The 55,041-nt window shown below is 73.7% G+C and carries 54 protein-coding genes, 1 other RNA gene and 1 pseudogene (2 of these 56 cut by a window edge); 31 read left to right on the plus strand and 25 right to left on the minus strand.

Annotated features, from left to right (window positions below):
• Positions 1-1,319: the 3' portion of an NAD+ synthase gene (locus ESG85_RS26080; protein WP_128983339.1), read on the plus strand. The gene continues 451 nt to the left of window position 1, outside the view; 1,319 of the gene's 1,770 nt are visible here — the last part of the coding sequence; its start codon lies off the left edge, out of view; it ends in the stop codon at positions 1,317-1,319.
• Positions 1,320-1,365: 46 nt separating this feature from the next.
• On the opposite strand, the gene ESG85_RS26085 is transcribed toward ESG85_RS26080, so the two are convergent.
• The 3 genes from ESG85_RS26085 to ESG85_RS26095 all read right to left on the minus strand — a co-directional run bounded on the left by ESG85_RS26085 (position 1,366) and on the right by ESG85_RS26095 (position 4,936).
• Positions 1,366-2,388, minus strand: a complete 1,023-nt coding sequence (locus ESG85_RS26085; protein WP_128983341.1) for an endonuclease/exonuclease/phosphatase family protein — start codon at positions 2,386-2,388, stop codon at positions 1,366-1,368.
• A gap of 200 nt (positions 2,389-2,588) precedes the next feature.
• Complete coding sequence (locus ESG85_RS26090; RefSeq protein ID WP_246095289.1) at positions 2,589-3,212, minus strand: TetR/AcrR family transcriptional regulator; 624 nt, start codon at positions 3,210-3,212, stop codon at positions 2,589-2,591.
• Positions 3,213-3,361: 149 nt separating this feature from the next.
• Entirely contained in the window at positions 3,362-4,936 is a 1,575-nt protein-coding gene (locus ESG85_RS26095; protein ID WP_246095286.1) for an MFS transporter, read from the minus strand.
• 350 nt (positions 4,937-5,286) lie between these two features.
• Between ESG85_RS26095 and panB the strand changes: the two genes are divergently transcribed.
• The 3 genes from panB to ESG85_RS26110 all read left to right on the plus strand — a co-directional run bounded on the left by panB (position 5,287) and on the right by ESG85_RS26110 (position 8,199).
• Positions 5,287-6,150 (plus strand): 3-methyl-2-oxobutanoate hydroxymethyltransferase, encoded by an 864-nt coding sequence (gene panB / locus ESG85_RS26100; RefSeq protein WP_128983345.1) that lies wholly within the window; start codon positions 5,287-5,289, stop codon positions 6,148-6,150.
• Positions 6,151-6,340: 190 nt separating this feature from the next.
• The gene (locus ESG85_RS26105) at positions 6,341-7,342 is read left to right on the plus strand and encodes an ATP-binding cassette domain-containing protein (RefSeq protein ID WP_128983347.1); all 1,002 of its coding nucleotides are present in this window, start codon (positions 6,341-6,343) and stop codon (positions 7,340-7,342) included.
• Entirely contained in the window at positions 7,339-8,199 is an 861-nt protein-coding gene (locus tag ESG85_RS26110; RefSeq protein ID WP_128983349.1) for an ABC transporter permease, read from the plus strand. The genes ESG85_RS26105 and ESG85_RS26110 overlap by 4 nt, the downstream gene beginning before the upstream one ends.
• Before the next feature lie 33 nt (positions 8,200-8,232).
• On the opposite strand, the gene ESG85_RS26115 is transcribed toward ESG85_RS26110, so the two are convergent.
• The gene (locus ESG85_RS26115; RefSeq protein WP_128983351.1) at positions 8,233-11,817 is read right to left on the minus strand and encodes an AfsR/SARP family transcriptional regulator; all 3,585 of its coding nucleotides are present in this window, start codon (positions 11,815-11,817) and stop codon (positions 8,233-8,235) included.
• A gap of 277 nt (positions 11,818-12,094) precedes the next feature.
• Between ESG85_RS26115 and ESG85_RS26120 the strand changes: the two genes are divergently transcribed.
• Positions 12,095-12,895: a site-2 protease family protein gene (locus tag ESG85_RS26120; protein ID WP_128983353.1), complete on the plus strand. Its 801-nt coding sequence runs from the start codon at positions 12,095-12,097 to the stop codon at positions 12,893-12,895.
• 89 nt (positions 12,896-12,984) lie between these two features.
• On the opposite strand, the gene ESG85_RS26125 is transcribed toward ESG85_RS26120, so the two are convergent.
• Both ESG85_RS26125 and npdG read right to left on the minus strand, forming a co-directional pair.
• Positions 12,985-13,209 (minus strand): hypothetical protein, encoded by a 225-nt coding sequence (locus tag ESG85_RS26125; RefSeq protein ID WP_128983355.1) that lies wholly within the window; start codon positions 13,207-13,209, stop codon positions 12,985-12,987.
• A gap of 24 nt (positions 13,210-13,233) precedes the next feature.
• Positions 13,234-13,935 carry an NADPH-dependent F420 reductase gene (gene npdG, locus ESG85_RS26130; RefSeq protein ID WP_128983357.1) on the minus strand — a complete coding sequence of 234 codons (702 nt, stop codon included), beginning with the start codon at positions 13,933-13,935 and terminating at the stop codon, positions 13,234-13,236.
• A 100-nt stretch (positions 13,936-14,035) separates the two neighbouring features.
• Here npdG and ESG85_RS26135 point away from each other — a divergent pair, with 100 nt between their 5' ends.
• Together ESG85_RS26135 and ESG85_RS26140 are read left to right on the plus strand one after the other, a co-directional pair.
• Positions 14,036-14,641 carry a hypothetical protein gene (locus ESG85_RS26135; RefSeq protein WP_128983359.1) on the plus strand — a complete coding sequence of 202 codons (606 nt, stop codon included), beginning with the start codon at positions 14,036-14,038 and terminating at the stop codon, positions 14,639-14,641.
• 129 nt (positions 14,642-14,770) lie between these two features.
• Positions 14,771-16,063 (plus strand): MFS transporter, encoded by a 1,293-nt coding sequence (locus tag ESG85_RS26140; RefSeq protein ID WP_128983361.1) that lies wholly within the window; start codon positions 14,771-14,773, stop codon positions 16,061-16,063.
• Positions 16,064-16,125: 62 nt separating this feature from the next.
• On the opposite strand, the gene ESG85_RS35125 is transcribed toward ESG85_RS26140, so the two are convergent.
• Complete coding sequence (locus tag ESG85_RS35125) at positions 16,126-16,626, minus strand: hypothetical protein (protein ID WP_164986319.1); 501 nt, start codon at positions 16,624-16,626, stop codon at positions 16,126-16,128.
• A gap of 14 nt (positions 16,627-16,640) precedes the next feature.
• Positions 16,641-17,123 (minus strand): copper-binding protein, encoded by a 483-nt coding sequence (locus ESG85_RS26150; protein ID WP_128983363.1) that lies wholly within the window; start codon positions 17,121-17,123, stop codon positions 16,641-16,643.
• A gap of 154 nt (positions 17,124-17,277) precedes the next feature.
• Here ESG85_RS26150 and ESG85_RS26155 point away from each other — a divergent pair.
• Positions 17,278-17,850, plus strand: a pseudogene (locus ESG85_RS26155) (RNA polymerase sigma factor); the annotation flags it as partial.
• Positions 17,851-18,125: 275 nt separating this feature from the next.
• A complete protein-coding gene (locus tag ESG85_RS26160; RefSeq protein WP_128983365.1) occupies positions 18,126-18,830 on the plus strand; it encodes a zf-HC2 domain-containing protein in 705 nt (234 codons plus the stop codon).
• Positions 18,831-18,933: 103 nt separating this feature from the next.
• Here ESG85_RS26160 and ESG85_RS26165 read toward each other — a convergent pair whose 3' ends face one another.
• Positions 18,934-19,194, minus strand: a complete 261-nt coding sequence (locus tag ESG85_RS26165) for a hypothetical protein (RefSeq protein WP_128983367.1) — start codon at positions 19,192-19,194, stop codon at positions 18,934-18,936.
• A gap of 58 nt (positions 19,195-19,252) precedes the next feature.
• Between ESG85_RS26165 and map the strand changes: the two genes are divergently transcribed.
• Both map and ESG85_RS26175 read left to right on the plus strand, forming a co-directional pair.
• On the plus strand, positions 19,253-20,110 hold the full coding sequence (map, locus tag ESG85_RS26170; RefSeq protein WP_128983369.1) for a type I methionyl aminopeptidase: 858 nt from the start codon (positions 19,253-19,255) through the stop codon (positions 20,108-20,110).
• Positions 20,111-20,234: 124 nt separating this feature from the next.
• Positions 20,235-20,888 (plus strand): biliverdin-producing heme oxygenase, encoded by a 654-nt coding sequence (locus ESG85_RS26175; RefSeq protein WP_128983371.1) that lies wholly within the window; start codon positions 20,235-20,237, stop codon positions 20,886-20,888.
• Between the two features lie 111 nt (positions 20,889-20,999).
• Here ESG85_RS26175 and ESG85_RS26180 read toward each other — a convergent pair whose 3' ends face one another.
• The 4 genes from ESG85_RS26180 to ESG85_RS26195 all read right to left on the minus strand — a co-directional run bounded on the left by ESG85_RS26180 (position 21,000) and on the right by ESG85_RS26195 (position 25,276).
• Positions 21,000-21,686, minus strand: coding sequence for a PhzF family phenazine biosynthesis protein (locus ESG85_RS26180; protein ID WP_128983373.1), 687 nt, complete (start codon positions 21,684-21,686; stop codon positions 21,000-21,002).
• Entirely contained in the window at positions 21,649-22,014 is a 366-nt protein-coding gene (locus ESG85_RS26185; RefSeq protein ID WP_128983376.1) for a hypothetical protein, read from the minus strand. The genes ESG85_RS26180 and ESG85_RS26185 overlap by 38 nt, the downstream gene beginning before the upstream one ends.
• 81 nt (positions 22,015-22,095) lie before the next feature.
• The gene (locus ESG85_RS26190; protein WP_128983378.1) at positions 22,096-23,643 is read right to left on the minus strand and encodes an HtaA domain-containing protein; all 1,548 of its coding nucleotides are present in this window, start codon (positions 23,641-23,643) and stop codon (positions 22,096-22,098) included.
• Between the two features lie 127 nt (positions 23,644-23,770).
• Positions 23,771-25,276 (minus strand): HtaA domain-containing protein, encoded by a 1,506-nt coding sequence (locus ESG85_RS26195; protein WP_128983380.1) that lies wholly within the window; start codon positions 25,274-25,276, stop codon positions 23,771-23,773.
• Between the two features lie 186 nt (positions 25,277-25,462).
• Between ESG85_RS26195 and ESG85_RS26200 the strand changes: the two genes are divergently transcribed.
• The 7 genes from ESG85_RS26200 (at position 25,463) to ESG85_RS26230 (ending at position 33,090) form a co-directional block, all read left to right on the plus strand.
• Positions 25,463-26,503: a heme/hemin ABC transporter substrate-binding protein gene (locus ESG85_RS26200; RefSeq protein ID WP_246095287.1), complete on the plus strand. Its 1,041-nt coding sequence runs from the start codon at positions 25,463-25,465 to the stop codon at positions 26,501-26,503.
• Entirely contained in the window at positions 26,500-27,642 is a 1,143-nt protein-coding gene (locus ESG85_RS26205) for a FecCD family ABC transporter permease (RefSeq protein WP_128983384.1), read from the plus strand. Before ESG85_RS26200 ends, ESG85_RS26205 begins: the two co-directional genes overlap by 4 nt.
• A complete protein-coding gene (locus ESG85_RS26210; RefSeq protein ID WP_128983386.1) occupies positions 27,639-28,604 on the plus strand; it encodes a heme ABC transporter ATP-binding protein in 966 nt (321 codons plus the stop codon). The genes ESG85_RS26205 and ESG85_RS26210 overlap by 4 nt, the downstream gene beginning before the upstream one ends.
• A gap of 164 nt (positions 28,605-28,768) precedes the next feature.
• A complete protein-coding gene (gene efeO, locus ESG85_RS26215) occupies positions 28,769-29,929 on the plus strand; it encodes an iron uptake system protein EfeO (RefSeq protein WP_128983388.1) in 1,161 nt (386 codons plus the stop codon).
• Positions 29,930-29,942: 13 nt separating this feature from the next.
• Entirely contained in the window at positions 29,943-31,217 is a 1,275-nt protein-coding gene (efeB, locus tag ESG85_RS26220; RefSeq protein WP_128983390.1) for an iron uptake transporter deferrochelatase/peroxidase subunit, read from the plus strand.
• An 18-nt stretch (positions 31,218-31,235) separates the two neighbouring features.
• Entirely contained in the window at positions 31,236-32,120 is an 885-nt protein-coding gene (efeU, locus tag ESG85_RS26225) for an iron uptake transporter permease EfeU (protein ID WP_128983393.1), read from the plus strand.
• Positions 32,080-33,090: an SCO2278 family lipoprotein gene (locus tag ESG85_RS26230; RefSeq protein ID WP_128983395.1), complete on the plus strand. Its 1,011-nt coding sequence runs from the start codon at positions 32,080-32,082 to the stop codon at positions 33,088-33,090. Before efeU ends, ESG85_RS26230 begins: the two co-directional genes overlap by 41 nt.
• A 111-nt stretch (positions 33,091-33,201) precedes the next feature.
• Here ESG85_RS26230 and ESG85_RS26235 read toward each other — a convergent pair whose 3' ends face one another.
• Together ESG85_RS26235 and ESG85_RS26240 are read right to left on the minus strand one after the other, a co-directional pair.
• On the minus strand, positions 33,202-33,984 hold the full coding sequence (locus tag ESG85_RS26235) for a bifunctional DNA primase/polymerase (RefSeq protein ID WP_128983396.1): 783 nt from the start codon (positions 33,982-33,984) through the stop codon (positions 33,202-33,204).
• 96 nt (positions 33,985-34,080) lie between these two features.
• Complete coding sequence (locus ESG85_RS26240; protein WP_128983398.1) at positions 34,081-34,770, minus strand: TetR/AcrR family transcriptional regulator; 690 nt, start codon at positions 34,768-34,770, stop codon at positions 34,081-34,083.
• Positions 34,771-35,177: 407 nt separating this feature from the next.
• Between ESG85_RS26240 and ddaH the strand changes: the two genes are divergently transcribed.
• On the plus strand, positions 35,178-36,068 hold the full coding sequence (gene ddaH / locus ESG85_RS26245) for a dimethylargininase (protein WP_342781384.1): 891 nt from the start codon (positions 35,178-35,180) through the stop codon (positions 36,066-36,068).
• Positions 36,069-36,098: 30 nt separating this feature from the next.
• Here ddaH and ESG85_RS26250 read toward each other — a convergent pair whose 3' ends face one another.
• Together ESG85_RS26250 and ESG85_RS26255 are read right to left on the minus strand one after the other, a co-directional pair.
• Positions 36,099-37,094 (minus strand): small ribosomal subunit Rsm22 family protein, encoded by a 996-nt coding sequence (locus ESG85_RS26250; RefSeq protein WP_128983402.1) that lies wholly within the window; start codon positions 37,092-37,094, stop codon positions 36,099-36,101.
• Positions 37,095-37,128: 34 nt separating this feature from the next.
• A complete protein-coding gene (locus ESG85_RS26255) occupies positions 37,129-38,496 on the minus strand; it encodes a multidrug effflux MFS transporter (protein ID WP_128983404.1) in 1,368 nt (455 codons plus the stop codon).
• Between the two features lie 217 nt (positions 38,497-38,713).
• Between ESG85_RS26255 and ESG85_RS26260 the strand changes: the two genes are divergently transcribed.
• The gene (locus ESG85_RS26260; RefSeq protein ID WP_128983406.1) at positions 38,714-39,457 is read left to right on the plus strand and encodes an SDR family oxidoreductase; all 744 of its coding nucleotides are present in this window, start codon (positions 38,714-38,716) and stop codon (positions 39,455-39,457) included.
• Between the two features lie 184 nt (positions 39,458-39,641).
• On the opposite strand, the gene ESG85_RS26265 is transcribed toward ESG85_RS26260, so the two are convergent.
• Positions 39,642-39,974, minus strand: a complete 333-nt coding sequence (locus tag ESG85_RS26265) for a nuclear transport factor 2 family protein (RefSeq protein WP_128983409.1) — start codon at positions 39,972-39,974, stop codon at positions 39,642-39,644.
• Positions 39,975-40,025: 51 nt separating this feature from the next.
• Positions 40,026-41,045: a hypothetical protein gene (locus ESG85_RS26270; RefSeq protein WP_128983411.1), complete on the minus strand. Its 1,020-nt coding sequence runs from the start codon at positions 41,043-41,045 to the stop codon at positions 40,026-40,028.
• Positions 41,046-41,089: 44 nt separating this feature from the next.
• Here ESG85_RS26270 and ESG85_RS26275 point away from each other — a divergent pair, with 44 nt between their 5' ends.
• Together ESG85_RS26275 and ESG85_RS36255 are read left to right on the plus strand one after the other, a co-directional pair.
• Positions 41,090-41,431 (plus strand): MazG-like family protein, encoded by a 342-nt coding sequence (locus tag ESG85_RS26275; RefSeq protein ID WP_128983413.1) that lies wholly within the window; start codon positions 41,090-41,092, stop codon positions 41,429-41,431.
• A gap of 205 nt (positions 41,432-41,636) precedes the next feature.
• Entirely contained in the window at positions 41,637-42,611 is a 975-nt protein-coding gene (locus ESG85_RS36255) for an excalibur calcium-binding domain-containing protein (protein ID WP_246095288.1), read from the plus strand.
• A 334-nt stretch (positions 42,612-42,945) separates the two neighbouring features.
• Here ESG85_RS36255 and ESG85_RS26285 read toward each other — a convergent pair whose 3' ends face one another.
• Positions 42,946-43,299: a hypothetical protein gene (locus tag ESG85_RS26285; protein WP_128983462.1), complete on the minus strand. Its 354-nt coding sequence runs from the start codon at positions 43,297-43,299 to the stop codon at positions 42,946-42,948.
• Between the two features lie 16 nt (positions 43,300-43,315).
• On the minus strand, positions 43,316-44,572 hold the full coding sequence (locus ESG85_RS26290; protein WP_128983415.1) for a helix-turn-helix domain-containing protein: 1,257 nt from the start codon (positions 44,570-44,572) through the stop codon (positions 43,316-43,318).
• Positions 44,573-44,919: 347 nt separating this feature from the next.
• On the opposite strand from ESG85_RS26290, the gene ESG85_RS26295 reads away from it, so the two are divergent.
• From ESG85_RS26295 to ESG85_RS35530, 5 genes are all read left to right on the plus strand, one after another.
• Positions 44,920-45,126, plus strand: a complete 207-nt coding sequence (locus ESG85_RS26295; protein ID WP_128983417.1) for a hypothetical protein — start codon at positions 44,920-44,922, stop codon at positions 45,124-45,126.
• Between the two features lie 79 nt (positions 45,127-45,205).
• The gene (gene tgmA / locus ESG85_RS26300) at positions 45,206-45,466 is read left to right on the plus strand and encodes a putative ATP-grasp-modified RiPP (protein ID WP_128983419.1); all 261 of its coding nucleotides are present in this window, start codon (positions 45,206-45,208) and stop codon (positions 45,464-45,466) included.
• 5 nt (positions 45,467-45,471) lie between these two features.
• The gene (gene tgmB / locus ESG85_RS26305) at positions 45,472-46,431 is read left to right on the plus strand and encodes an ATP-grasp ribosomal peptide maturase (protein WP_128983464.1); all 960 of its coding nucleotides are present in this window, start codon (positions 45,472-45,474) and stop codon (positions 46,429-46,431) included.
• The gene (tgmC, locus tag ESG85_RS26310) at positions 46,428-47,591 is read left to right on the plus strand and encodes an ATP-grasp peptide maturase system methyltransferase (RefSeq protein WP_128983421.1); all 1,164 of its coding nucleotides are present in this window, start codon (positions 46,428-46,430) and stop codon (positions 47,589-47,591) included. Before tgmB ends, tgmC begins: the two co-directional genes overlap by 4 nt.
• A gap of 17 nt (positions 47,592-47,608) precedes the next feature.
• Positions 47,609-47,911: a DUF6087 family protein gene (locus ESG85_RS35530; RefSeq protein ID WP_128983423.1), complete on the plus strand. Its 303-nt coding sequence runs from the start codon at positions 47,609-47,611 to the stop codon at positions 47,909-47,911.
• Positions 47,912-48,314: 403 nt separating this feature from the next.
• On the opposite strand, the gene rnpB is transcribed toward ESG85_RS35530, so the two are convergent.
• Positions 48,315-48,713, minus strand: an RNA gene (gene rnpB, locus ESG85_RS26320) — RNase P RNA component class A.
• Positions 48,714-48,835: 122 nt separating this feature from the next.
• On the opposite strand from rnpB, the gene ESG85_RS26325 reads away from it, so the two are divergent.
• Positions 48,836-49,585, plus strand: a complete 750-nt coding sequence (locus ESG85_RS26325; protein ID WP_128983425.1) for a MerR family transcriptional regulator — start codon at positions 48,836-48,838, stop codon at positions 49,583-49,585.
• Positions 49,586-49,602: 17 nt separating this feature from the next.
• Positions 49,603-50,433 carry a hypothetical protein gene (locus ESG85_RS26330; protein ID WP_309549423.1) on the plus strand — a complete coding sequence of 277 codons (831 nt, stop codon included), beginning with the start codon at positions 49,603-49,605 and terminating at the stop codon, positions 50,431-50,433.
• On the opposite strand, the gene ESG85_RS26335 is transcribed toward ESG85_RS26330, so the two are convergent.
• Positions 50,378-51,823 carry an RNB domain-containing ribonuclease gene (locus ESG85_RS26335; protein WP_128983429.1) on the minus strand — a complete coding sequence of 482 codons (1,446 nt, stop codon included), beginning with the start codon at positions 51,821-51,823 and terminating at the stop codon, positions 50,378-50,380. The two genes, ESG85_RS26330 and ESG85_RS26335, sit on opposite strands and share 56 nt — an antisense overlap.
• A 250-nt stretch (positions 51,824-52,073) precedes the next feature.
• On the opposite strand from ESG85_RS26335, the gene yaaA reads away from it, so the two are divergent.
• Together yaaA and eda are read left to right on the plus strand one after the other, a co-directional pair.
• A complete protein-coding gene (gene yaaA, locus ESG85_RS26340) occupies positions 52,074-52,841 on the plus strand; it encodes a peroxide stress protein YaaA (protein ID WP_128983431.1) in 768 nt (255 codons plus the stop codon).
• A 154-nt stretch (positions 52,842-52,995) separates the two neighbouring features.
• The gene (gene eda / locus ESG85_RS26345; protein ID WP_128983433.1) at positions 52,996-53,664 is read left to right on the plus strand and encodes a bifunctional 4-hydroxy-2-oxoglutarate aldolase/2-dehydro-3-deoxy-phosphogluconate aldolase; all 669 of its coding nucleotides are present in this window, start codon (positions 52,996-52,998) and stop codon (positions 53,662-53,664) included.
• A 33-nt stretch (positions 53,665-53,697) separates the two neighbouring features.
• Here the strand turns inward: eda and ESG85_RS26350 are convergent, their stop codons facing one another.
• Together ESG85_RS26350 and ESG85_RS26355 are read right to left on the minus strand one after the other, a co-directional pair.
• Entirely contained in the window at positions 53,698-54,504 is an 807-nt protein-coding gene (locus tag ESG85_RS26350) for a GNAT family N-acetyltransferase (protein WP_128983435.1), read from the minus strand.
• Between the two features lie 52 nt (positions 54,505-54,556).
• Positions 54,557-55,041: the 3' portion of a bifunctional RNase H/acid phosphatase gene (locus tag ESG85_RS26355; protein ID WP_128983437.1), read on the minus strand. Its footprint extends 1,006 nt past the window's final position; the window shows 485 of its 1,491 coding nt (coding positions 1,007-1,491); its start codon lies off the right edge, out of view; it ends in the stop codon at positions 54,557-54,559.

The following is a 55,041-nucleotide window of genomic DNA, read 5'->3' on the forward strand; positions in this document are numbered from 1 at the left end:
GCGTCCACGGCGTGGACGTGGCCCTCGCGATCTGCGAGGACCTGTGGCAGGAGGGCGGCCGGGTGCCGGCGGCCCGCAGCGCCCGGGCCGGCCTGCTGCTGTCGGTCAACGCCTCGCCGTACGAGCGGAACAAGGACGACACCCGGCTCGAACTGGTCCGCAAGCGGGCCCAGGAGGCCGGCTGCACCACCGCGTACCTGGCCATGACGGGTGGTCAGGACGACCTGGTCTTCGACGGCGACTCGATCGTCGTGGACGCGGCCGGCGAAGTGATCGCGCGCGCCCCGCAGTTCACCGAGGGCTGCGTGGTCGTGGACCTCGACCTGCCGGCGGCGCTGCCGCTCGCGGAGGCGCCCGCGAACGGCACCGTGGTCGACGACGGACTGCGGATCGACCGGGTCGTGCTCTCCGAGGAACCCCTGCCCGCCTACGAGCCCGAGGTGACGGGCGGCTACGCGGAACGGCTCGACGACGACGAGGAGGTCTACTCGGCCCTGGTCGTCGGCCTGCGCGCGTACGTGAACAAGAACGGCTTCCGCTCGGTGCTCATCGGCCTGTCCGGCGGCATCGACTCGGCCCTGGTCGCCGCCATCGCCTGCGACGCGCTCGGCGCCGCGAACGTGCACGGCGTGTCCATGCCGTCCGCATACTCCTCGGACCACTCGCGCGGCGACGCCGCCGAGCTGGCCCGGCGCACCGGGCTGGACTTCCGCACGATCTCGATCGAGCCGATGTTCGACGCCTACATGGGCTCCCTGGGCCTCACCGGACTCGCCGAGGAGAACCTGCAGGCGCGGCTGCGCGGCACGCTGCTGATGGCGCTGTCCAACCAGGAGGGCCACCTGGTCCTCGCGCCCGGCAACAAGTCCGAGCTCGCGGTGGGCTACTCGACCCTGTACGGGGACTCGGTGGGCGCCTTCGGGCCGATCAAGGACGTCTACAAGACCTGGGTGTTCCGGCTCGCCCGCTGGCGCAACCGGGCCGCCGAGGAACGCGGCCAGACCCCGCCGATCCCGGAGAACTCGATCTCCAAGCCGCCGAGCGCCGAACTACGCCCCGGCCAGGTCGACACGGACTCCCTGCCCGACTACGACGTCCTCGACCGGATCCTCGAGCTGTACGTCGACCGCGACCGGGGCAAGGACGAACTGGTGGCCGCCGGCTTCGACCCGGACCTGGTGACCCGGACGCTGCGCATGGTCGACCTGGCCGAGTACAAGCGCCGGCAGTACCCGCCGGGCACGAAGATCTCCGCGAAGGGCTTCGGCAAGGACCGCCGGCTCCCCGTCACCAACCGCTGGCGGGAGTCGCCCGCGTAGGGACGGCGCGAGGGCGCTCTCGGGCGGAGGGCCGCCGAGGAGCGGGTCAGAGCTTGACGCGGGCGGCCACCGGAAGGTGGTCGCTGCGCGTTTCCGGCAGGGTCCAGGAGGACAGCGGCTCCATGCCGCGGACCAGGATCTGGTCGATGCGGGCCATCGGGAAGGACGCCGGCCAGCTGAAGCCGAAGCCGTCGCCCGCCGCGCCCTGGGTGGAGCGGAGCTGGGAGGTGACGCCGTTGAGGGCGCGGTCGTTCATCGTGCCGTTGAGGTCGCCGAGCAGGACGATCCGCCGGTGCGGGTCGCGCGCGATGGCCTCGCCGAGGGCGTTGGCGCTGTCGTCGCGCTGGTTGGCGGTGAATCCGGCGTTCAGCCTGACGCGTACGGAGGGGAGGTGGGCGACGTACACGGCCACCTCGCCCGCCGGCGCGGCGACCGTGGCCCGCATGGCGCGGGTCCAGCCCATGCGGATGTCGACGGGCGCGGCGTCCCGCAGCGGGTACTTGCTCCACAGGCCGACCGTGCCCTGCACCGAGTGGTGCTTGTACGTGTCGGCGAGGACCCGTTCGTACGCCGGGACCACCTCGCCCTTGAGTTCCTCCAGGGCCACCACGTCGGCTCCGGAGGCGGCGATCTGACGGGCCGTGCCCTCGGGATCGGGGTTGTCGGCGTTCACGTTGTGGGTGACCACGGTGAGGTCGCCGCCGGTCTGCGACTTGTCGACGACCAGCCCGCCGAAGAGATCGAGCCAGACGACGGCCGGCAGGACGAGCGCGATGAGCGCGGTCGCCGAGCGCCGCAGCACGGCGAGGACGAACAGCACCGGCACCAACAGGCCGAACCAGGGCAGGAAGGTCTCGCTCAGGCTGCCGAGGTTGCCGATCCGGTTGGGGATGTCGGAGTGAAGGCCCATCACCAGGGCCAGCAGGACGGCGCACAGCGCGAGCACGATGCCCCGGCGCCAGATGCCGCGGTCACCGCGCAGACGCTCCAGGGCGGTTCGGAACCGTGAGCCGGAGCGCTCGGTTCCCGCTCCGCCGTGCTCGGTCCCCGTCATGTCCACCCGCGCCATCGCCGTCGTCCTCACTGCCTTGCCGCCTTGCCGTGCGACCCGGTGTCGACCCTAGGCCATCCCTTTCGGATGTCGGCCGGGTCCGGGCCGGTCGTACTCTTCGAGGGACGACAGCCGCGCGTGCCGGGTTCCTGCAGGTGGCGCGGGGCGTACGGCTGTGACAGAACGCGCACATTCGTACGGATCGCCCCGCTGCCGGCTCAGCCGTGCGGGCGCAGGCCCTCCAGGACGGCGTCCACGATCTCCTCGGGGAGGCCGGGCGACAGGGGCGCGCCGGGGCGGATCACCGAGCGCAGCAGCAGGGGGCCGACGAAGAGGTCGTTGACGAGTTCGACGTCGAGGTCGGCACGGAGTTCGCCGCGCTCCATCCCGCGCCGGATGGCGTCGAGGCCCAGGCGGCGGCGGGGCTCGATGACGGTGTGGTGGTAGGCCTCCCACAGCTTGGGATACGACTGCATCTGCGAGAAGACGTTGTGCAGCAGCGCGGAGGTCCGCTTGACGAGGCCGCGCTGCCGCATCGACTCCAGGAGGCTGACGAGGTCGTCACGGACCGTGGTGCCCGGCAGCACCGGGTCCGGGGGCTCGGCCGAGCGCAGGAGCTCGATCAGGAGCTCCTCCTTGCCGGCCCAGCGGCGGTAGATGGTGGCCTTGCCGACGCCGGCGGTGCGGGCGATCTTCTCGATGGACAGCTCGGTGAGCGGCAGCCCGCTCTCCAGCAGCCCGACCACCGCGTCGAGGATCGCCTGGTCCGCCGCCTCGCTGCGCGGCCGCCCCCGCCGCCCGCCACCGGCGGGCGCCGCGGAGCCGGCGGCCGCCGTACCCACGTCGGAGCCGGGGCCCGTGGCCGGGCCTGCCGACCCGGGGCCCGAGCCCGGGGCCGGGGCCGGCGCCGGGCCCGGGGTCGGCGCCGGGGCCTTCGTCGCCGGGTCGTCGTTGTCCTGCGACACGTGTCCGCCTCTCCTCCTGGTCCGGGCTACCTCGGGACCGATTCTCCCGCCTCCGTGCGGCTGCCCGGGACCGTCGGCGTGCCCGGCCCGCCCTGCGGGGTGCGGCCCGGCAGGAACAGGGCGACGACGGCGGCACCGAGGACGGCGACCGCGGCCGAGCCGATCGCGGTGACGTGCATCGCGTCGAGGAAGGCGTCGTACGCCGGGGCGACGAGACCGCGGCCGGCCGGGCCCAGCTGCTCGGCGACGGCCAGGGTCGCCTCGATCGACTCGCCCGCCGTCTCGCGCAGGGCCGCGGGGACGGCGCCGAGGTGGCCCTCGATCTCCCCGCGGTACGTACCGGACAGCACGGAGCCGAGCACGGCCACGCCGAGCGCGCCGCCGACCTGGCGGAAGGTGTTGTTGACGGCGGAGCCGGAGCCGGCCTTCTCCCTCGGCAGCGCCTGCATCACGGCGACGGTGACCGGCGGCATGATGTGCGCCATGCCCGCGCCCTGGAGGAAGAAGACGACCTCCAGGACCCACACCGGCGTGCCGGCGTCGAAGAAGGCGAACGAGGCCAGGCCCACCGCGACGGCCAGCATGCCGATGGTGCACACGGCCTTCGCGCCGAAGCGCTCGACGACCAGCCGGGCCCGCGGCGCGAACACCATCTGCGCGACGGCGAGCGGCAGGATGAGCAGACCGGACTCCAGCGCGCTGTAGCCGCGGACGCTCTGCAGGTAGAAGGCGGAGAAGAAGGTCACGCCCATGAGGGCGAAGAAGACCAGCGCGATGGCGGCGACGGCAGCGGAGAAGGCGGGCTTGCGGAAGTACGCCATGTCGAGCGCCGGGTGGTCGCTGCGCTTCTCGTACAGCACGAAGCCGACCAGGACGGCCAGGCCCGCGAGGGCCGGGAGCAGCACGGTGACGTCGGTGAAGTCCGCCAGCTCGCCGCCGCGGATGATGCCGTACACGAGCAGGACGAGCCCGAGGACGGACAGCAGCACGCCGGGCACGTCGACGCGGCCGGGCCTGGGGTCCCTGGATTCGGGGACCAGCCAGACCATGAGCGCGAGGGCCAGGAGCACCACGGGCACGTTGACCAGGAAGACCGAGCCCCACCAGAAGTGCTCCAGGAGCACGCCGCCGGTGATCGGCCCGATGGCGATGGCGAGGCCGACGCCGCCGGCCCAGATGCCGATGGCCTTGGGCTGCTCGTCGCGCTCGAAGACGTTCATGAGGACGGCGAGCGTGGCGGGCATGACGAAGGCGGCGCCGAGGCCCATCACGGCCCGGTAGGCGATGAGCTCGCCCGGGCCGGTGGAGAGCGCGGCGAGCGCGGAGCCGATGCCGAAGACGGTGATGCCGAAGAGCAGGACCTTCTTGCGGCCGAGGCGGTCGCCGAGCAGACCGGAGGTGAAGAGCAGCCCGGCGAAGACGAGCGTGTAGGAGTTGATGGCCCACTCCAGCTCGCTCTGGGTGGCGCCGATGCCGACCGGGGCGGGACTGGCGATGGTCTTGACGGCGACGTTGAGGATCGAGTTGTCGAGGACGACGATCAGCAGACTGAGCATGAGGACGCCGAGGATCGCCCAGCGGCGGCGGTGAGGCTGTGACATGCCCTCACCGTAGACCAATTTCGATACGAGACCGTCTCGTATTGGAAATCCTTACCCGTTCTTGACGCCGGACCCGGCTTCGTCACGCTCCACCGGGCCTCTTCGGGACCCCTTCGGGCTCCACCGGGCCTCTTCGGGTCCCTTCGGGCTCCACCGGGCCTCCACCGGGCTTCTTCCGGGCTTCTTCCGGGCTTCTTCGGGCTCCTTCGGGCTTCGTTTCGGCGATGTGAACAGCGCCACGCCGCTCCGCTGCCGCGCCCCGCTTCCCCGCCCACCCCGCGAGGTGCCACCATGGATGTGGTCCGGGGACGCCACAGGGCGCCTCGAGATGACAAAAGGAGCCGTTCACCATGACGCTTCAGGCTGCCCAGAAACCGCCCGCCGACAGCAGCAAGGCGCTGTACGGAGGGAAGGGCACCCGCCGCCTCACCGTCCACGACATCGCCGCCGCCAAGACCCGCGGCGAGAAGTGGCCCATGCTCACCGCCTACGACGCCATGACCGCCTCCGTCTTCGACGAGGCCGGCATCCCGGTGATCCTCGTCGGCGACTCCATGGGCAACTGTCACCTCGGCTACGACACCACCGTGCCCGTCACGATGGACGAGATGACCATCCTGTCCGCCGCCGTCGTACGGGGCACCACGCGCGCCCTGGTCGTCGGCGACCTGACCTTCGGCTCGTACCAGGAAGGGCCCGTCCAGGCCCTGCGCAACGCCACCCGCCTGGTCAAGGACGCGGGGGTCGGCGCGGTCAAGCTGGAAGGCGGCGAGCGCTCGCTGCCGCAGACCGAGCTGCTCGTCCAGGCCGGCATCCCCGTCATGTCCCACCTGGGCCTGACCCCGCAGTCCGTCAACACCATGGGCTACCGGGTGCAGGGCCGCTCCGACGAGGCCGCCCACAAGCTGCTGCGCGACGCCAAGGCCGCGCAGGACGCGGGCGCCTTCGCCGTGGTCCTGGAGCTCGTCCCGGCCGAGCTGGCCGCCGAGGTCACCCGCTCCCTGCACATCCCCACCATCGGCATCGGCGCCGGTCCCGACACGGACGCCCAGGTCCTCGTCTGGACCGACATGGCCGGTCTGACCGGCGGCAAGGTGCCGCGCTTCACCAAGCAGTACGCCAACCTGCGCGAGACGCTCGGCGACGCCGCGCGCGCCTTCGCGGAGGACGTGGCCGGCGGGGCGTTCCCCGCCGAGGAGCACACCTTCCACTAGCGACCACCGGCAAGAACGACAGCCCGCCGACCGTCCCCCGTCGGCGGGCTGTCGCCGTCACGGGGCACGCCACGACGACGGGCCCGTGGGCGCCGCCGCGGGCAGCTGTCGGCGGGCTGTCGGTGTCCGTGGGTGCCGCTGTCGGTCGTTTGTCGGCGGGCTGTCGGTGGGTGCCTGTTCCATGGGGGACATGACGCGATCACACACCAACGCCGTCGAGGTCCGGGGCCTCGTGAAGCACTTCGGCGACACCAAGGCCGTCGACGGGGTCGACCTGGACGTGCGGGAGGGCACGGTGCTCGGGGTCCTCGGCCCCAACGGCGCCGGCAAGACCACCCTCGTCCGCTGTCTGTCGACCCTTCTCGTCCCGGACGCCGGGACCGCCACCGTCGCCGGTTACGACGTGGTGCGCCAGCCCCGCCGGCTGCGCCGCACGATCGGCCTCACCGGCCAGTACGCCTCCGTCGACGAGAAGCTGTCCGGCTGGGAGAACCTCTACATGATCGGGCGGCTGCTCGACCTCTCCCGCAAGGACGCCCGCCGCCGCGCCGACGAGATGCTGGAGCGCTTCTCCCTCACCGAGGCCGCCAAGCGCCCCGCCATGAACTACTCCGGCGGCATGCGGCGCCGCCTCGACCTGGCCGCCTCCATGATCGGGCAGCCGGCCGTGCTCTACCTGGACGAGCCGACCACCGGCCTCGACCCGCGCACCCGCAACGAGGTCTGGGACGAGGTCCAGCGGATGGTGGCCGAGGGCGCGACCGTGCTGCTCACCACCCAGTACATGGAGGAAGCCGAGCAGCTCGCGAGCGAGCTGACCGTCATCGACCGGGGCAAGGTCATCGCCAAGGGCGGGGTCGACGAGCTCAAGGCCAAGGTCGGCGGCCGGACCCTGAAGGTCCGCCCCACGGACCCCGGGCAGCTGCCCGCCATGGCCGCCGCGCTGCGCGAGACCGGTCTCGACGGGGTCGCCGGCTCGACCGTCGTGCCCGACGAGGGCGTGCTGTACGTGCCGATCCTCACCGACGAGCAGCTGACCGCCGTCGTGGGCCTGCTCGGCGCGCGCGGCTTCGGCATCGCCCACATCGGCACCCATCTTCCCAGCCTGGACGAGGTGTTCCTCGCGATCACCGGTCAGAAGACCGCCGACTCCGAGCTTTCCGACGCGATCACCGAGGAGGTCGCCGCGTGAGCACGACCACTGTCACCGAGTCCCCCGCCGGCACCCGCGGTCCCGGCCCTGCCGCCCCGCGCACCTCGCCCGTCGCGGAGGGCCGGATCGGCCTGCGGGCCAACGTGCGCCACATCGGCGCCCTCGCCCGCCGCAACGCCCTCCAGATCAAGCAGGACCCGGAGTCGATGTTCGACGCCGTCCTGATGCCGATCATCTTCATCCTGCTGTTCGTGTACGTCTTCGGCGGCGCGATCGCCGGCAAGGGCAACAACGACGCGTACGTGAACTACGTGACGCCCGGCCTGATGGCGATGATGGGCATGAACATCGCCATGGCCGTCGGAGTCGGCATCAACGACGACTTCAAGAAGGGGGTCATGGACCGGTTCCGGACGATGCCGATCGCCCGTTCCTCGGTCCTCATCGCGAAGATCGTCGTCGAGGTGGGCCGGATGCTCATCGCCACCGCGATCCTGCTCGGCATGGGCTTCCTGCTCGGCCTGGAGATCCACACCTCGGTCCTCCACCTCCTCGCCGCCATCGGCCTGTCGATGGTCTTCGGTGCCTCCCTCATGTGGATCTTCATCCTGCTCGGCCTCACCATGAAGACGGCCCAGGCCGTCCAGGGAGTGGCCATGCTCGTCCTGATGCCGCTGCAGTTCGGCTCGTCGATCTTCGCCCCGCCGACCTCGATGCCCGGCTGGCTGGAGACGTTCACCGACTACAACCCGCTGTCCAACCTCGCCGACGCCGCCCGCAACCTGATCAACGGCGGTCCGGTCGCCCACTCGGTGTGGATGACCCTCGGCTGGGCGGCGCTGATCACCGTCGTCACGGCGCCGCTCGCGGTCGCCAAGTTCCGCAGGAAGACCTGACCCGCCGACACGGGGAACGGGACTCGGCGCGCCTCAGATCGCGTCGGCGCGTTCGAGCAGGGCGGCGGCCTCCTCGAGGGAGAGGCCGCCGCCCTCGGCGTACGCGGCCTCGAACGCGGCGTCGTCGGCGAGCGCGGCCCGGGCCAGTTCGGTGGCCCGCGCCCGGTTCTCCCGCTCCGTCGGCGGCTCCCGGTGCCCGGGCGGCACCAGCCCCGCGGAGGCGCCGAGCAGCACGACCGCCGTCCGGGCCACCGGGCCGCCGAGGCCGGCCAGCGCCCAGGCGGCGATGATCAGGTGGGCGGCGGGCATCTGCGGGGCGACCATCATCGACAGCGCGCCCAGCGAGCTCCGGTACGCCCGCGCGGCCAGCTCGAACGCGGAGGCGTAGCGCCCGTCGAGCGCGTCCACCCAGCCCAGGCAGCCGAGCGTGAAGCCCTCGAAGATCGACAGGGTCTCGGAGCCGAAGTCCTCCAGCAGTCGCCGCAGATGGACGCGCGCCTCGTCCGTACGGCCGGTGCGGCCGAGCAGCAGCGCCAGGAAGATCCGGGCCGCGAGCATCGGCTCGTGGCCGCGTCCGTGCTCCCCCTCCACGACCTCGCGCAGGAGGCGCTCCGCCTCGTCGCCGCGACCGGTCTCGATGAGCATCTCGGCGTACCGGGCGCGCAGCAGCGCCATCTGGGACTGGGCGCCGATCCGCCGCGCGTACTCGATGGCCGCCGCGAAGTCCTCGGCCGCGCCGTGGAACTCGAGCCGCCGCTCACGGGCCTCGGCCCGGGACGACAGGGCCTCGGCCACGCCCCAGGCGTCGTCGAGCCGTACGAAGATCTCCAGGCTCTCCTCGGCGTCGGCCTCGGCCTGGGCGGCCAGGTCGGCGCGGTTGGCCCGCAAGTTGGCGCGCAGCTGGAGGGCGTTGCCGAGCTCCCACTCGTAGCCGTAGCGGCGGCAGGCGTCCACATGGGTGTCCAGGGCCTCGCCCATGCGGCCAGGGTCGGCGATGAGCAGGACGGCGAACACGCTGAAGGAGCCGGGCAGCCGACAGGTCTGCGGCAGGCCCGGGGAGTAGCTGGCGGTGATCTGCCGCAGCCGCGCGATGCCCTCGGGCGTGGTCCAGCGTCCGGTCTCGTGGTCCATGTTGATCAGTTCGACCATCCGCACGCCGCGCCTGGCCTCCCACAGCCGGGCCTCGTCGAGCGGCGGCGGCGCGGCGGCGACCGGCTCGTACAGCGGTACGACAGGGCCCGCGTCCGGCCCGAACGGGTCGGGGCCGAGGGCGGCGACGGCCTCGGCCCAGTGCAGGGCGTCGGAGCGCAGGTCGCGCATGTTCCAGTACCAGAGCAGCGCGTGCACGAGCACCAGGCCCTCGTGCTCGTCGCGTGCGGCGACGGCCCGGCGCAGCGCGGTGCGCAGGTTGCCGTACTCGGTGCCGAACCGGGCCATGGCGGCGACCTGCCGCCCGGTGCGCAGCTCGGGGTCGGTGAGCCGGGCGAGCTCGCGGTAGTACGTCAGGTGGCGCCGCTCGGCCGCGGCCCGGTCCCCGGCCTCGTCCAGCCGCTCGGCGGCGTACTCGGCGACGGTCTCGAGCAGGCGGTAGCGCATACCGGGGGCACCGGCGGACCCCGGGCAGACGTCGGCGGCGACGACGAGCGACTTGTCGACGAGCGAACCGAGGACGTCGAGCACGTCGACGGGCGAGGGGCCGGGCGGGGCGGGGGCGCCGGGGGGCGGGGCGGGGGCGCCGCCGCGGGGCGCGGGAGGTTCGCCGGCGCAGATGGGGGATCCGTCGGCGGGGGTGGGGGATCCGTCGGCGGGGACGGGGGGTTCGCCGCAGACGGCTTCCGCCGCCTCCAGGTCGCAGCCGCCGGTGAAGACCGACAGGCGGCGCAGGACCGCGCGTTCGGGCCCGTCGAGCAGGTCCCAGGACCAGTCGACGACCGCACGCAGGGTCTGCTGGCGCGGCAGCACCGTCCGGGCGCCGGAGGTGAGCAACCGGAAGCGGTCGTCGAGCCGGTCGGCGATCTGCCGGGCGGTCAGCATCCGCAGCCGCGCCGCCGCGAGCTCGATCGCCAGCGGCAGGCCGTCGAGACGGCGCACGATCTCGGCCGCCGCCTCCGGGTCCTCCCCCACGTCGAAGCCGGGCCGCACGGCCGCGCCGCGCTCACCGAGCAGGCGCAGGGCGGTCTCCGCGGGCAGCGGGCCCACCGGGCGCAGCACCTCGCCCGGCACGCCCAGCGGCTCGCGGCTCGTGGCGAGCACGGTGACGCCCGGGCAGCGGGCGAGCAGCGTCTCGGCCAGCTCGGCGGCCGCGCCCACCACGTGCTCGCAGTTGTCGAGCAGGAGCAGCAGGCGGCGGCCCGCGCAGTGCTCGACGAGCCGGTTGCCGGGATCGTCGCCGAACCGCAGCTCCTCGGCGCCGGCGCCGCGCAGCACGGTCTCGCGGGCGCCGAGCGCGCCGAGGACGGCCTCGGTGACGGCCTCCGGGTCGGTGACGGCGGCGAGTTCGACGAGCCAGGCGCCGTCCGGCCACGCTCCGCCCGCGGCGGCGGCCCGCTCGGCGGCCTCCTGCGAGAGGCGGGTCTTGCCGGCGCCGCCGGGCCCGAGGAGGGTGACGAGCCGTCCGGTGCGCAGGGCGTCCTGGAGGGCGCGGATGTCGTCCTCGCGGCCGACGAAGCTGGTGAGCCGGGCGCGCAGGTTCCCCGCGACGGACGCGGACCCGGCTCCGGGACCGGAGCCGGAGCCGGAGCCGGGGCCGGAGCCAGGGCCGTGACCGGAGCCGAGGCCGTGACCGGGACCGAGGCCGTGACCGGAGCCGTGACCGGGGCCGTGACCGAGGCCGTGACCGGGACCGGAGTCCGAGCCGGGCGGGGCGCCGGAAGGAACGGCGGCCGGTCCCGCGTCCGGCCCGGCGCCCGCCAGCAACCCGGCGTGCAGGGCACGCAGTTCCGGTGACGGGTCCGCGCCGAGCCGCTCGGCCAGCTCGCGCCGCACCGCCTCGTAGGCGGCGAGCGCCTCCGAAGGGCGGCCCGTGTCGCGCAGGGCGCGGATCCGCAGGGCCTGAAGGGGCTCGTCGAGCGGGTGCGCGGCGCACAGGGTGTCGAGCTCGGGCAGTACGGCGGCGGCCTCGCCGAGCGCGAGCGCGGCGGCCAGCCCGGCGCGGCGGGCGTCGAGCCGGCGCGCCTCCCAGCGGGCGGCCTCGGCCGCGCCGTCGGGCAGATCGGCCAGCGCCGGGCCCTTCCACAGGGCCAGCGCCTCGTCGAGCAGCTCGGCGGCGCGCTGCGGCCGCCCGGCGTCCAGTTCCCGTACGCCGTCGGCCGCGAGGCGGGCGAAGCGGTGGGCGTCGACGTCGTCGGGCTCGGCCGCGAGCCGGTAACCGCCCTCGGTGGAGAGCACCCGCTCGTGCCCGAGGGCCCTGCGCAGCCGGCCGACGAGTGCCTGCAGCGCGGCGACCGCGTCGGCGGGCGGATCGCCGCCCCACACCTCGTCCACGAGCACGCCGACGGGCACCGCCCGCCCGGCCCGCAGCGCGAGGACAGTGAGCAGCGCACGCACCCGCGGCCCGCCGACGCCGACGGTGCCTTCTGACGTGTGAGCCCCAGCGGCCCCGAGGACGGAATAACGCACGCCCCCATTCTCCGCGAGCCCACCACCACCCCGCGCACGGGCCGCCACACGGAACTCCGGGACGGCCGTCAGCGAGCGCCCCTGGCCGCCGGGACGCCCCGCGGGCCCACGGAACGCGCCGGCCGTACGGAGTTTCCGCGTCCGGGCGACCCATACGGGAGACCCCGTGGGCGCCCCCTGTCGGGGCCCGGCGCCGGAACTCCTGGAGGGGGCCGGTACGTTTCCCGGACGCGCGGCCGACCGGCCGGCGGATGCCGTGCAGCCCGGGAGCAGCTCCATGTCCACGACCACCCATCGCCACGACGAGCGGCGGATCAGCCCCGTGTTCCTGGCGATCCTCGCGGTGATGGCCGTCACCGGCTGGGCCGTGTGGACGGACTTCGCCGCGCTGCCCGGGCTCGCCGTGTTCCTCTTCGTGACCGCGGCGTGGATCGTCTCGCTCTGCCTCCACGAGTACGCCCACGCCCGCACCGCGCTGCACAGCGGCGACATCACGATCGGCGCCCGTGGCTATCTGACGCTCAACCCGCTCGCCTACACCCACGCGGTCCTGAGCATCATCCTGCCGGTGCTCTTCGTGATCCTCGGCGGCATCGGCCTGCCGGGCGGCGCGGTCTTCGTCGACCGCGGGCGGGTGCACGGCCGCTGGAAGCACAGCCTGATCTCCGTTGCCGGGCCGCTCGCGAACGTCCTGTTCGCCGTCGTGTGCACGGCGCCGTTCTGGCTCGACGCGCTCGACGGCGTGCCGACCGCCTTCCAGTACGCGCTCGCCTTCCTGGCGTTCCTCCAGGTCACGGCGGCGCTCCTGAACCTGCTGCCGGTGCCGGGCCTGGACGGCTACGGCGTGATCGAGCCCTGGCTGTCGTACGGCGTCAAGCGGCAGGTCGAGCCCTACGCGCCGTACGGGTTCTTCGTCGTCATCGCGCTGCTCTTCGTGCCCGCGGTGAACGGGGCCTTCTTCGACGTGATCGACGGGCTGATGCGAGCCCTGGGCGTGCCGGAGCTGTCCCGGGCGTGCGGCTCGGAGATGTTCCGCTTCTGGCAGGGCTCGGCACCGCAGATCTGCGGGGTCGGCTGACCCCTCGGCCGGACGCGGGGTCGGCTGACCCCGCGTCCGGACGGCGCCCTCCGGCCGGCGTCCGACCGGCCGTCGTCCGACCGGCCGCGTCAGCCCTGGGTCATGCGGGCGCGCCTGATGGAGAACCACGCCATGTTGGAGGACAGGCCGGCGAACAGCACCCACACCACTCCCAGCCAGCTGCCCTGGGCGAAGGAGACGACGGCGGCGACGACCGCGAGGACGCAGACGACGAGGGCGTAGAGGGCGAGACGGGGCATGGGGGTCGGCTCCTGTCCGGGTACGGCTGATGGTGCCCGTCCAGTGTCCCCCATGCCCTCCGCCGCGCCGGGACCGGCTCAGACGTCCGTGACGCGCAGGCCCGCGTGGGCCTTGTAGCGGCGGTTCACCGAGATCAGGTTCGCGACCAGCGACTCCACCTGGTGGGCGTTGCGCAGCCGGCCCGCGAAGACGCCGCGCATGCCGGGGATGCGGCCGGCCAGGGCCTGGACGATCTCCACGTCGGCGCGGACCTCGCCGAGGACCATCACGTCGGTGTCGATCTCCTCGATCGAGGCGTCCTGGAGCAGCACCGCCGAGAGGTGGTGGAAGGCGGCCGTGACCCGCGAGTCCGGCAGCAGCGCGGCGGCCTGCTCGGCGGCCGAGCCCTCCTCCGGCTTCAGCGCGTAGGCGCCCTTCTTGTCGAAGCCGAGCGGGTTGACGCAGTCCACGACGAGCTTGCCCGCGAGCTCCTCGCGCAGTGACTCCAGCGTCCTGGCGTGGCCGTCCCACGGCACGGCGACGATCACGATGTCGCTGCGCCGCGCGCACTCGGCGTTGTCGGCGCCCTCGACGCCGAGGCCCAGCTCGTCGGCGGCGGCCCGGGCGCGGTCGGCGGCGCGCGAGCCGATGATCACCTTCTGGCCGGCCTTGGCGAGCCGGTAGGCGAGCCCGCGGCCCTGGTCGCCGGTGCCGCCGAGGACGCCGACGACGAGTCCGGAGACGTCGGGCAGGTCCCAGGGGTCCTTCGGGGTCTGCGGTGCGGTGGTGGAGGAAGTCATGGCCTCGACATTACTGGCCGGTCGGCCCGGTGGTCCCCGTCCGGGTGAGTCGGCCGCGAAGCGCTGCGCTCGGCGGGCCGGGCGGGGCAGCATGCGGACCATGGACGCCGTACGTGTCGCGCTGCTGCGCGAAGTGCTCGCCGGGACCGAGTGGCCGGCATCCGCCCGGCGGTTCGCGGGCTTCCTCCGGTCCTCCGTGGTCCCCCACGGCGGCGGGCTGCTGCTCGTCGGCACGGCGGAGTACGAGCCGTGGCACCTGGCCGCGCACCTGGTCGACGAATCGGTCTGGTCGGGCCGCCCCGAGCTCGCCCCGACCCTGGTACGGCACCGGGTGCGGTCCGGCGACCCGGCGCACCTGGCCGTCGGGCTCGGGCGGATCGAGTCGGCGGGGCGCGGGGCGACCCTGCTCGTGGTGGCGCCGTCGCGGCCGGACGGCGGGCTGCTGGAACGCGTCCACGACGCCCGCCGGGCGGGCGCGACGGTGTTGTCGCTCGACGGCGGCGACGCCGAGCTGCTGGGGCTCGCGCACGAGACGCTGACGGTGGCGCCGGACGCGGAGGTGGACCTGGACACGGTGCAGCACCTGGTGAGCGCGGCGACCGGCGAGAACTGCCTGCCGCCCGCCCCGCGCGGCCGCCTCCGCTTCCGCGACCGCCTGTCCCGCCTCGCCGACCAGCTGACGGCCCCGCCGGCGGCCTGCTGGTGACGGCCCCGGCCTGCGGCCGATGCGCTCCCCGTACCGGTGACGATGCCGGGCCGATTCGCTCCCCGTACCGGTGACGGCTGCCCGTAATTCGGTTGCCCGGGGGACGGGCGGTGCCGAGCATGGCACTCCGTGAAGCGTCTCGCCCGACTCCTCCCCGACCTCTCGCCCTGGCGTTCCTCGGCCGACTTCCGGCTGCTCTGGGTGCAGGGCACCGTCACCGTCTTCGCCTCCTTCATGGCGCTGGTCGCCCTGCCGCTGCAGATCAAGGAGCTGACCGGTTCGCCGTTCGCGGTCGGCGCCATGGGGGTCGTGGAGCTGGTCCCGCTCGTCGTGTTCGGGCTGTACGGCGGGGCGCTCGCCGACGCCGTCGACCGGCGGAAGGTGATCCTGGCGACCGAGGCGGGCCTCGGCGTGCTCGCCCTGCTCCTGTTCCTGAACGCGCTGCTGCCGGCGCCCATGCTGTGGCCGCTGTACGTCGTCGCCGCCGGCGTCTCCGCGTTCACCGGCCTCCAGCGGCCCGCGCTCGACTCGCTCCTCGCACGCATCGTCCCGCACGAGCAGCAGACGGCCGCCGCCGCGCTCAACTCGCTGCGCTGGCAGATCGGCTCCATCGCCGGGCCGTCGCTCGCGGGCCTGGTCGTGGCGTACACGGGGCACGCCGCCGCGTACGCCGTCACCGTCGTCGGCTATCTGGTGTCGGTGCTGCTGTGCCGGTCGCTGTCGCCCGCGCCTCCGGCGCACGACGCCGACCGGCCCTCGCTCCGCGGCATCGTGGAGGGCGCGCGGTACGCGTGGTCCCGGCCGGTGCTGCTGGGCACGTACGCCGTCGACCTGGCGGCGATGTTCTTCGCCTTCCCCAACACGATCTTCCCGTTCCTCGCGGACGAGCTCGACGCGGAGTGGTCGCTGGGCCTGATGTACGCGGCCGGGTCGGTCGGCTCGCTGGTCCTCGGCCTCACCAGCGGCTGGACCTCGAAGGTGCGGCGGCACGGCCTCCTGGTGGCGTTCGGCGCGGCCGGCTGGGGCCTCGCGATCGCGGCGGCGGGCTGGTTCGGGAACGTGTGGGCGGTGCTGCTGTGCCTGGCGTTCGCGGGCGCCGGCGACATGCTGAGCGGTCTCGGGCGCGCCACCATCTGGAACCAGACCATCCCGGAGGAGCTGCGCGGCCGCCTCGCGGGCATCGAGGTCCTGTCGTACAGCGTCGGCCCGCAGCTCGGCCAGGTCCGCGCGGGCACGACGGCCGGCTGGACCGGCACCCGTACGGCGATCTGGTCGGGCGGCGTCGCGTGCGTGGCGTCGGTCGGGCTGCTGTGCCTCGCCCTGCCGAAGCTGCTCGCGTACGACGCCGAGACGGACGAGGACGCGCTGGCGAGGAAGGCCCAGCAGCAGGCGACGGCAGCGGCGGCAGCGGCGACGCCCTGACAGACGGGGAGCTCGCTGCCGGTCGGCGCTCGGAGGCTCGGGCGGGCAGGCGGTGGACGCCCTCACCTCCTCCGGTGCTGATGCCGGCGCTGGTGCTGGTGCTGGGTGTGGGGCAGATGGTGGACGTGAGGGAGGCGGGGCAGGTGGTGATGGTGGCTGAGGGTGGCCACCGCCAGGGTGGTCAGGACGATCACTCCCGCCGTCTCCACGCCGAGCGTGGGCCGCACCAGCTCCGCGTCCGGCGACTCCTCGAAGCCGAACAGGCCCGTGGTGAGGCTGAGGAACAGCGCGCCCAGGGTCCCTGCCGTGAACAGCGCCGTCACGGCGGCCACCACGCCCAGCCAGCGCGTGGGCGTGACGAGCAGCGCCACGGCGAGGACGCAGCCGGCGACGCCGTTGAACAGGAACAGCGCGCCGATGGTGTCGAGGTCCCGGTAGCCGGAGGCCCACAGGTGCAGGTGGATCCCGGCCATCGCGGCGGTCAGACCCGCGGCGGCGGCCCGCAGCACGACCGTCGCCACCGTCCTGCTCGTGGCCATGCCGGGCTTCCCGTTGCCGCTCATCCTCGTGGCCGTCCCTAGTAACCGGTGCCGGGGCGGTCGGTCCCCGGACCGTCGTCGGGCGTGCCGTTCGTGCCGCCGCCCACCGTGATCTCGGTCTTCATGCCCAGGTCCTTGTGGCCGTCGACGGGGCAGGAGACCTCGTACGTGCCGGACTCCAGGGTCACCTTCAGGGTCGTGGACCCGCCGGGAGCGATGGTCGCGCTGCGGTTCTCGCCGCCGGATCCCTCGAACTCCAGGGCGTGGTCGTGCCGTCCGGTGTTCCTCGCGGTGAACGTGTAGTCGCCGGGCTCGAAGGTCTGCTGCGAGAACGTGATGCGGAAGTCGGAGAGCGTCGCGTCGACCCGGGTCGCCGTCGTGCCGGCCGGAGGCGGTGCGCTGGTGGCCCCTCCGTCGCCGTCACCGCCGTCGTCACCGCAGGCGGCGGCCAGCAGGGCGGTGAGGGCGGCGGCCGACAGGCCGAGCGCCACCCGGTCGCGTCGCGTGCGTGAGTACGTCATGGTTCGGTCCTCCGCAGGGGATACGGCGCAGCGGCGGTAAGGGATTGCGGCGGCGGACGCGGACCGGGCGGGCGGGCGGACAATGGCCGTAGGCAATCCCTCGGGCAATCCCCTCGGGGCAATCCCCTCGGGGCGACGGAACGTATCCACGGGTATGCGGCGCATGGCCCTTCCCCTCGGAGGCCTGCCCCTCGGGCGGGTGTCCGACGAGGCACTGCTCTCCGGGCTGACGACGGGCGATCCGGAGATCGCGGTCGCGTTCGTGCGCCGTTTCCAGGGCGTCGTCTTCGGGGTGGCCGTCGCCGTCGTCCGCGATCCCCAGCTCGCCGAGGACATCGCCCAGCAGACCTTCGAGCGGGCCTGGCGGCACGCCCAGGTGTACGACCCGCGGCGCGGCTCGGTACGGACCTGGCTGACGGCCGTCGCCCACAACCTGGCGGTCGACGCGGTACGGGCCCGTCGGGCCAGCCCGGTCCCGCCCGAGGACCTGGAGGCGCTGCTCGGCCTGGTGACGACCGAGACGCCGGAGCGCCGGGCGCTCGCCGACGAGAGCGCACGGCTGGTACGGCGGGCGGTGGCGGCGCTGCCGCGGGGGCAGGCCCGGGCGCTGGTGATGGCGGGGATCTACGGGATGACGGCGCGGGAGGTCGCCGAGGCCGAGGGCGTTCCGCTGGGCACGGCCAAGACGCGGATCAGGACGGGGATGCTCAGGGTGCGGGCGCTGCTCGAGGAGGAAGGCGAGCGGACGGGTACGGACGAGCGGGCGGGCGAGGGTGGGGGCGGCCCGGCCGGCGGGGGTGAGGGCGAGCGGGCGGGCGAGCGCGAAGAGCGGGACCACGAAGCGCGGAACCGCGAGGAACAGGACCACGAAGAGCAGGACCGCGAAGAGCAGGACCACGAGGAGCGGGACCGCGAGGAACAGGACCACGAGGAACAGGTCCGCACGGCGCGGGAGCGCACGGCGACGGACCGCGGGCTCGGTGGAGGGGAGGTGGAGGCGCCGTGAGCGGTGCGGAGTGCGAGCGGCTGCGGGAGCGGGTCGCCGAGCTGGCGCTCGGGGTGCTGCCGGCCCGGGAGCGGGCCGAGGCGGTGGCCCACCTGGACGGCTGCCCGGACTGCCGGAGGCGGGTCCGTGAACTGACGGCGGTCGGCGACGGGCTGCTCGGACTGCTTCCGCAGGCCGAGCCGCCGGTCGGCTTCGAGACCCGGGTGGTGCGCGCCGTGGCCCCGGAGCCGCCGGCTCCCCGGCGTGCGGGCCGTTTCCGCGGGCGGCGGCTGCGGCTCGCCGCGGCGGCCGTCGCCGGCGCGCTGGCCTTCGGCTTCGGGGGCTGGGCGGTCGGCACGGCGGTGCAGGGCCCGCCGACGGTGGCCGAGCGGACGGACGGGAACCGGCTGCGGGAGGCCGCGCTGCTCGCCGGCGGCCACGAGGTGGGCCGGCTCTGGGCCCATGCGGGGGCCGGCGGCGGCTGGGTGTACATGGCGGTCGACCTGGACCGGGCGGCCGACGGCCCGGTGCGCTGCGTGCTCGTGGGGGACGACGGGTCGACGACGCCGGTGGGTTCGTTCCCGCTCGAGGGCGGTTACGGGTACTGGGGCGCGCCGGTCACCGGAGTGGATCCCGGCGCGGTGACCGGCGCCCGCCTGCTGGCCCAGGACGGCACCGTCCTCGCCGAGGCCCGCTTCGACGACGCGGCGAGCGGCACCTAGGAGGTGTCCGGCCGCCCGGCCCTGGGGGGCCCGGCCTGGAAAGGGTCCGGCTCCCGGCGAAGGGGTCCGGCTCCCGGCGCCCCGTCGCCCTGCGACCCGCGCCCTACGCGCCCGTCGAGCCGCCGTCCGGCGACCCGCCGTCCGCCGTCCCGTCACCCGTCTTGTCGTGCCAGCGCGGGTCCGTCTCCCACTCCAGGTTCCGCTCCTTGGCGGTGTCCATCGCGCGGGCGGCCTCCTCGCGGCTCCCGTAGGGGCCGAAGCGGTTCTTGGCCGGGCACTCGGGTCCCTCCTCGACCTTCTTGTGCTCCAGGCAGTAGAACCACTCGCCCGGCTTGCCGGCCGTGCGCCTCTTGAACAGGGCCATCCTCGGCTCCTTCCTCCGTCACCATGCTGCCCCAGACGCGGTCGTTAGACTCGCTGACATGTCTGGCCAGTCGCTTCTCGTACCGGGGGAGCTCTCCCCCCACCGTTCCGTTCCCGGGGCCATCCGCCGTCCCGAGTACGTCGGCAAGCCCGCTCCTACCCCGTATTCGGGGCCCGAGGTGCAGGACTCCGACACCATCGAGCGGATGCGGATCGCCGGCCGCATCGCCGCGCAGGCGATGGAGGAGGCCGCCAAGCACATCGCCCCGGGTGTCACCACGGACGAGCTCGACCGGGTCGCCCACGAGTTCCTGTGCGACCACGGGGCCTACCCCTCCACGCTCGGCTACCGCGGCTTCCCGAAGTCCCTGTGCTCCTCGGTCAACGAGGTCATCTGCCACGGCATCCCCGACTCGACCGTCCTGAAGGACGGCGACATCGTGAACCTGGACGTCACGGCGTACATCCACGGCGTCCACGGCGACAACAACGCCACCTACCTGTGCGGCGACGTCGACGAGGAGTCCCGGCTGCTCGTCGAGCGGACCCGGGAGTCGCTGAACCGGGCCATCAAGGCGGTCAAGCCGGGCCGCCAGGTCAACATCATCGGCCGGGTCATCGAGTCGTACGCCAAGCGCTTCGGCTACGGCGTCGTGCGGGACTTCACGGGGCACGGCATCAACTCGTCCTTCCACTCCGGGCTGATCATTCCGCACTACGACTCGCCGCACCACACCACGGTGATGCAGCCGGGCATGACCTTCACGATCGAGCCGATGCTGACGCTGGGCACCCACGAGTACGACATGTGGGACGACGGCTGGACCGTGGTGACCAAGGACCGGAAGCGGACCGCGCAGTTCGAGCACACGCTCGTGGTGACGGAGACCGGGGCCGACATCCTCACGTTGCCCTGACGCGCCCGAGGGGTACGTTCTTACCGACAGGTCGTCGGGAACCAGTTGACTTAGGCATACCTAAGTCGGCAGGATCGGCTGTGGTTCCCGACCCCTACGGTCCCGACGGTCCCGGAGGCACGCCTTGGACACGCCCTTCTCGACGCTCATCCGCACCGCCTCGCACGAACAGCACACGGAAGCGGAGTCGTCGTCGTTCATGAGCGACCTCCTCGGCGGACGCCTGGCCGTCGACGCCTACGCCCGCTACACGGAGCAGCTGTGGTTCGTGTACCGGGCGCTCGAGGAGGGCGCGGAGGCCCTGAGCGCGGACCCGGTCGCCGGGCCCTTCATACAGCCGGAGCTGTTCCGCACGGAGGCCCTGGAGCGGGACCTCGCCCATCTGCGCGGGCCCGGCTGGCGCGCCGGGGTGACCGCGCTGCCCGCCACCGAGGCGTACGCGGCGCGGATCGCCGCGTGCGCCCGCGACTGGCCGGCGGGCTACGTGGCGCACCACTACACCCGCTACCTGGGCGACCTCTCCGGCGGCCAGATCATCCGCGACAAGGCCGAGCGCACCTGGGGCTTCGCGCGCAAGGGCGACGGCGTGCGGTTCTACGTCTTCGAGGGCATCGCCAACCCGGCCGCGTTCAAGCGGGCGTACCGGGAGCTGCTCGACGGCGTGAACGCCGACGACCTGGAGAAGCAGCGGATCGTCGACGAGTGCAAGCGGGCGTTCGACTTCAACGGGGCGGTGTTCCGGGAGCTCTCGGGCGAGTTCCCGCTCAGCGCGGCCTGAGGCACGCCCGGGGCCGCGTCGACGGGCTCGCGCGCCCCGTACCGGTCCCGGACGGTCTCGCGCGGCTCTGAGTCGACGGGCTCGCGCGCCCCGGACGGGTCCCGGACGGGCTCAGACGGTCAGGGTCCGCTCCAGGCGGACCCGGCCGCCGAGTTCGATGATGCCGTCCGGGCCGGGCGCGGTGAGCATCTGCGAGCCCCGGCCCTGGATGATGTTGAGGGCGCGGCCCAGTTCGGCGGTGAGCAGCAGGGCCGCCGCGCCCGTCGCCTCGTCCTCGTCGATGCCGTCGCCGCGCCCGGGGAAGCCCCGCGCCCTGATGCGCCCGGCGGCCTCCTCCTCCCAGGCCCAGGCGTAGATCCACTCCCCCGGCTCCGGCACCTCCAGGGCGTCGACCTCGGCGGCGGAGCCGTACTGCCGCAGCGTGCGCGGCGGCGCCCATCCGGCGCGGGCCTCGATCCAGGTGAACTCGCCGTCCCCGCGCACCCACACCTCGCCGGCCGGCGGGCAGACCACCTCGACGTCGAGCAGCCAGGCCACGCCGACGAGCGGGTGCCCGGCGAAGGGCAGCCGCACCCCGGGCGTGTAGATGTCGACGGTCCCGCGTTCCGGGTCGTCGACGAACACGGTCTCGCTGAACCCGAGTTCCTTCGCCAGCGCCTGCCGGGACGCCTCGTCGGGGTAGGCGCGCCCGTCCCGTACGACACCGAGGGCGTTGCCGTACCGGCCGTCGCCCGCGCAGAAGACGCGCAGGACGTCGATGTCAGTGGCGCCGGAGGGGCTCGTGCCGGTCGTGTTCATGGCGGAATTCAAGCATCCAGGCGTCCCGTTCGTCGGCACCACCGGGAATCGGCCAGGTGGGCGCGGGGCCTTCCGCGTAGGGGACGGCGGCGAGCGCGCCGGCGTACGCGCGGTTCAGGACCCGCCGCGCGGGGCCCTGTCCGGGCCCCAGTCCGGCCAGTCGCGGACGAGGCGGTGTGCGAGACGCACGGCGGCGGGCGAGGAGGACGGGGCGGCCGTTCTGGCGGAGCAGTGCCCGGCGCCCCGCGGCCGTCTCCGGACGCGGGGCGGGGACGCGGTCGGGGTGCCCGGTCAGGACGAGGGCTCCGGGAATGTCCTCGCGGCGCATGCCCGCCACGCTGGGGCGTGTGCACGGCGGGGCCGCACCGCCGTTTCCGGGGTGCGGCCCCGCCGTCGGGGGGGGTGGCGGTCAGAGGGCCGTGGCGCGGCGGCGGACGGCGAGGACGACGCCCGCGCCCGCGACGACCGTGACGCCGGCCGCGGCGAGGAGGGGGCCGGCCGGGGTGTCCGCGCCGGTGGCGGCGAGGGCGGCGGTGCCGCCCACGGTGCCGCCGGTTCCGCCGCCGGTTCCGGTTCCGCCGAAGGAACCGCCGGAGGTCGACGTGCCGGTCGAGGTGCCTGCCGACGTGCCGGTCGACGTGGTGGGCAGGGTGCCGTTGCCGTCGACGGTGAAGCTGACCGTGACGGGGTCGACGGCGGTGCCCGCCGGGTAGAAGGCCTCGCCGTTCGGGCCGGCGAAGGTGGCCGCGCCCGCTGCGGTCAGTTTCGCCGGGAGCGCGGCGAGCGTGACGACGCCCTTCTTCGCGGTCCAGTCGGCCTTCGTCAGGTCGAGGTCGGCGAAGGCGACGTCGTTCCGCGTGCCCTTGGCGGTCGTGACGTCGGCGACGAGCGTGCCCTGGGTGCCGTCGGCCTTCACCTTCACGTCGCCGACGGTCCAGTCGATGCCGTGCACGGCGCAGGTGAACGTCAGCGCGCCGCGGAAGGCCGCGTCGGCCTTGCGGGTCTCGGCGGACACGTCGGCCTTGGCGTACGGGAAGGCGTACGAGGCGCCGCTCGCCTGCGCGCCCTTGCCGGGAGTGACGGTGCCGCCGCAGGTCTGGGTGACGTACGAGCGCCAGGAGGCCTTCACGCCCCAGGTGAGGCGGCCGTCGAGGACGCCGGCGGGGGCCTTGGTCGGGGTCGCCGTGGTGGAAGTGGGCGTCGGGCCCGTGGTGGTGGCGGTCGGCTGCGTCGTCGGCTGCGTCGTCGGCGTGGGGGTGGGCTTCGGCGTCCCGGTTCCGGTCGGCGTGGGGGTGGGGGTGGGGTTCGTCGGGGCCGCGCCGGCCGTGACGGTGAGGGTCGCCGGGTCCAGTGCGTCGCCCTCCTTGTAGAAGCCGGCGAAGGCCGCCGCGCCGTCCTTGGTCAGCTTGGCGGGTATGTCCTTGAAGACCATCGCGCCGCCCGCTCCGGCTGCGGGCCGGATGCCGGTCATGTCGAGCGCGGCGAAGGCGGTGTCGTCGCGGGTGCTGACGCTGCCGTCCTTCTCCTTGGTGACGACGTCGGCGGTGATCTCTCCGATCGGTGCCGCGGCGCCCCTGGTGCTGAGCCGCACGTCGGAGATGCGGATGTCGAGCGCGCCGTCGTGGGCCTCGAAGTGGACGCCGCCCTTGAAGGAGTTGGCGGTGGCGTGGGTGCCCGTGTCGTAGCTGCCGGTGCCGTCGACGAAGGTGAAGGTCCCGTGGTCCGGGGCCTGCCTGGCGCCGCCCTCGACCGTCGTCGTGCCCTTGGCGAAGGGCATGGCCAGGTACGACCGGAAGGACTGCTTGATGCCCCAGTCGAGGGTGCCGTCCTTCAGCGGGACGGGCGGCGCGCCCCGTTCGGCGGCGACGGCGGGCAGGGCGAGGGCGCCGGCACCGAGCGCCGCGAGGGTCGCGACGGCGGCGGCGAGGGTGACGGAACGGCGCTGGGGGGTGGCCATGTCGGGTTGTCTCCTCGTGCGAAAAGGGGTCGGGGTGGAGTGCGTCAGGTGAGGTGAGGTGCGGTGAGACGGGGCGGTGCGGGTCGGGGCGGGGTGAGGTGGCGCGGGGGTGGGCGGTGACGGGGGATCAGTCGGTGGATGTACGGCGCTTGCGACTGCGCGCGGTGGCGGCGCCCAGTGCGACGGCCGCCGCGGCGAGCACCGCGCCCGCGCCGAGCGCCGCCCAGGTCCCGGTGCCCGGGCCGGAACTCCCGGACGCCACCGCGGGCTTCGCGCCGGGAGCGGCCGCCGCGGTGGCGGTCGGCGCGTTGGCGGTCGGCGCGTTGGCGGTCGGCGTGGCGTCGCTGCCGAGGTCGGGCAGGGGCGGCAGCCGGGCCGTGTCGTCGACGGCGACGGCGAGCGAGACCGGGTCCATGGCCGTGCCCGCCCGGTACATGCCGCCGAAGGCCCTGGCGCCGCCCTCGGTGAGGGTCGCGGGGGCTTCGGTGACGACGGCGAGGCCGTCGCGGGGCGTGAGTCCGGTGGCGGTGAAGGTGACCAGCGGGACGGCCTTCTCGGTGGGCCGTCCGGCGCTGGTGACGTCGGCGCTGAGGGTGCCGCGGCCGTCGGCCACCCGCACGGTGACCTTGCCGAGGGTGAGGTCGAGGTGGGTGCCGGTGAAGCGGACGCTGCCCGCGAACGCGGCGTCGAGGGTGCCCTTGACCGGGTCGTACGTGCCCTTGCCGGCCGGGAAGCGGTAGAGCGCGCCGCCGTCCTGGGCGCCGTCGGCGAGCGTCCAGCGGCCCTTGGCGACGGCTCCGGTGACGTACTCGCGGAAGGTGCGGCGCACGCCCCAGTCGACCGCCGCGTCCCGGAGGCCGGCCTTGCCGCCGGACGTGGTGCCGGGTGCGGCACCGGTCGTGGCGCCGGCCGTGGGTGGCGGGGTCCGCTGCGGCTGTGGTGACGCCGACGCGCCCGCCCGCTTCCGTACGTCGACGGTGAGGCTCACCGGGTCCAGCCGGGTGCCGGCCGGGTAGTAGCCGGCGAAGGCGGTGGCGCCCTGGGCGGTCAGGGTGGCGGGCACGTTCGTGAGCGCGACCGGGCCGGCGCCGCCGCGCATGTCGATGCCGGAGAGGTCGAGGGCGGCGAGCGCGACGCCGGAGCGGACGGTGACGGTCCCGCCGCCCTTGGCCTTGCTCGCCATGTCGGCGTAGAGGGTGCCGCGTCCGCCGCTGACGCGGACGCGGGGGCGGCTGATGGTGAGGTCCAGCTCGTTCGTGCCGTCGGCCGCGCGGTGCCCGGTGAACCGGACCCCGCCGCCGAAGGCGGCGTCGAAGGCGCCGGTGGCCGGGTCGTACGAGCCGTGCGCGGAGTGGAAGCGGAACCGTCCGGAGCCGACGGTGGCGGCCCCGCCCGTGAGACTCCAGCTCCCCTGGGCGACAGGCCCGGTGACGTAGCCCTGGAAGGAGGACTTGACGCCCCAGTCGAGCCGTCCGCCCTGGACCGTGCGGTCCTCGGCGCGGGCCGTGCCGGCCGGGAGGAGGACGACGAGCAGCGCGGCGGCCAGGACGGCGACGAGGGTGGCCGACGCGACGGCGGATGCCCGGGTGGACGTCCGGACGGATGCCCGGGCGGATCCGGACGAGGACAGCATGAGGCCCCCTTTCGAGGACTGGAAACTAAGGTAAGGCTAACCTAAGCTACAACTGGTCGCGGTCGGAAGTCTCCCTCGGCCGTGACCCGCCTTGCCCCACCCCACTCCGAGTCGCCCGGACCCACCCCGGCCCACCCCGACTCACCCCGACTCGCCCCGCACGAACGACGACAGGACGGTGCCCCGGTGCGTACAGCCCGCCTCGCGACCGCGCTGACAGCGGCGCTCGCCCTCGCCCTCACGGCGACCGGCTGCGGCCCCGGTTCCGGCTCCGCGGCCGGCCCCGGTTCAGGCTCCGGCACGGGTCCAGGCGCCCGCGCCGGCTCCTCGACCGCGGCCGCCCCCGACCGGGTCGAGCCGCTCGCCGCGCCCGCCCCGAAACCGCGGCTGCCCGTCACCGTCGCCTCGGCGGACGGCCGCCGCGTGACGGTGACCTCGACCGAACGGATCGTGCCGCTCAGCGGCTCGCTCTCCGAGCTGGTCTTCACGCTGGGCCTCGGCCGCCAGGTCGTCGCCCGGGACGTCACCGCCACCTTCGAACAGGCCGCAGGCCTCCCCGTGGTGACCCGGGCCCACGACGTCTCCGCCGAGAGCGTGCTCTCCCTGCGGCCCACCCTGGTCATCGCCGAGGCCACCACCGGCCCGGCCGAGGCCGTCGCCCAGATCCGCGACGCGGGCGTCCCGCTCGTCGTGGTCGAACCCGCCAAGGGCCTCCCGGACGTGTCCCGGCGCATCGACGCGGTGGCCGCCGCGCTCGGCGTGCCCGCCGCGGGCACGGCCCTGAAGCAGCGCACCGAGTCCCGGATCGAGGCCGTACGGGAGGGAGTTCCGCGACGGCCGGAGCGGCCGCGGGTGGCCTTCCTGTACGTACGGGGCTCGGCCGCCGTCTATCTGCTCGGCGGCGCCGGGTCCGGGGCGAGCTCGCTCCTGGAGGCAGCGGGCGCGGTCGACGCGGGCAAGGAGTCGGGCCTGGAGAAGGACTTCACCCCGGTCACCAGCGAGGCGCTCGCCAAGTCCGCGCCCGACGCGATCCTCGTCATGAGCAAGGGCCTGGAGTCGGTCGGCGGCGTCGACGGCCTGGTGAGGATCCCCGGCGTGGCCGAGACCCCGGCCGGCCTCGACCGCCGCGTCGTCACCGTCGACGACGGCGTCCTCCTCAACTACGGCCCCCGCACCGACCGGGTGCTGGCCTCCCTGGTCGACCAGCTGTACGGGGCGGACAAGTGACGGCCCTCCAGAAGACGGGCGGCCCCACCGCCGAACCCACGCCCGAGCCCGAACCCGACCCGGCGCTCCCCTCCCGCTCCCCCACGCCGCAGCGCCGCCAGGTCCCCCGGGGCCGCGCCCGGAGCCTGCTGCTCGCCTCCGTCCTGGTCGGCGCCCTGCCGGCGCTCGCCCTGCTCTCCGCCGGCATCGGCGCGTACGAGATCCCGATCGGGGACGTGCTCGGGTCCGTGCAGCACCGGCTCGGGCTCGGCGGGCAGGCGCTCGACCGGACCGCGGAGAGCGTGCTGTGGAACATCCGGCTGCCCCGGGTCGTGCTCGCCGTCCTCGTCGGTGCCTCGCTCGGCTGCGCGGGCGCCCTGATGCAGGGCGTGTTCGGGAACCCGCTCGCCGAGCCCGGCGTCATCGGGATCTCCTCCGGCGCGGCGGTCGGCGCCGTCGGCGCGATCGTGCTCGGGCTCGCCTTCGCCGGGACCTGGACGGTGACGGTCTGCGCCTTCGCGGGCGGGCTCGTCACGGTGGTGCTGGTGTACGCGATGTCCCGTTCGGGCGGCCGCACCGAGGTCGTCACGCTGATCCTCACCGGGATCGCCGTGACGGCGTTCGCGGGCGCGCTCATCGGCCTGTTCGTGTTCTTCGCCGACACCGCGCAGATCAGCCAGATCACCTTCTGGCAGCTGGGCTCGCTCGCCCAGGCCACCTGGCCGAAGGTGCTCGCCGTGCTGCCGTGCGCGGCGCTGGGCCTGCTGCTCGCGCCGCTGTTCGCCCGCCGGCTCGACCTGCTCGCGCTCGGCGAGCGCCCGGCGCGTCATCTGGGCGTGGACGTCGAGCGGTTGCGGGCCGCGCTCATCCTGCTCGTCGCGCTGCTGACCGCGGCGGCGGTCGCGGTCTCCGGCATCGTCACCTTCGTCGGCCTGGTCGTCCCGCACGTGCTGCGCATGGCCAACGGCCCCGGTCACCGCTTCCTCGTACCGGGCAGCGCGCTCGGCGGCGCGGTCGCGCTCACCGCCGGGGATCTCGCGGCCCGCACCCTCGCCGCCCCGGCCGAACTCCCCCTGGGCGTCCTCACCGCCCTGGTCGGCAGCCCGTTCTTCTTCTGGCTGCTGCGCAGGACCCGCCGCAAGCAAGGAGGCTGGGCATGACCCGCACCGCCGTGACCCGCACCGCCCCGGCCCGTACCGCCCCGGCCCGTGCCGTGCTGCCCCGCATCGCGCCGAGGCGCCGTCCCCGCGAGCTCCCGGCTCCCGTCCCCCCGGGCGGACTCGTCGCCGAGGCCGCCGGGCTGCGGGTCGTGCTCGGGCGGCGGGCCGTGCTCGACGGTGTCACGGTCGGCGTACGGGCCGGGGAGGTGCTGGCCCTGGTGGGGCCCAACGGGGCCGGGAAGTCGACGCTGCTCGCCGCGCTCGCCGCCGATCTCGCGCCGACGGCCGGCGAGGTACGGATCGGGGGCCGGGCCGCAAGCGGCTGGACGGCCGGTGAACTCGCCCTGCGCCGGGCCGTGCTGCCGCAGTCCGCGGAGCTCTCCTTCCCCTTTCCCGTCGCCGAGGTGGTCCGCATGGGCCGGGCACCGTGGGCGGGCACGGCGCGGACGGACGAGGACGCGGCGGCCGTCGCGGAGGCGCTGGCCGCGACGGAGACGGCCGGTTTCGCCGGGCGGCCGTTCTCCGCGCTGTCCGGGGGCGAGCGGGCCCGGGTGGCGCTCGCGCGGGTGCTCGCCCAGCGCACCGGTCTCCTGCTGCTCGACGAGCCGACCGCCGCGCTGGACCTGCGGCACCAGGAACTGGTGCTGCACGTCTGCCGGGAGCGGGCGGCCGCGGGCGCGGCGGTGGTCGTGGTGCTGCACGACCTCGGCCTCGCCGCGGCGCACGCGGACCGGATCGCCGTGCTGCACGGCGGGCGGATCGCGGCGGCCGGGCCGCCGGCCGAGGTGCTGGACGCGGAGGTGCTGAGCGAGGTCTACCGCCGGCCGGTGGAGGTGTTCCCGCACCCGCGGACGGGCGCTCCGCTCGTCCTGCCCGTCCGTGGATCGCTCGGCCCGCGGGAGCCGGCCGTACCCACCCGCGACCGGAATCCGGACAATTCCCCCCGCTTGACCGCCCCTTGACCAAGCCGTGAAACCCCCATTGGTCCCCTGTGACCGCGCCGTGTCCGGTCCGCCGGACCTGAGAGCCGAATCACTGGACGGGCGGATCTGGCTGAGGTAAGTCTCGGTTAAGTTAGGTCCGCCTCACCCCCGTCCCCGCCCCTGCGTCCCCCCGTGGAGCCCCCATGCGAGCCGTCCGCCTCTCCGTCGTCACCGCCGCCGCGACCGCGGCGACCCTGGCCGCCGTCACGGGCTGCACGCAGAAGAGCGACGACGCCAAGGGCGCCGACGGCGCGGTCACCGTGGTCGCGAAGGACGACTCCTGCGAGGTCTCCAGGACCGACTTCCCGGCCGGCCACCTCACGCTGAACGTGGAGAACCGCGGCAGCAAGGTCACCGAGGTCTACGTCCTCCACCCGGACGACCGCATCGTCACCGAGCGCGAGAACATCGGCCCCGGCACCAAGGCCACCATCACCGCCGAGATCAAGGCGGGCGACTACGTGATCGCCTGCAAGCCCGGCATGAAGGGCGACGGCATCCGCCGGCAGGTCAAGGCCACCGGCGCCGGCACCGGCGCCGCCCGGCGCTCCCCCGAGATGGACGCCGCCGTCGCCGCCTACCGCCAGTACGTGCAGGCGCAGGCCGACGCGACGCTGCCCAAGGTGAAGAAGTTCACCGACGCCGTCCGGGCCGGCGACGTCGAGGCCGCCAAGGCCGCCTACGCCGACTCCCGCATCGGCTGGGAGCGCACCGAGCCGGTCGCCGAGTCCTTCGGCGACATCGACCCGAAGGTCGACGTCCGCGAGGACGGCCTGGAGGCCGGCCAGGACCCGGCGAAGGACTGGACCGGCTGGCACCGCCTGGAGAAGGCGCTGTGGCAGGACAAGAAGATCGGCGACCGCGAGAAGCAGCTCGCCGACCTCCTCGACAAGGACCTCGCGGACTGGGTGAAGCGCGTCGGCAAGGCCGACATCACCCCGACCTCCATGGCCAACGGCGCCAAGGAGCTCCTGGACGAGGTCGCCACCGGCAAGGTCACCGGCGAGGAGGAGCGTTACTCCCACACCGACCTGGTCGACTTCAAGGCCAACGTCGAGGGCGCCCAGAAGTCCTTCGAACTGCTGAAGCCGGTCGCGCAGAAGAACGACCCGAAGCTGGTCGCCGAGCTCGACAAGCAGTTCGCCGCCCTGAACACGCTGCTCGACACGCACCGCGCCGACAAGAACGCGTACGTGTTCACCTCCTACGACAAGGTGACCGAGCCGCAGCGCAAGGAGCTGTCCGACGGCGTCAACGCCCTGGCGGAGCCGCTCTCCAAGCTCGCCGCCGCGGTCGTGAAGTAAAGGGGGCACCACGATGAGCGAGGACACCCGGGACCGGGCGGACCGGGAGGGCACCGCACCCTCCCGCCGCACGGTCATCGGCTGGGGCGGGGCCGGGCTCGCGCTCGGCGCCGCCGCCACGGGCGGCGCCGTGGCCCTGGCCGGGGGCGGCGGGTCCGACGCCGTGCCGGCCGCCGAGGCCGGCGGCGCCGTCCCCTTCCACGGCGCGCACCAGGCCGGCATCGCCACGCCCGTCCAGGACCGGCTGCACTTCGCGGCCTTCGACGTGAAGACGAAGGACCGCGCGGAGCTGATCCGGCTCCTGCAGGACTGGACCCGGGCCGCCGAGCGCATGACGGCGGGTCACGAGGTCGGCGACGGCGCCTACGGCGGCCTGCCGGAGGCACCGCCGGACGACACCGGCGAGGCGCTCGGCCTCAAGCCCTCCCGGCTGACCCTCACCATCGGCTTCGGCCCCTCGCTCTTCGACGGCCGCTTCGGGCTCGCCGGCAGGCGGCCCGCGGCCCTGGTCGACCTGCCGAAGTTCCCCGGCGACAACCTGGACAGGGCCCGCAGCGACGGCGACCTGTGCGTGCAGGCCTGCGCCGACGACCCGCAGGTCGCCGTGCACGCCATCCGCAACCTGGCCCGCATCGGCTTCGGCAAGGTCGCGGTGCGCTGGTCGCAGCTCGGCTTCGGCAAGACGTCCTCGACGACGCCGGACGCCCAGACCCCGCGCAACCTGTTCGGCTTCAAGGACGGCACCCGCAACATCGCGGGCACCGACACCGCCCGCCTCGACGAGCACGTGTGGGTGTCCGGCGAGGACGCCCGGGGCCCGGCGGCCTGGATGGGCGGCGGCTCGTACCTGGTCGCCCGCCGGATCCGGATGAACGTCGAGACCTGGGACCGCACCCCGCTCGCCGAGCAGGAGGACATCTTCGGCCGCGACAAGAAGGAAGGCGCTCCGGTCGGCAAGGCCGGGGAGCACGACGAGCCGTTCCTGAAGGCGATGAAGCCGGACTCGCACGTGCGCCTGGCGCACCCCGACACCAACGCCGGGGCGACCATCCTGCGCCGCGGCTACTCCTTCACCGACGGCACCGACGGCCTCGGCCGTCTGGAGGCCGGCCTGTTCTTCCTCGCGTACCAGCGGGACGTCCGCACCGGCTTCATCCCGGTACAGACCTCGCTGGCCCGCGCGGACGCGCTCAACGAGTACATCCAGCACGTCGGTTCGGCGATCTTCGCGGTCCCGCCGGGCGTCCGCGACAAGGACGACTGGTGGGGCCGGGAGCTGTTCGCGTAATCCAGGAAGGAGTCCGACGTGTTCGGCAACTATCTGATCGGCCTGCGTGAGGGGCTCGAGGCCAGCCTCGTCGTCTGCATCCTCATCGCCTACCTCGTGAAGACCGGCCGCCGCGACGCCCTGAAGCCGGTCTGGGCCGGCATCGGCGTCGCCGTCGCCCTCGCGCTGGCCTTCGGCGCCGGCCTGGAGTTCGGCTCGCAGGAGCTGACCTTCGAGGCGCAGGAGCTGCTCGGCGGCTCGCTGTCGATCCTCGCCGTGATCCTGGTGACCTGGATGGTCTTCTGGATGCGGCGCACCGCCCGGCACCTGAAGGCGGAGCTGCACGGCAGGCTGGACGCCGCCCTGCGGATGGGCACGGGCGCGCTGGTCGCGACCGCGTTCCTCGCGGTGGGCCGCGAGGGCCTGGAGACGGCGCTGTTCGTGTGGGCGTCGGTACGGGCCTCGTCGGACGGCACGTACGCGCCGCTGGCCGGCGTGGTGCTCGGTCTGCTCACGGCGGTGTTCCTGGGCTGGCTGTTCTACCGGGGCGCGCTGCGGATCAACCTGGCGAAGTTCTTCACCTGGACCGGCGGCATGCTGGTCGTGGTGGCGGCCGGCGTCCTCGCGTACGGCGTGCACGACCTCCAGGAGGCGCGCTTCCTGGGCGGGCTCGGGAACAAGGCCTTCGACATCTCCTCGACGATCCCGCCGGACACCTGGTACGGCACGCTGCTCAAGGGCGTGTTCAACTTCCAGCCCGATCCGACGGTCCTTCAGGTCACGGTGTGGGCGCTGTATCTGATCCCCACGCTCGCCGTGTTCCTGGCCCCGGTAGGGTCGGGTCCGTCCAGGCGGGTGGAGAAACAGAGGGCGACCGAGACCGATGAGAAGGCTGAGGCGAACCGGGCCGAGGCGGCAGGCTGACACGCTCCTCGCGGCGGTCACGGCGTCCGTCCTCGCGCTGGGCGCGAGCGGATGCGTGACCGTGCACGGCGAGCGGGAGCCGATCCCGGCGGCGAGCGAGGCCGAGGCCGGACAGGCCGTCAAGGACTTCACCGACGCCTACAACAGGGCCGACAAGGCCTACGACCCCGCCCTGGACGCGGGCGTGGTCACCGGCCCGCTCGGCGAGATCAACCAGGCGGGCCTGCGGTCGCGCCAGAAGACCAGCCCGGGCGGCAACAAGAACCACGTGCCGCTGGAGCTCACGGACGCGAGGTTCGTCATACCCCGCAAGGCGGGCTGGCCGCGCTGGTTCGTCGCCGACACCGACTCCAACCGCGACACCGACAAGGGCAGCGGCGACACCCGCTGGCTGCTGGTCTTCGTGCGCGGCAGCGCCGCCGAGCAGTGGGAGGTCGCCTACCTGTCGATCCTGACGCCGGACGAGATCCCCGCCTTCAAGAAGGAGGCCGGGTACGCGGTGCCGGTCGCCGCCGACAGCGACGCCCTCGCGGTCCCGCCGAAGGACCTGGGCGAGCGGTACGTGTCGTTCCTGAAGGACGGCCAGGAGGGGCCGTTCGCGCCCGGCCCGCACACCACCGGCTGGCGCGACGACCGCAGGAAGGCCGGAACCCGCCCGGGCCTCGCCACCCAGTACGTCGACCAGGTCGAGAACCGCGGCGACTTCGCCCCGCTCGCCCTCGCGACGGAGGACGGCGGCGCCCTGGTCTTCTTCGCCACCCGCTACTTCGAACGCCAGACGGCCGCGGCCGGCTACCGCCCGAAGGTGGGCCCGGAGGTCCGGGCGCTGATGACGGGCGAACTGAAGAGCACGATCACCAAGCGCTGGGTCACCGGCCAGTCCGCCCTGGTGAAGCCGGCGGGCACGCAGGCCGCCGCCGTGGAGGTCCTGGCCCGCCTGCAGGGCGTGACGGCGGCGGAGGGCTCGTAGCGGGTCGCGGGCGTGCGCGGTCGGTCGGCAGCAGAGCCTCCGGCCGGCGGCGCGGCGCCGAGCCTCGCCATCTGCGGCCCAGCGGCCCAGTGGCTCAGCGCCTCGATCGCCTCAGCGGCTCAGCGGCCAGGCGGGTTCGTGAGGGGTGGGAGTGCCCTGTTCGGCCTGGGCGGCCGCGTGGCGGGCGCAGGCGTCCGTGAGGGCCTCCAGGAGGCTCAGCGGCTCGGGCCGGGCGTGCTCGGGTCCGCGCAGCCAGGAGAGGACCGGCCGGCTGTCCTCGTCGCCGGGGAGCCGGGACGGCGGCACCAGGACGTACGAGCCGCGGCAGTGCCAGCGCAGGCCCGGATGCTCGTCCATGGTCTCCGGGTGGCAGTCCAGCTCGCACGGCCACCACTCGTCCTCGTCCTCGGGCGTGCCGCGGGTGGCGGTGAAGAAGAGCATGCGGCCCTCGTCCTCGGGCCGGTCGTCACCGGCGCCGGAGACGGCGACGGGCCCGACCTCGACGCCCTCGGCGAGCAGTCGCTCCAGGGCGGCCCGGCCGGCCGGGAGCGGCACGTCGAGCACGTCGTGGACCATGCCGGTGGCGGTGATGAAGTTCGCCTCGGGCTGGTTGCGGGCCCAGCGCTCGATCTGGGCGCGGTCGGTGGTCGACTGGGTCTGCCAGGCGAAGGAGACCGGGTGCCGGGCCGGCGTGGGACAGCCGATCCGCTCGCAGGAACAGCGGTAGCCGACGGGGTACGCGGCGGGGGCGATGGGCATCCCCGCGGCGGCGACGGCCAGGAGCGACTTCTCGCGGTCGTTCTCGATGTCGGCCGCGGTGCGCCTGGGGCGCCTGCGCAGCCACTGTGCGAGTCTGCTCTCCGTGCCGCGGTAGCGGCCGATGCCGTCGCCCATCTATCCCCTCACCTCATGCTCGCCCGTTCGGTCCTACGGGCTCTCCATGGTCCCACCATCCTGCGCCCCGGGTGACCGGAGTCGGGAACCGGGGTCTCACTCCTTCGCGGCCAGGCCGCGCAGGGCGAGATCGACGAGGGTGTCGGCGTAGTCGTGGGTGAGCGGCAGGGTGCGGTGGAGCCAGCGGTGGTGGAGCGGGCCGACGAAGAGTTCGAGGGCGGTCCGCGGGTCGACGCCGGGGTCGGCCTGCCCGGCGGCCTGGGCGGCCTCGATGCGGCGCACGAAGGCCTGGAGCTGGGGTTCGAGCAGCTTGGCGGTGAACTCGGCGCCGAGCGCCGGGTCCACGATGCCCTCGGCGGCGAGCGCGCGGGTGGGCCTGTCGAAGGCCGGGTCGTTCAGCTCGTCGACGGTGGCGCGGAGCACCGGCTTGAGGTCGGCGGCGAGGTCACCGGTGTCGGGGATCTCACTCCCGCCGTCGCCGCCCGCCGCCTCGGCGGCCTGGCGGGCGAGGTCGAGGAAGGCCTCCATGAGGACGGCGGCCTTGGAGTTGGCGGGCCACCAGCGGTAGATGGTCTGCTTGCCGACGCCGGCGCGGGCGGCGATGCCCTCGACGGTGGTCTTCGCGTAGCCCTGCTCGGAGACGAGGTCGAGGGCGGCGACGTAGATGGCGCGGCGGGAACGCTCGCTGCGGCGCGAGGCGTCGGGCGCCTTGGCGGCGGCCGCACGGGGCGCGGCGGCCGCGGCGGCCGTGCGGGGCGCGGCGGAGGGGTCGGAGGTGTCGGGCATGCGTCCACGCTAGCAGCTCGCGAGACGCCACGTCTCGCCGCCGGCGCGGCGACCCGCCCGCGTCCGTACGGGCGCCCGTCCAGCACCGTACGACGACCCGCTCGCCGGCCGTACAGACCCGCCCCGCACCGTACGACGACCCGCCCGCCCTCCGTACAGGCACCCGCCACGCACCGTACGACGACCCGCCCGCCCTCCGTACAGGCACCCGCCCCGCACCGTACGACGACCCGCCCGCCCTCCGTACAGGCACCCGCCCCGCACCGTACGGCGACCCGCCCGCCGTCCGAACCACCCGAACGGTCCACTGCGCGCCGACCCCGGAAAGCGGACCATGGGCTCACGATCGGCGTCGACGACCGGTCCCGCCGGCGTGCTCTAGTCCAGCGACCGTAGAGGAGCCCTCTTTGCGCACCACTCCGCGTGAGCCCTCGCCCCGCCGTTATCTCATGTGCCCACCCACGCACTTCGAGGTGACGTACTCCATCAACCCCTGGATGGACCCCACGAAACCGGTCGACCTGCCGCTCGCGCTCGCGCAGTGGGAGGACCTGCGCGACCGCTACCGCGCACTCGGCCACACCGTGGAGCTGCTCGACCCGGTGCCCGGGCTGCCGGACATGGTGTACGCGGCGAACGGCGCGACCGTGGTCGGCGGCCGGGTGCTCGGCGCGAGGTTCGCCCACCCGGAGCGGTCCGCCGAGGCCGTGGCGCACCTGGACTGGTTCCGCAGGAACGGTTACCCGGACGCGGACGTACGGGTTCCCGAGCACGTCAACGAGGGCGAGGGCGACTTCGCCGTGACCGCCTCCTGGATCCTGGCCGGCCAGGGCTTCCGTTCCAGTCCGCTCTCGCACGGCGAGGCCCAGGAGTTCTTCGGCCGGCCGGTGATCGGCCTGGAGCTGGTGGACCCGCGCTACTACCACCTGGACACGGCGCTGTGCGTCCTGGACGACGCCCGGGACGAGATCATGTACTTCCCGGACGCCTTCTCGCCCGGCAGCCGCGCGGTCCTGAAGCGGCTGTTCCCGGACGCCCTGCTCGTCCCGGCCCCGGACGCCGCGGTGCTCGGCCTGAACGCGGTGAGCGACGGCCGGCACGTCCTGCTGCCGCAGGCGGCCGTGGGCCTCTTCGAACCGCTGCGGGCCCTCGGCTTCGAGCCGGTCGGGATGGACCTGGGCGAGCTGCTCAAGGGCGGCGGCAGCGTGAAGTGCTGCACGCAGGAGCTACGGGCCGCACAGGAGCAGCCGGCCGCGCAGGGCGGGGCGAGCCCGGTCGGTCCCGACCGGACCGCGTAGGACGGGGCGAGCCCGGTCGGTCCCGACCGGTCAGTCCCGAGCGGCGGAACCCTCGGGTTCCGGGGGCCAGGGGTCGCCCCACTCGGCGTCCCTGGCCTCCTTGTAGAGGGCGCCGTGCCGCTTGGTGACCGTCTCGCGGGCGAGGCCGTCCGGCCCGCACAGGTCGAGCAGCACCTGACCCTTGCGGATCTGCGGCCTGCGGGTGATCCGGGCGGGCGCGGGCGTGACCGGGAAGCGGGCGGCGGCCACGTACGCGTACTTCTCGTCCTCGTACGGCAGCGAGCCGCCCTTCACCTGCCGGTGCAGCGAGGAGCGGCTGACCCGGGCGGCGAAGTGGCACCAGTCGGTGCCCGGCACGATCGGACAGGCGTCGCTGTGCGGGCAGGGCGCGGCGACGGTGAAGCCCGCCTCGACGAGCAGGGTGCGGGCGGCGATCAGCCGCTCGTAGCCGTCGGGCGTGCCCGGCTCGACGACCACGACGGCCCGCGCCGCGCGCGCGGCCTCGGCGACGAGGGTCGTGCGGTCGGCCTCGGTGAGCTCGTTCAGGACGTACGAGACGGTCACCAGGTCCGTGTCGGCGAGCCGCAGCGCCCCGCCGATCCGCTCCCGGCGCCATTCGGCGTCGAAGACGCCGCGGGCGAGCTCCTCACCGATCGCGAGGGCCGGTTCGGCCCAGTCGAGGACGGTGGTGCGGGCCGCGCCCTCCCAGACCTCCGCGACGGCCCAGCTCGCCGAGCCGGTCCCGCCGCCGACGTCGGTGTGGGTGGCGGGCGTCCAGTCGGGCGCGGCGTCCGCGAGGGCGTACACCGCGTCCCGTACCGCCTCGAAGGTGGCCGGCATCCGGTACGCGGCGTAGGCGGCGACGTCGGACCGGTCGCGCAGCACGGGCGCGTGGGTCTGCGTGGCCCCCCGGTAGTTCGCGATCAGCCGGTCGACGGCCTGCGCGGCCTGCCGGGGCGGCAGCCCGTCGAGGACCGCGCCGAGCGCGCTGCGCAGGGTGTCGGCGGAGGGAAGGGAGGCGTTCACCTCGACATTCTAGGGTTCGGCGCGCGGGGGCCGGTCAGGACGTCGCGGGGCGCCGGGGGCGGCACAGCAGCAGGAAGCAGCCGAGGGCGGCGACCGCGCAGCCGACCTGGACGACGGCCATCGGGACGGCCGTGGTCTCGCCGGCGATGCCGACGAGCGGGGAGGCGACGGCGCCGATGAGGAAGGAGGTGGTGCCGAGCAGGGCGGAGGCGGATCCGGCGGCGTGCGGGGCGCGCATGAGGGCCTGGGCGTTGGTGTTGGGCATCGCGAGGCCCATCGCCGACATCAGCACGAACAGCCCGGCGGCCACGGCCGGCAGTCCGGGGTCGCCGAGGAGACCGCTGGTCATGACGAGCAGGGCGGTGGCGGCGAGCAGGATGACGCCGAGGCCCCAGCCGAGCACCTTGTCGAGGCTGACCCGTCCGACCAGCAGCTTGCCGTTGATCTGACCGACGGCGACGAGACCGACCGAGTTGAGCCCGAAGAGCAGGCTGAAGGTCTGCGGGGAGGCGCCGTAGATCTCCTGGACCACGAACGGCGAGGCGGAGATGTAGGCGAAGAGGACGGCGAAGGCGAGGCCGCCGGCCAGCATGTAGCCGGTGAAGACGCGGTCCGCGAGGAGTCCGCGCATGGTGCGCAGCGCCTCGCCGACGCCGCCCGCGTGCCGCCGGCCGGGCGGCAGGGTCTCGTGGAGGAAGCGCCAGACGACCAGGGTGAGGACGAGGCCGACGGCGGTGAGGACGTGGAACACGCCCCGCCAGTCGGTGATCCGCAGGATCTGGCCGCCGATGAGCGGGGCGACGATGGGCGCGACGCCGGAGATGAGCATGAGGGTCGAGAAGAACCGGGCCATCTCGACGCCGTCGTACAGGTCGCGGACGACGGCCCGGGCGATCACGATGCCGGCGGCGCCCGCGAGGCCCTGGGCCAGCCGGAAGCCGATGAGCAGCCCGGCGGACGGGGCGAAGGCGCAGACGGCGGTGGCGAGGACGTACACGATCATGCCGACGAGCAGCGGCCGCCGCCGGCCCCACTTGTCGCTCATGGGACCGACGACGAGCTGCCCGAGCGCCATGCCGGCGAGGCAGGCGGTGAGGGTGAGCTGGATGGTGGAGGCGGGGGCGCGCAGCGACTCGGTGACCTCGGGCAGCGCCGGCAGGTACATGTCCATGGAGAGCGGCGGGAGGGCGGTGAGCCCGCCGAGCACGAGGGTGACGAGGAGCCCGGCACGCCGGGCGGAGGCGGTCGAGGGGGCGCGCGTGTCGGGTGCGGGCGCCGGGGCGCGCGTGTCGGATTCGGATGCGGGCGAGGCGGGCGGTGGGGCCGAGGCGGGCTGCGGCGCTGCCGGTGTCGGTATGTGGGTGCTGCTGTCCTTGGCGGTGGCCCGGCCGCTCTCCGGCATCGGCTGCTCCGTTTCGTCGAAATCCCTCGGCAAGGTTACGCGTGTCAGGCAGGTGCCAGGGGGAGCGGTACGAGGGGCGGCGCGGGGCACGGGGCCGCGGTGCCGGGCAAGAGGCAGGGGGCAGTGGGCAGGGGGTCAGCGGCTTGTCGGGTACAGAACATCCACAGGTCGGACAGTCCGTCTCACCCCTGGCCGGCCTGCCGTACGCTGCGCGCCCATGAGCATCGCAGTGGTGACGGGAGCGGGTTCGGGCATCGGCCGGAGCGTGGCGCGGGCCCTCGCGGCGGCGGGCTGGTCGGTGGCACTCGCGGGCCGCCGGGCGGAGCCTCTGGAAGAGACGGCGGCGGCCGTGCCGGCCGGGCGGTCCCTGTGCGTGCCGACGGACGTGACGTCGGCGGAGCAGGTGGCGTCGCTCTTCGAGACGGTACGGGCCCGATGGGGCCGGGTGGACCTGCTCTTCAACAACGCGGGCACGTTCGCGGGCGGCGGGGTTCCGGTGGAGGAACTGGATCCGGAGACCTGGCGGTCGGTGGTGGACGTGAACCTGACGGGCGCGTTCCTGTGCGCGCAGGCCGCGTTCCGCACGATGAAGGAGCAGTCGCCGCAGGGCGGCAGGATCATCAACAACGGCTCGATCTCGGCGCACGTGCCGCGCCCGCACTCGATCGCGTACACGGCGACGAAGCACGCGATGACGGGCCTGACGAAGTCGCTGTCGCTCGACGGCCGTCCGTACCGGATCGCGTGCGGTCAGATCGACATCGGCAACGCGGCGACGGAGATGACGGCGCGGATGCAGACCGGGATCCTCCAGGCCAACGGAGAGCTGGCGGTGGAGCCGGTGATGGACGCGGCGGACGTGGCGGCGACGGTGGTCCACATGGCGGCGCTGCCGCTGGAGGCGAACGTGCAGTTCGCGACGGTGATGGCGACGACGATGCCGTACATCGGGCGGGGCTGAGCAACTCCGGCAGGCGCGGCCGGGGGCGGCGCGGAGTCCCGCTACCCCTACCGCGACCGCTACCCGCCGACGGCGGGGGACGGGCGGGGAACGGGCGCGCGCCGCAGCGCCGCTCGCCGCGGAGTCCCGCCTTCGGCGGAGGGGGGTCGTCGCCCCCCTGCCCCGCCGCCGTCGGCCGCGATCGTCAGTCGGCGGGTGCCTGCCCGGTCTCGAAGCGGGAGACCTTCCCGTCGGTCACGGTGAAGCGCCAGGCGGTGCGCATGGAGCCCCAGGTGTCGTTGGTGTAGGTGGCGACGAGGGTGCGGCCGCCCTCGTTCTCGTCCTCCACCTCCATGCGCCCGTTGGAGGAGAAGATCTCCCGCTCCGTCCACTCCTCGAGGTTCCGGTCGGTGCCGTCGTCGGACATGGAGGCGTCGGAGGTCAGGAGCCCGAAGAAGGCCTCCCGGTCATTGGCGTTGAGAGCGGTCACGAAGGCCCGCACGACGGGGTCGCTGAGCCGGTCCACGGGAATGGTCATGCCCTACCCGTACACCGGCCCGGCCCTCCGCCCGGGGAACCCGGCCGCGCGTCAGCGTACGGGGTCGGCCACTTGGGCGAGCAGTGCTGCCGACTCCTCCGGCGCCAGGACGCGTTCGAGGACGAGGTCGCCGGCCATCCGGGGGAAGAACCGCCCAGCGTCCCAGCTGCGGGCGTAGGGCGGCGGGTCGAGGACGAGCAGGCGCACTCCGCCGACGACGGGGATGTCGGACGGGTTGCCCTCGTTCCAGATCCACTCGCCGTCGGCGCCCACCAGGTTGAAGGACCCGGTGGTGGGCACCAGGCCCGCCTCGTCCCGGCAGCGGGCGACGGCCTCGGCGGACGGCGCGTCGCCCGGCAGGTGGCCGCCGCCGATGAGGGCGTGGGCGAGGAGGGTGTGCAGCTGGAAGTTGTCGCCGATTCCGGAGGCGCGCAGGGCGAAGCCGGCGCCGCTGACCCGGTCGATGGCGACGATCGGTTCGTCGTCGAGCACGGCCAGCGCGTACTCCAGGCGCTTGAACCGGAACCGGTCGTCCGCCGCCTCGGCGGCGTTCCGGACGGCCGCGAGCAGTTCCGGTCGTCCCGGGACACCGCGCCGCACGGCCGGCGAGCCGAGCATCGCGACCCCGGCCATCTCGAAGGGCTCCAGCGACTGCCAGGCCGCGACCGCCCCGTACCCGAAGCGTTCGACGTCCTCCTCCGTCAGGCCCTCGCCGTCGTGGCCGGGCAGCTCGCCGCGGCCCTCGGCGGTCCAGCGACGGGCGAAGTCCCCGGCCGTCTCGAACGCCTCGCGTACGGCGGCGAAGACGGCCGGGGCGCAGGCCACCGGGTCGGCGCCGCGTTCGACGCAGGCGCCGACGACCACGGCGACCACGGCCCGCGGCCCCGGCGGCACGTCGGGCAGCAGGGCGGCCAGCCGGGGCGCCGCCTCGTGGAGTTCGGCGTCGTCCGCCCCGTCGAAGGTGCTCTGCAGGGCCCCGAAGGCCTTCTCGGCGGCCTCGGCGTCGTGCGCCCGTACGGCGCTGCCGAAGTCCGCCACGGCGGCCGTGAACCGCCCACGTCCGAATATCATCCGCGCACCCTACCGCCCGTCCACGACCTGGCAGTCTTGCCTCCATGACGGACACCGCCGCCTGGCACACCGTGACCCTCCTCCAGCAGTGGCTCACGACCCATCAGCAGCTGCCCCGTGACGAGGAGATCCTGGTGCGCGTCCTCAAACTCTCGGAGGAGGTCGGCGAGGCCGCCCAGGCGGTCATCGGCGCGAGGGGCGTCAACCCGCGCAAGGGGCACAGTCACGGCCGGCAGGACGTCGAGGCGGAGTTGTGCGACGTCATCATCACGGCGATGGTCGCCCTGCGGACCCTGACGCCGACGGCGCCGGAGGTCTTCGCACGGCATGTGGAGCGGGTGGCGGCGCGGTCACTGAAGGCGCCTCGGGCGACAACCGACACGTGAGACCGGTGGCATCGGCTTCCGTACGTCTCGATTCGTGCACAAGCAGTGAAAAGCGTGAACGTTCTGTGTATGTTGAGCGCCGCTCGGTCCCCTGCTCGTGGAGCTTCCCATGACGCAACCTCCGCCGCCCGGCCACGGATACGCCCAGGTGCCCCCGCCGTACGGCCCGCCTCCCCCTCCCCCGTTTCCGTATCAGGGGCCTCCCGTGCCGCCCCGGCGCTGGTGGCAGCATCCGGCGCTGGTCATCGCCGCCCTGGTCGTCCTTCCGCCCGCCGGCATCGCGCTCGCCTGGCTGAGCCACTGGAGCCGGACGGTCAAGATCGTCGCCACCGTCCTCGCGAGCCTGTGGTTCCTGACGCCCTTCCTCGGCAACCCGCCGAAGGATCCGGCCGTGAAGGACGAGGCGAAGCCGAAGGCGCCCGCGACGGCCACTCCCTCAGCGAGCCCCACGCCGAGTGCGCCGCCCGACTACGTCGGGCAGAACCTCAAGACGGCGAAGGCCGCCGCCTACGAGGCCGGGTACGACGCCATTTCCCATGACGCCTCCGACAAGGACGCGGGGCAGTGGGACGACGACAACTGGAAGGTCTGCTTCCAGACCCCGGCGGACAAGAAGGCGGGCTCGATGCCCACCCTCGACTTCGGCGTGGTGCGCAACGAGTGGCCGTGCCCGGCGAAGGACGGCGAACCCATCCCGTACCCGAGGATGCCGAAGGTCGTCGGCCGGACCTTCGCGAAGGCGTCCGAGACGCTGAAGCCCCTCGCGCTCCGGCAGATCGGGGCGGACGCCGCCTACACCGACGTGACCCTGCCTGCCGACGTCGACGACTGGAGCGTCTGTTTCCAGAACCCGGAGGCGGGCGAGGAGATCGAGGATCCCGCGACCACCACGGCCGACCTGAAGGTGACCGCCCCCGGCACGCCCTGCCCGGAGAACGAGTCCACCGAGCTCCATCCGGACCCGGTGCCCACGCATGACGACAGCGACGACTCGAACAGTTCCTCGGGCGGCACGTCGTCGGGAGGGTCCTCCGGCGGTTCCTCCGGCGGATCCGACAGCGTCTACTACAAGAACTGCACGGCCGCCCGAGCAGCCGGCGCCGCCCCGATCCGCCGCGGCGAGCCCGGATACCGCTCCGCCCTCGACCGGGACGGCGACGGCATCGCCTGCGACAGCTAGGACTGGTCCGGCCGGAGGCCGGGTGCCGTGGGCACCAGACGCCGGCCGAGGGCGGCCCTTGAGCTGCGCCCAGGCTCTTCAGGTCCGGAGCCAGATGGCCGCGGCTGCCGCTGCCGCGGCGCCAAGGTGGGCCTCCGGCGCAGGCCAGAGGCCCTTTCCGCGACAAAGCCCAGATGGGGGCAGACGAGTCGGGCTGTACGCCGGGGACTGTCGGCGCAACGCAAGGACCTGCATAAACGTGCAGGGATGGCGATTCCGTGGCTACTTTGATGGCTACGTAACAAGACGTCCCCGCCCGGATCGGCCCGGACGGGGACGTCGTCGCTCCTGAGATTCAGACGGTCCCCTCGATGCGTTCGAAGATGTCCGCGTCCGTCTCCCGCTGCCAGACCGGCAGGTCGGACCAGTCGGCGACATATCCGGGCTTCGGGTCTTCGAAATGCCGGAACATCTGGGCGGTCCAGCAGATCGCAACGAATCGCCCCTTCTGCTCGCGGGTGAGCCGGGCCGCGTGCCCGCCGCTGACCTCGATGAAGTCGCGCACCTGCCCGTACACGGCGGTGGCCGCTTCGCGCTCCCACGCGGGCGTGTCGTCCCACGGCGTGACGTAGCCAGGCTTGGGCTCGCCGGGGTAATGCTTGTTCACACCGTCGATCCACGCCTCGCGGAAGATCCGGCCGTCATTCATGCGCGTGTCCCTCTCGTCATGCGGTGCGCGGAAGCGCCGCGATTCGGTGATCAAGAGTCGAGACTCGGTCATCGGACATGAGCGGGGCAAGACGCCCCCGAAGCCCGTCCAGCTTCTTGCCGATGAATCCCGAATTCGACCGGTCGGCCAGTCCGAGTGCCTGCTCCGCGTAGTGCACGACCTGATCGATGTCCCGCCTGTGCGCCCCGAGCACGGCGAGGTCGCTGAGAACAGCAGCTCGGCGACGCAGGGACAGGGGTTGGGCAAGGGCTGCGGTGAGCGCTTCCTCGGCGAGATCAGGGCGGCCCAGCTGGAGGTAGCAGGCCCCTCTCTCCTCTGCCAGGCGGGAGCCGTCGAAGCGGAGCCAGCCGCCGTTGTGGGAGTGAGCGCTGTCGAGGGTGTGCACTTTCTCGGCTTCGTCAAGAGCCCGGTTGCACGCGGCGAGATCGCCCACGGCCGCGTACGCCTGCGCCTGGACGGCCGCGACCCAGTGACGGGTGGAGAGAGTGTCGTCGCCCCTCCGGGCGATGCGGAAAGCTGCCGCGAGCAAGGGCTGGGCAGCGTGCGCGCGACGCGCGTACAGCTCGACGTACGCGTGGCGCGTCATGGCACACGCCCACAGGTCGTGGTCGCCACCGGCGTAGGCCGCGTTGGCGGCCAATGTGTAGCACTGCGCGGCGTCGGTGTACCGGTTGGCGTCGAAGAACAGCTCGCCGACGAGCTGGTAGAGGTCAGCCGTCATCCGACACAACCGGGACCGATCCACAGCCGTACGGGTCTCGGCCAGCCCCTTCGCCATCACATCGAGCTGTGCGCGCACCGCAGGGAAGACCACATGCTTGGCGTCCGATAGCGCGTAGACCTGCCAGAGGCTGCGATGCAAGGCGTCCCCCGTCTCCAAGAGCGTCGACGCTGCGCGCCCTCGGGTGGCGTCACCGGCATCGGGAAGCGCGACCAGCGCACCCGTAACGGCGAGCAGACCCAGGACTTCGCGGCGCTTCATGTCGCCATCATCACCATGGAGGAGGGGTGGAACAGCGGAGAGCCCGGCTGTCTCAGCCGGCTGTTCCTCGGAGAGAAGGGCTTCCAGCTCGGGCAGGGTCACTCCCAACAGCCTTGCGATCTTCGGCCGTTGATGAGGACGCGGGGTGGCACGACCACTTTCCCAACGGACCACGGTGGACGCGGCCACCGAGAGCACTTCTGCGAATTCCTCCTGAGAGTAACCCCGGGCCGCGCGTCGTTCCGCAAAGTGCCTTCGCCTCGACGTCATAGGCCTCCCCTCACGAGAACCCTTTCACGCACTCATACCCGCCACGCGCCAACGCCTGGAAAACGCCCGGGTATTGCGCGACGTCCGCTCTGGGAGAAGGTAACGGATCGTCGTTGACTGGTCACACGCCGCTCGGAGGGCGAAGGACCCTTCGGCGGCTCCCACCACGGGAGGAGCGACCGAGTGACAACCTCCGGACTGCCCCGCAGGAACTCTGGCGACAGTGGCCGTATGTACACGCCGCCAGAGCCCCGGCCGGGTGCGCCGAGCCGGGCTCTTCGCGTGCGGGCGGCCGGCGGCTGGGAGAAGTTCATGCGCCGCATCGAGGCCCGACAGGAGCCGCAGGAGTGAACCCGGTCGGTTCCGACGGCTACGAGCACCACCCGCTCCTGGACACGCTTGTCCGTGACATCGCCTCGCGTGGGGAGGGCGTGCTCGTCGCCGTCACACACGAGCTCCACAGCCACGGCACGGTCCGCATCGCGCACATCCGGCCCGCGTCCGGAGTCGAGTGGACGACCGCGGCCGACAACATCCAGGCCGCTCGCCCCTGAGCCGCGGCCCGCAGATGGCCGTCCGCGCCCCCTGGCGCAGACGCATTCCCGCACCGCGCCCTTCAATACAAGGAGTCTCATGACCACCTCTGTTGCACTCCCCTCCCCCACACGCCCGTGGGGTGCGGGCCGACTCGCGCCCTACCCGGCGGTCATCCGCCGACCCCACGCCACGGTCGCCGTCGACCCCACGACGCAGCTCGGGGTGTTCCGCGACCGCGTCGGGCAGGTGGTCGAGATGGGCAAGCACGGCACCAGCTCGGGCACCGAGACCTCCACGACGACGAACTCGGACTCCCGGAACGACCAGGGTCACGATCAGGACAGCACGCAGGACTGATGGCCATGACCGAGGAGAGGCCGGTTCTGGTGGCCACCGAGGCGGACGACATCACCGCCGACATGGTGATCACCGAACTCAACCGGCGCCATGTGCCGGTGGTCCGGTTCAACCCCGCCGACATCGGCGAAAACCTCACGGTCTCGGCTCAGTTCGGCACCTGCCCGGCCCCGGTGGTCGGGCAGGTGTGCACCCCGTCGAGAACCGCTGATGTGTCTCAGGTCCGGTCGGTGTACTGGCGCCGCCCGGAATGGCCCACGTTTCCCCACCTGTCCGCTGACGACTCCCGGTTCGCGGCGGCGCAGGTCCGCTACGGATTGGGGGGCACCCTCTACGCCCTGGACGGCCCGCTCTGGGTCAACCACCCCCTGCGCGTTGCCGCAGCCGATTACAAGCCCGCGCAGCTCGTTCTCGCCCAGCAACTCGGCTTCACCATCCCTCCCACCCTTGTCACCAACGACCCGGACGAGGCCCGCGAGTTCGTCCGGGCTCAGGGGCAGGCGATCTTCAAGACACTGCGATGGACCCCCTACACGCGTGATGGCGTACCGGTGACAGGGTGGGCTGCCCCCGTCGCGCCCGAGGAGATCGACGACAGCGTTCGGGTCGCGCCCCATCTGTTCCAGGCCCGCGTGGACAAGGTCGCCGACGTCCGCGTACTGCTCGTAGGCCGACACACGTTCGCCGTACGCATCGACTCCGACCTCCTGGACTGGCGCAAGGACTACAGCGCCCTGACCTACACCGTGGAGCACCTTCCCGACGGGGTGACCAAGGGACTGCGTGCCTATCTGGACCGGCTGGATCTGGTCTCGGGAAGCTTCGATCTCGCGGTCGACCGGGCGGGGTACTACTGGTGGCTGGAACTGAATCCCAACGGACAGTGGGGGTGGCTGGAGACCGAGACCGGCCTCCCGATGTCCGCTGCCTTCGCCGACCTGCTCGTACAAGGAGATCGCCGATGACCGACCCGGCATCCGAGCGACGCCGCATGGCGACCGTTCTCATGAATCGAGGGGTCCTGAAATCCGCCTGGCTGCGTAAGGCCGTCGAGTCCGTCCCCCGCGAGCGGTTCCTCCGCCCGGGAGTCTTCCTGGACGAGGGGCGGACCTGGCGGCCCGTCACCGCCAACGACGCGAATCCGGACGAGTGGCTGAAGATCGCATACAGCGTAGACACCCTCACCACCCAGCTCGACGGCCAACTCACCGCCGACCAGGCCGACGAACGCGTCGTGGGCGTGCCCACGTCCTCCTCGACCGACCCGGCCACCGTCGTCGGCATGATCGAGACCCTGGACCTCGCGACGGGCCACCGAGTCCTGGAGATCGGCACAGGCACCGGCTACTCCGCAGCCCTGATGTGCCACTACCTCGGCGAGGACAACGTCGCCACGGTCGAGGTCGACGCACAAGTGGCCGCACGCGCCGATGCCGCTCTCGAAGCCGTCGGCTTCTCGACATGGACGGTGACGGGCGACGGGCTCCTCGGCCACCCGTACCGAGCACCGTACGACCGGGTCATCGCCACCTGCGCGGTCCGCCGCATCCCGTACGCGTGGATCAGGCAGACGAGACCCGGAGGCGTTGTGCTCGGCACGGTCGGCTCGTGGCCATGGGGAACCGGCCTCGCGAAACTGGCCGTCGGCGATGACGGCACCGCCGAGGGCTCGATCGTCGGGAGTTCCTCCTTCATGCAGGCGCGGGCCCAGGCCGTGGCCCCCATGGCCGGCGATCTCTCCGCCCGGACCGCGTACGCGGACAGTGAGCGGCGCACCCGGATGTCTCCTCTTGTCCTGGAGGAGTGGATGCCCGCCTTCCTCGCTCAGCTGGCGGCGCCCGGCGTTCACTTTGTCCGCGCGTCGGGCCGTGATGGCTCGCCCTTGCGGTACCTGTTCAATCCGGAGAAGGAGTCGTTCGCCGAGTTCCTCGTCGACGGCGAGAACTGGATCGTCCGCCAAGGCGGTCCGGTGGCCCTGTGGGATGACGTGGAACGTTCTCTCGTGGCCTGGCGGGACGCCGGGGCGCCGGAGATCGACTCCGTACGGCTCCGCGTGACGCCCACGTCCCACCGGTACTGGATTGACCAGGCGCCCTCTCTGCGCTGGGAGCACCGGATCGCCTGACCCACTACGCTCCGGACATGGACGACGAACCGCTCTCCCAGTGGGCCGAGCGTCGCGACGCGAGGATCGGGCAGCTCCGCGCCATCCCCCTCGTGAACGGCGACGGCCCGAGGGCATCGCATATGAACCCCGATGCACCCCGCGCGATCCAGCGGTGGAACGGCCATCTGTGGGAGCCGCACGGCTTCGCGGCGAATCTCGCGGAAGCAAGACTCCTCCTCTTTCCCCACACCGAGGCTGCCCTTCCCTCTGCCTCTGAGGCGACACCGAAGCTCGGCCCCGGGACCGGCAGACATCGGAAACCTCCGACGCCCCGATAAATCGGCGGGTCAGTGGCGGCCCATGCCATACCGCTGAAATCCTCTCCCACCCGGTAGACCACCGACGGCACAATGCCGCCCGTGAGCAACGACATATCCGATGACCCATGGGCCCAGCGGGTGTATCTGATGTGGCTGGCCCGTGACACTCGCTACGCTCTGACAGCCCTGACCGCCTGAGCGCCTGAGCGCAGAACACTCCGGTTCCGCCAGCCGCGTGGGTCTGCTTCGAGGACGGCCCAGCCGATACCCACGCCAAGCCGCCCAGCGTGGCTACCTTCATGGCTACCTTCGTAGCGGTGGGGTTCGGTTTCAACCGGTACAAACAGGGGTGAGGCGACACCCACGATTCCACAGAAGAAGGCTTCTGACGTGCGATATCGCAGGTCAGAAGCCTGAGGGGCAGACGAGTCGGGCTGTACGCCGGGTTCTGTGCCCCGGGACCTCGCGGTCGTCGGGGTGACGGCCATCCATCTAGGACCGGCGTTGCCGCCGGTCTCGTGCGGTCTACCCGCGGACTCGGGCGGGCAGCCCTCGATCGTCCGCGCAGGGACACCGGAGTGTCCCCTTTTGACCTTGCTCCGGGTGGGGTTTACCTAGCCGCCTGAGTCACCTCAGGCGCTGGTGGTCTCTTACACCACCGTTTCACCCTTACCGAGGACCGAGGTCCCCGGCGGTCTGTTCTCTGTGGCACTGTCCCGCGGGTCACCCCGGGTGGCCGTTAGCCACCACCTTGCCCTGTGGAGCCCGGACGTTCCTCGGGAGGATCCGAAGACCCTCACGCGGCCGCCCGCCCGGCTCGTCTGCCGTGCCGACCATGCTACCTGGCGTTCCGGCGGGTCCCGGCCGGGTCGGGGCGCATGCCCGCCACCGACGCCGGATCCTCCTTGACCTTGTCGTAGCGGCAAGGTTTCTACTGGAGCCATGCGTATCGGCGAGATCGCCGCGCTCGTCGGGGTCACCCCGCGGGCCGTGCGGCACTACCACCGGATGGGGCTGTTGCCCGAGCCCGCGCGGCGGGCCAACGGATACCGGGAGTACGGGATCCGGGACGCCGTGCTGCTCGCGCGGATCCGGCGGCTGGCCGAGCTGGGTCTCGGGCTCGACGAGGTCGGGGACGTCATCGCGGACGACGAGGGGCGGGAGCTCGTGGAGGTACTGGAAGAACTGGACGCGGACCTGGAGCGGCAGGAGCAGGTGATCCGGGAGCGGCGGACGCGGCTCGCCGAGCTGCTCGCGGAGGCGCGGGAGGGGCGGCTCGCCGCCGACGGGCCCGTCTCGCCCGAGCTGGCCGCCCTCCTCGCCGACCTCGGCGAGCCCGGCACGCCCGGCAGTCCCGCCGACTCGCCCATGGCCGCCAGGGACCGCGAGATCCTCACCCTGCTCGACACCGTCGTACCGGAGGAGGACCGGGCCCGGTTCATGGAGATGATGCGCGACGCCGCCGGTCACGCCCCCGCCCTCTACGCCCGGCTCGACGCCCTCGCCGACGCCGCCCCCGACGACCCGCGGGTCGCGGAGGCCGCCGCGGCGCTCGCCGCCGTCCTGCCGGACGAGGCGGGCGTCGAGGTGCCGGACGGCGGGCTCGCCGACATGTTCTTCGGCGACCTCGCTCCCGCCCAGGCCGCCGCCGTACGACTCGCCATGCGCCTCGTGGCGGAGCGTGCCCGATGAGGGGGGTGACGCGGCGCGTGACCACCTGGCTCACGTACGCACTGCTGCCCGCCGAGCTCGTCCTCGCCGTCTGTCTCGTCGCCGGCGTGCGGATCCCGCCCGCCGTGCTCGCCGTGGCCGAGACCGCCGTCGTCGTGCTGCTCCTGACGCAGGGCCTCGCCTATCTGCGGCTTCGGCGGCGCGGGCTCGGCGCACGCGAGGCCGTGCGCGTCCTCGTGCCCGAGCCCGCGCGGCGGCTCGTCGGGCACGAGCTGCGGCTGATGGCGAGCCTCGGCCGGTGGACGGCCCGGCGGCCGGACCTGGGCGGGCCGGGTGCGACGGCGTTCCCGCACGCCCGGGACCAGGCGGCCCTGATGTACGGCTTCGCCTTCGTCTGCGTCGTGGAGACCGTCGGGGTGTCGTACCTCCTCGCCGAATGGCCCGCCGTCCACGCGGTGATGCTCGTCCTCGACGTCTACACCGTCCTCTTCGTCCTCGGTCTGCACGCCGCCTCCGCGACCCGGCCGCACCTGCTGACCGCCGACGCCCTGCGCGTACGGCAGGCGGCGCACGTCGACGTGACGATTCCGCTGGACCGGATCACCGCCGTGCGGCGGGAGACGCTGTTCTCGCACGAGAAGAAGGACGGCGAGCTGAACCTCGCCGTCGGCTCCCAGACCTCCCTCACCCTGGAGCTCGGCGAGCCGGTGGACGCGCCGCGGCTGCTCGGCGCGCCCCGTCCGGTACGGCTGGTCCGCCTCCACGCGGACGACGCCCGCGCCCTCCACCGCGCGCTCACCGGGGCCTCGCTGCCTACGCCGGGACGAACTGTGCCTTCGCCCGTCCCGGGTCCGCCTGGGTCAGCCTGACCCGCAGCCACTCCCCCAGCGGCAGCCCGGCCCCGTCGCCGCCCTCGATGCGGGCGACGACGGCCGGCTGCTCCAGGTGGACGGTGCCGACCGACGGTTCGCGCTCCTTGACGTCGATCACGTACGCGTCGAAGAGCTCCCCGATCCGGCCGCTGAGCAGCGCCGCCTCCACGATGTCCACGCTCTCCCGCTCGACGGTGCCGGCGCGGCGCGCGCCCGACGCCATCTCGTCGGGCAGGGCGGGCAGCGCGGCCCGTACCCACGCGGGCGGTTCCTCGCCCGCCACCGCCGCCACGCACAGCTCGGCGGCGTACCGGTCGACCAGCCGCCGCAGCGGCGCCGTGCAGTGGGTGTACTCGTCGGCCACGGCCGCGTGCACTGCCGGCGTCGGCACCTCGCCGTCGGTGAAGACGGTGTAGCCCGCGCCGCGCAGCAGCGTCGTGCACTCCTGGAGGAAGGCGGCGTGCCGCGGGTTGGCCGGGTCGACGGAGCGGACGACGTCCGCGTACGAGACGTGGTGCGGCCAGTCGACACCGAGCGCCTGCGCGGAGCGGCGCAGCCTGGCCACGGCACCGTCGGGCGCGGTGGGCAGGGTGCGCAGGATCCCGGTGCCGGCGGCCGTCATGAGGTCGGCGGCCGCCATGCCGGTGAGGAGGGAGATCTGGGCGTTCCAGCCGTCGGCGGGCAGCGGGGCGCGGTAGGCGAGCGTGTAGGTGTCGCCGTGCTCGACGATCTCCTGCTCGGGGACGCCGAGGGAGATCCCGCCGCGTTCGCGCTCCAGCTTCTCCCGCAGGGTGCCGATCTCGCGGAGCAGCGCGAGCGGTTCCTCGGCGGTGCCGGTGTCGATGCGCCGCTGTGCGCCCTCGTAGTCGAGCTTCTCCCGGCTGCGGACGAGGGCGCGGCGGACGTCGGTGGCGACGCGGCGCCCGTCGGCGTCGAGGTCGATGCGCCAGAGCACGGCGGGGCGGGGTTCGCCGGGCAGGAGGCTGGCGGCGCCCTCGGAGAGGACGGCGGGGTGGAGGGGGACCTTGCCGTCGGGGAAGTAGAGGGTGAGGACGCGGCGGTGCGCCTCGGCGTCGATCGCGCCGCCGGGCGTGACGAAGGCGGCGACGTCGGCGATGGCGTAGTGGACGCGGTAGCCGCCGCCGGCCCGGCGGGCCAGGTGCATGGCCTGGTCGAGGTCGGTGGAGGTGGGTGGGTCGATCGTGAAGAAGGGCAGGTCCGTCGCGTCGTGCCCGGGCAGCCGGGGTGCCTTCGCCGCGGCCTCCGCCTCGGCGAGGACGTCGGCCGGGAACGCGCCGGGAGTCCCCAGCTCGGTCCGAAGCGCGCGCAGCGCGGCCCGCAACGGAGCCTCGGCTGCGCCGGTCACGTGGATGTGGCGACGGGGCATGGACCGAGCGTATGGCGCAGGGCGGAGGGCGGCACGTCGTACGCCCGCCCGCGCAGGGCGGAGGGCGGCACGTCGTACGCCCGCCCGCGCCGTGCGCCTGCCTGGACTCGCCCGCCCGCGCTACGCGCCTCCCGGCGGCCCGGCCCGTGTACGACCCGGCGTCCCGCCGGGCCCGGGTGGCGGGCGGCACCTCGTACGCTGGGGCACTGGGGCCGCACCCCCACCCCCGTACGTACGAAGGAGAACCGCCGTGCTCGTCCTGTTGCCGCCCTCCGAAGGAAAGGCCTCCTCGGGGCGCGGGGCGCCGCTCAAGGCGGAGGGGCTGTCGTTGCAGGGGCTCGCGGAGGCGCGGGCCGCGGTCCTCGACGAGCTGGTCGAGCTGTGCGTCGGCGACGAGGAGAAGGCGCGCGAGGTGCTGGGGCTCAGCGAGGGCCTGCGCGAAGAGGTCGCCAAGAACGCCGAGCTGCGGACGGCCGGAGCGCGGCCCGCCGGCGAGATCTACACCGGCGTCCTCTACGACGCCCTCGGCCTCGCCACCCTCGACGCGGCGGCGAAGAAGCGGGCCGCGAGCTCGCTGCTGGTGTTCTCGGGTCTGTGGGGCGCGGTGCGGGTGACCGACCGGATCCCGTCGTATCGCTGTTCGATGGGCGTGAAGCTGCCGGGGCTCGGCGCGCTGGGCGCGCACTGGCGCGGCGCGATGGCCGCGGTGATGCCGGAGGCGGCGGGCGAGGGCCTGGTCCTCGACCTGCGCTCGGCGGCGTACGCGGCGGCGTGGAAGCCCAAGGGCGAGGTGGCGGCCCGTACGGCGACGGTGCGGGTGCTGCACGCGCCGACGCGGAAGGTGGTGAGCCACTTCAACAAGGCGACGAAGGGGCGCATCGTGCGCAGCCTCCTGGAGGCGGGTGCCGCGCCGGCGAACGTGGCGGACCTCGTGGAGGCGCTGCGCGACCTCGGGTACGTGGTGGAGGAGGGCGGCAAGGCGGGCGCGCTCGACGTGCTCGTCGACGAGATCCACTAGAGGCGCCTCCTGCGAACGAGGCCGGGGGACGCGTCTCGCGAACTGGACCCGCGAACTGGACCCGCGAACGAGTGCGAACGGGACCCGCGAACGAGCGTTGCAGGATGCGCAACGCTCGTTGCGCGCTTCGTTTGCCCTCGGCAGGATGAGGCGCATGACGAGCGTGCTCGATCTCGCCCCCGCCGCCCCCGTCGTACCCGTCGTCGTGATCGAGGACGCCGCCGACGCCGTGCCCCTGGCCCGCGCTCTCGTGGCCGGCGGTCTGCGCGCGATCGAGGTGACCCTGCGGACGCCGGCCGCGCTCGGCGCGATCCGGGCCGTCGCGGACGAGGTCCCCGAGGCGGTCGTCGGTGCGGGCACGGTCGTGTCGGCGGCCTGCGTCGCGGCCGCCGCCGGCGCCGGGGCCCGGTTCCTCGTGAGCCCCGGCTGGACGGACGCGCTGCTCGACGCCATGCGGGACTCGGGCGTGCCGTTCCTGCCGGGGGTGTCGACGGCCTCAGAGGTCGTGGCGCTGCTCGAACGCGGCGTCAAGGACATGAAGTTCTTCCCGGCGGAGGCGGCGGGCGGCGTCCCCTACCTCAGGTCGCTCGCCGGCCCGCTCCCCCAGGCCCGTTTCTGTCCCACGGGCGGCATCTCGCTCGCCTCCGCGGCGTCCTACCTGTCCCTGCCCAACGTGCCCTGCGTCGGCGGTACGTGGATGCTCCCGGCGGACGCGCTCGCGACGCGCGACTGGAAGCGGGTCGAGTCCCTGGCCCGCGAGGCGGCGGCGCTGGCCCGCCGAGACCGTCGACCCGGCCCCGTCCTCCGGGACCGGTCCCGCTAGACCGGTCCTGTGAGGCGGATCCTGCCAGGCCGGTCAGTCGCGTGCGTCCGGCTCCGGCTCCATGGCGCGGTGGTCGCCGAGGGGGCGGTAGCCGAGGCGCTGGTAGAGGGCGTTGCTCGTCGGGTTGGCCGTGTCCGTGAAGAGGAGGACCTGGCGGGCGCCCGTGGAGAGGGCGGCGCGGGTGGCCGCGACGGTCGCGGCGCCGCCGTAGCCGCGGGCGCGGTGGGCGGGCGGGGTGTAGACGGTCGAGACGCGCGCCTGGCCCGCCGTGGTGGGTGAGACGCTCGCCATCGCGACGGGCCCGCCGTCCGTCTCCCAGAAGTGGAGACGGACGTCCGCCACGCGGGCCGCGACGTTCGCGGTGTAGTCGACGGTGGCGTCCTCGCCGACGTCCCGGGCGTACTCCCGCATCCAGGTGGCCGCGAGCGGCACGTCCGCCGGCGCGGCCACGCGTGCCGCGCCCCGCGGCGCGGGATGCGGCGGCGTCAGTTCGGCGAGCCGGAACAGCCGCAGCCGGTGGGTCGTCCGCCACGGCCGGCCGCCGGCCCGTACGTATGCCTCGACCGTCCCCGACTCGCCCCGTACGGAGGTCACTTCGCGTCCGTTCGGCAGCGGGGCGGCGCCCAGCGCACGCGCGGCGGCGTCCGGCATCGCCCCGAGCAGCAGCATCCCGGCCGGCGTCGCCAGGAAACCGCCGCCGCCCGGACCGTCCCACCAGCCGCGCAGTCCCACGGCGTCGGGCATGCCCAACAACGTGGTGTTGCGCGCCGGTTCGGCGCTCAGCCACGTGTACGCGGCGCGCCGGAAGACCTCGGGATCCTCGGTGAAGTGCCAGTCCATGCGGTGATGGTGGTACGGCGCCGGGCGCGGGTCCAACCGTTTTCGGTCCCGCTCAGCGCAGGTGCGAGGTGTCGTTCAGGAGCCGTACCGAGGCGTTGCCGTCCGCGTAGTAGGCGACCGCCGAGATCGAGGCCGCCGAGAGTTCCATGCGGAAGAGGGACTCCGGCGGGGCACCGAGGGCCAGGCGGACCAGGGTCTTGATCGGGGTCACGTGGGTGACGAGCAGGACCGTGCGGCCCGCGTACGCGGCGGTCAGCCGGTCGCGGGTCGCCGCCACGCGGCGGGAGACCGCCGCGAAGCTCTCGCCGCCGCCGGTCGGCGCCGCCTTCGGGGAGGCGAGCCAGGCGTCGAGGTCGTCCTCGTACCGCTCGCGGACCTCGGCGAAGGTGAGGCCTTCCCAGGCGCCGAAGTCGGTCTCGCGCAGCCCGTTCTCGATCCGGACGTCCAGGCCGAGACGGGCGGCGACGGCCCGGGCGGTCTGGCGGCAGCGGGAGAGCGGCGAGCTGACGATCTCCTGGATCGTGCCGCGCGCGGCGA

The sequence above is a fragment of the Streptomyces roseicoloratus genome, assembly GCF_004117935.1.
In the GTDB taxonomy this organism is placed as follows: Bacteria; Actinomycetota; Actinomycetes; order Streptomycetales; family Streptomycetaceae; genus Streptomyces; species Streptomyces roseicoloratus.

Bases quoted from the DNA above. Each gene is read 5' to 3' on its own strand.
- ESG85_RS26085 (WP_128983341.1), bottom strand. From the start codon at position 2,388: ATGGCGCGGGTGGACATGACGGGGACCGAGCACGGCGGAGCGGGAACC.
- ESG85_RS26095 (WP_246095286.1), bottom strand. From the start codon at position 4,936: ATGTCACAGCCTCACCGCCGCCGCTGGGCGATCCTCGGCGTCCTCATG.
- panB (WP_128983345.1), top strand. From the start codon at position 5,287: ATGACGCTTCAGGCTGCCCAGAAACCGCCCGCCGACAGCAGCAAGGCG.
- ESG85_RS26105 (WP_128983347.1), top strand. From the start codon at position 6,341: ATGACGCGATCACACACCAACGCCGTCGAGGTCCGGGGCCTCGTGAAG.
- ESG85_RS26120 (WP_128983353.1), top strand. From the start codon at position 12,095: ATGTCCACGACCACCCATCGCCACGACGAGCGGCGGATCAGCCCCGTG.
- ESG85_RS26125 (WP_128983355.1), bottom strand. From the start codon at position 13,209: ATGGGGGACACTGGACGGGCACCATCAGCCGTACCCGGACAGGAGCCG.
- npdG (WP_128983357.1), bottom strand. From the start codon at position 13,935: ATGACTTCCTCCACCACCGCACCGCAGACCCCGAAGGACCCCTGGGAC.
- ESG85_RS26135 (WP_128983359.1), top strand. From the start codon at position 14,036: ATGGACGCCGTACGTGTCGCGCTGCTGCGCGAAGTGCTCGCCGGGACC.
- ESG85_RS35125 (WP_164986319.1), bottom strand. From the start codon at position 16,626: ATGAGCGGCAACGGGAAGCCCGGCATGGCCACGAGCAGGACGGTGGCG.
- ESG85_RS26150 (WP_128983363.1), bottom strand. From the start codon at position 17,123: ATGACGTACTCACGCACGCGACGCGACCGGGTGGCGCTCGGCCTGTCG.
- ESG85_RS26165 (WP_128983367.1), bottom strand. From the start codon at position 19,194: ATGGCCCTGTTCAAGAGGCGCACGGCCGGCAAGCCGGGCGAGTGGTTC.
- map (WP_128983369.1), top strand. From the start codon at position 19,253: ATGTCTGGCCAGTCGCTTCTCGTACCGGGGGAGCTCTCCCCCCACCGT.
- ESG85_RS26180 (WP_128983373.1), bottom strand. From the start codon at position 21,686: ATGAACACGACCGGCACGAGCCCCTCCGGCGCCACTGACATCGACGTC.
- ESG85_RS26185 (WP_128983376.1), bottom strand. From the start codon at position 22,014: ATGCGCCGCGAGGACATTCCCGGAGCCCTCGTCCTGACCGGGCACCCC.
- ESG85_RS26190 (WP_128983378.1), bottom strand. From the start codon at position 23,643: ATGGCCACCCCCCAGCGCCGTTCCGTCACCCTCGCCGCCGCCGTCGCG.
- ESG85_RS26195 (WP_128983380.1), bottom strand. From the start codon at position 25,276: ATGCTGTCCTCGTCCGGATCCGCCCGGGCATCCGTCCGGACGTCCACC.
- ESG85_RS26210 (WP_128983386.1), top strand. From the start codon at position 27,639: ATGACCCGCACCGCCGTGACCCGCACCGCCCCGGCCCGTACCGCCCCG.
- efeO (WP_128983388.1), top strand. From the start codon at position 28,769: ATGCGAGCCGTCCGCCTCTCCGTCGTCACCGCCGCCGCGACCGCGGCG.
- efeB (WP_128983390.1), top strand. From the start codon at position 29,943: ATGAGCGAGGACACCCGGGACCGGGCGGACCGGGAGGGCACCGCACCC.
- ESG85_RS26230 (WP_128983395.1), top strand. From the start codon at position 32,080: ATGAGAAGGCTGAGGCGAACCGGGCCGAGGCGGCAGGCTGACACGCTC.
- ESG85_RS26235 (WP_128983396.1), bottom strand. From the start codon at position 33,984: ATGGGCGACGGCATCGGCCGCTACCGCGGCACGGAGAGCAGACTCGCA.
- ESG85_RS26240 (WP_128983398.1), bottom strand. From the start codon at position 34,770: ATGCCCGACACCTCCGACCCCTCCGCCGCGCCCCGCACGGCCGCCGCG.
- ESG85_RS26255 (WP_128983404.1), bottom strand. From the start codon at position 38,496: ATGCCGGAGAGCGGCCGGGCCACCGCCAAGGACAGCAGCACCCACATA.
- ESG85_RS26260 (WP_128983406.1), top strand. From the start codon at position 38,714: ATGAGCATCGCAGTGGTGACGGGAGCGGGTTCGGGCATCGGCCGGAGC.
- ESG85_RS26265 (WP_128983409.1), bottom strand. From the start codon at position 39,974: ATGACCATTCCCGTGGACCGGCTCAGCGACCCCGTCGTGCGGGCCTTC.
- ESG85_RS26270 (WP_128983411.1), bottom strand. From the start codon at position 41,045: ATGATATTCGGACGTGGGCGGTTCACGGCCGCCGTGGCGGACTTCGGC.
- ESG85_RS26275 (WP_128983413.1), top strand. From the start codon at position 41,090: ATGACGGACACCGCCGCCTGGCACACCGTGACCCTCCTCCAGCAGTGG.
- ESG85_RS26285 (WP_128983462.1), bottom strand. From the start codon at position 43,299: ATGAATGACGGCCGGATCTTCCGCGAGGCGTGGATCGACGGTGTGAAC.
- ESG85_RS26290 (WP_128983415.1), bottom strand. From the start codon at position 44,572: ATGACGTCGAGGCGAAGGCACTTTGCGGAACGACGCGCGGCCCGGGGT.
- tgmA (WP_128983419.1), top strand. From the start codon at position 45,206: ATGACCACCTCTGTTGCACTCCCCTCCCCCACACGCCCGTGGGGTGCG.
- tgmB (WP_128983464.1), top strand. From the start codon at position 45,472: ATGACCGAGGAGAGGCCGGTTCTGGTGGCCACCGAGGCGGACGACATC.
- tgmC (WP_128983421.1), top strand. From the start codon at position 46,428: ATGACCGACCCGGCATCCGAGCGACGCCGCATGGCGACCGTTCTCATG.
- ESG85_RS35530 (WP_128983423.1), top strand. From the start codon at position 47,609: ATGGACGACGAACCGCTCTCCCAGTGGGCCGAGCGTCGCGACGCGAGG.
- ESG85_RS26325 (WP_128983425.1), top strand. From the start codon at position 48,836: ATGCGTATCGGCGAGATCGCCGCGCTCGTCGGGGTCACCCCGCGGGCC.
- ESG85_RS26335 (WP_128983429.1), bottom strand. From the start codon at position 51,823: ATGCCCCGTCGCCACATCCACGTGACCGGCGCAGCCGAGGCTCCGTTG.
- eda (WP_128983433.1), top strand. From the start codon at position 52,996: ATGACGAGCGTGCTCGATCTCGCCCCCGCCGCCCCCGTCGTACCCGTC.
- ESG85_RS26350 (WP_128983435.1), bottom strand. From the start codon at position 54,504: ATGGACTGGCACTTCACCGAGGATCCCGAGGTCTTCCGGCGCGCCGCG.